The 57,671-nt window shown below is 34.2% G+C and carries 49 protein-coding genes, 1 tRNA gene and 8 pseudogenes (2 of these 58 cut by a window edge); 35 read left to right on the top strand and 23 right to left on the bottom strand.

All coding sequences use genetic code 11. From position 1 onward, the window contains the following. The 4 genes from AAGD87_RS00600 to ruvA form a co-directional block, all read right to left on the bottom strand. Window positions 1–18, bottom strand: the 5' portion of a protein-coding gene (locus AAGD87_RS00600; RefSeq protein WP_264339539.1) for a DNA-3-methyladenine glycosylase. It extends 492 nt beyond the left edge of the window; 18 of the gene's 510 nt are visible here — the first part of the coding sequence; the start codon lies at window positions 16–18; the stop codon falls past the left edge of the window. Window positions 19–78: 60 nt separating this feature from the next. Further along, window positions 79–996 (bottom strand): hypothetical protein, encoded by a 918-nt coding sequence (locus AAGD87_RS00595; protein WP_253303502.1) that lies wholly within the window; start codon window positions 994–996, stop codon window positions 79–81. A gap of 77 nt (window positions 997–1,073) precedes the next feature. After that, a complete protein-coding gene (gene ruvB / locus AAGD87_RS00590; RefSeq protein ID WP_182309817.1) occupies window positions 1,074–2,054 on the bottom strand; it encodes a Holliday junction branch migration DNA helicase RuvB in 981 nt (326 codons plus the stop codon). Further along, window positions 2,051–2,632, bottom strand: a complete 582-nt coding sequence (gene ruvA, locus AAGD87_RS00585) for a Holliday junction branch migration protein RuvA (RefSeq protein ID WP_341817789.1) — start codon at window positions 2,630–2,632, stop codon at window positions 2,051–2,053. The genes ruvB and ruvA overlap by 4 nt, the downstream gene beginning before the upstream one ends. A gap of 985 nt (window positions 2,633–3,617) precedes the next feature. Here ruvA and AAGD87_RS00580 point away from each other — a divergent pair. Beyond that, window positions 3,618–4,927: pseudogene (locus tag AAGD87_RS00580) on the top strand (IS4 family transposase). Here AAGD87_RS00580 and terL read toward each other — a convergent pair. Continuing rightward, window positions 4,904–5,917, bottom strand: a pseudogene (terL, locus tag AAGD87_RS00575) (phage terminase large subunit); the annotation flags it as partial. The pseudogenes AAGD87_RS00580 and terL sit on opposite strands and share 24 nt — an antisense overlap. Window positions 5,918–6,021: 104 nt before the next feature. Then, window positions 6,022–6,432, bottom strand: a pseudogene (locus AAGD87_RS00570) (terminase); the annotation flags it as partial. A 1,021-nt stretch (window positions 6,433–7,453) separates the two neighbouring features. On the opposite strand from AAGD87_RS00570, the gene AAGD87_RS00565 reads away from it, so the two are divergent. Continuing rightward, window positions 7,454–7,527, top strand: a tRNA-Arg gene (locus tag AAGD87_RS00565). An 8-nt stretch (window positions 7,528–7,535) separates the two neighbouring features. On the opposite strand, the gene AAGD87_RS00560 is transcribed toward AAGD87_RS00565, so the two are convergent. Then, complete coding sequence (locus tag AAGD87_RS00560) at window positions 7,536–8,486, bottom strand: complex I NDUFA9 subunit family protein (protein WP_341817635.1); 951 nt, start codon at window positions 8,484–8,486, stop codon at window positions 7,536–7,538. Between the two features lie 50 nt (window positions 8,487–8,536). Beyond that, the gene (locus AAGD87_RS00555; protein ID WP_264723856.1) at window positions 8,537–9,913 is read right to left on the bottom strand and encodes a UDP-N-acetylmuramoyl-tripeptide--D-alanyl-D-alanine ligase; all 1,377 of its coding nucleotides are present in this window, start codon (window positions 9,911–9,913) and stop codon (window positions 8,537–8,539) included. A gap of 185 nt (window positions 9,914–10,098) precedes the next feature. Between AAGD87_RS00555 and AAGD87_RS00550 the strand changes: the two genes are divergently transcribed. From AAGD87_RS00550 to mdh, 7 genes are read left to right on the top strand one after another with little or no spacing between them, the layout of a single operon-like run. Beyond that, complete coding sequence (locus tag AAGD87_RS00550; protein ID WP_155969270.1) at window positions 10,099–10,881, top strand: hypothetical protein; 783 nt, start codon at window positions 10,099–10,101, stop codon at window positions 10,879–10,881. A 16-nt stretch (window positions 10,882–10,897) separates the two neighbouring features. Continuing rightward, a complete protein-coding gene (locus AAGD87_RS00545) occupies window positions 10,898–11,155 on the top strand; it encodes a hypothetical protein (RefSeq protein ID WP_006279579.1) in 258 nt (85 codons plus the stop codon). A 3-nt stretch (window positions 11,156–11,158) separates the two neighbouring features. After that, complete coding sequence (locus AAGD87_RS00540) at window positions 11,159–11,527, top strand: HIT domain-containing protein (RefSeq protein ID WP_341817634.1); 369 nt, start codon at window positions 11,159–11,161, stop codon at window positions 11,525–11,527. Between the two features lie 18 nt (window positions 11,528–11,545). After that, window positions 11,546–11,899 carry an NADH-quinone oxidoreductase subunit A gene (locus AAGD87_RS00535; protein WP_006279576.1) on the top strand — a complete coding sequence of 118 codons (354 nt, stop codon included), beginning with the start codon at window positions 11,546–11,548 and terminating at the stop codon, window positions 11,897–11,899. Window positions 11,900–11,902: 3 nt separating this feature from the next. Beyond that, entirely contained in the window at window positions 11,903–12,409 is a 507-nt protein-coding gene (locus AAGD87_RS00530) for a NuoB/complex I 20 kDa subunit family protein (protein WP_006279574.1), read from the top strand. Next, window positions 12,402–12,974: an NADH-quinone oxidoreductase subunit C gene (locus AAGD87_RS00525; protein WP_341817633.1), complete on the top strand. Its 573-nt coding sequence runs from the start codon at window positions 12,402–12,404 to the stop codon at window positions 12,972–12,974. The genes AAGD87_RS00530 and AAGD87_RS00525 overlap by 8 nt, the downstream gene beginning before the upstream one ends. Window positions 12,975–12,977: 3 nt before the next feature. Further along, window positions 12,978–13,928 (top strand): malate dehydrogenase, encoded by a 951-nt coding sequence (gene mdh / locus AAGD87_RS00520; RefSeq protein ID WP_341817632.1) that lies wholly within the window; start codon window positions 12,978–12,980, stop codon window positions 13,926–13,928. Between the two features lie 27 nt (window positions 13,929–13,955). On the opposite strand, the gene AAGD87_RS00515 is transcribed toward mdh, so the two are convergent. Genes AAGD87_RS00515 through AAGD87_RS00505 form a run of 3 tightly spaced genes read right to left on the bottom strand, consistent with a single transcriptional unit; the run spans window position 13,956 to window position 15,818 of the window. Further along, entirely contained in the window at window positions 13,956–14,723 is a 768-nt protein-coding gene (locus AAGD87_RS00515; protein ID WP_341817631.1) for a TatD family hydrolase, read from the bottom strand. Then, on the bottom strand, window positions 14,720–15,208 hold the full coding sequence (locus AAGD87_RS00510; protein ID WP_006279569.1) for an RNA pyrophosphohydrolase: 489 nt from the start codon (window positions 15,206–15,208) through the stop codon (window positions 14,720–14,722). Before AAGD87_RS00510 ends, AAGD87_RS00515 begins: the two co-directional genes overlap by 4 nt. Beyond that, window positions 15,201–15,818, bottom strand: coding sequence for an AAA family ATPase (locus tag AAGD87_RS00505; RefSeq protein WP_264339543.1), 618 nt, complete (start codon window positions 15,816–15,818; stop codon window positions 15,201–15,203). The genes AAGD87_RS00510 and AAGD87_RS00505 overlap by 8 nt, the downstream gene beginning before the upstream one ends. 179 nt (window positions 15,819–15,997) lie before the next feature. Between AAGD87_RS00505 and rsfS the strand changes: the two genes are divergently transcribed. From rsfS to AAGD87_RS00475, 6 genes are all read left to right on the top strand, one after another. Further along, window positions 15,998–16,315, top strand: a complete 318-nt coding sequence (gene rsfS / locus AAGD87_RS00500; protein WP_006279567.1) for a ribosome silencing factor — start codon at window positions 15,998–16,000, stop codon at window positions 16,313–16,315. Between the two features lie 231 nt (window positions 16,316–16,546). Then, window positions 16,547–17,797: a tyrosine--tRNA ligase gene (gene tyrS, locus AAGD87_RS00495; RefSeq protein WP_007548582.1), complete on the top strand. Its 1,251-nt coding sequence runs from the start codon at window positions 16,547–16,549 to the stop codon at window positions 17,795–17,797. A gap of 398 nt (window positions 17,798–18,195) precedes the next feature. Next, window positions 18,196–18,525, top strand: a complete 330-nt coding sequence (locus tag AAGD87_RS00490; RefSeq protein WP_007548762.1) for a transposase — start codon at window positions 18,196–18,198, stop codon at window positions 18,523–18,525. Beyond that, complete coding sequence (locus AAGD87_RS00485) at window positions 18,509–18,709, top strand: hypothetical protein (RefSeq protein ID WP_010082383.1); 201 nt, start codon at window positions 18,509–18,511, stop codon at window positions 18,707–18,709. Before AAGD87_RS00490 ends, AAGD87_RS00485 begins: the two co-directional genes overlap by 17 nt. Before the next feature lie 19 nt (window positions 18,710–18,728). Then, window positions 18,729–19,121 carry a transposase gene (locus AAGD87_RS00480; protein WP_341817630.1) on the top strand — a complete coding sequence of 131 codons (393 nt, stop codon included), beginning with the start codon at window positions 18,729–18,731 and terminating at the stop codon, window positions 19,119–19,121. Window positions 19,122–19,500: 379 nt separating this feature from the next. After that, on the top strand, window positions 19,501–19,845 hold the full coding sequence (locus tag AAGD87_RS00475; RefSeq protein ID WP_341817629.1) for an SWIM zinc finger domain-containing protein: 345 nt from the start codon (window positions 19,501–19,503) through the stop codon (window positions 19,843–19,845). Here AAGD87_RS00475 and AAGD87_RS00470 read toward each other — a convergent pair. Further along, window positions 19,822–21,131, bottom strand: a pseudogene (locus AAGD87_RS00470) (IS4 family transposase). The gene AAGD87_RS00475 and the pseudogene AAGD87_RS00470 sit on opposite strands and share 24 nt — an antisense overlap. Window positions 21,132–21,572: 441 nt before the next feature. Between AAGD87_RS00470 and topA the strand changes: the two are divergent. Beyond that, on the top strand, window positions 21,573–24,023 hold the full coding sequence (topA, locus tag AAGD87_RS00465; protein ID WP_338481894.1) for a type I DNA topoisomerase: 2,451 nt from the start codon (window positions 21,573–21,575) through the stop codon (window positions 24,021–24,023). 178 nt (window positions 24,024–24,201) lie between these two features. Here the strand turns inward: topA and AAGD87_RS00460 are convergent, their stop codons facing one another. Then, window positions 24,202–25,029 carry a rhodanese-related sulfurtransferase gene (locus AAGD87_RS00460; protein ID WP_182309660.1) on the bottom strand — a complete coding sequence of 276 codons (828 nt, stop codon included), beginning with the start codon at window positions 25,027–25,029 and terminating at the stop codon, window positions 24,202–24,204. 129 nt (window positions 25,030–25,158) lie between these two features. Here AAGD87_RS00460 and AAGD87_RS00455 point away from each other — a divergent pair, with 129 nt between their 5' ends. Beyond that, the gene (locus tag AAGD87_RS00455; RefSeq protein WP_182309659.1) at window positions 25,159–26,757 is read left to right on the top strand and encodes an ABC transporter permease; all 1,599 of its coding nucleotides are present in this window, start codon (window positions 25,159–25,161) and stop codon (window positions 26,755–26,757) included. Window positions 26,758–26,767: 10 nt separating this feature from the next. On the opposite strand, the pseudogene AAGD87_RS00450 reads toward AAGD87_RS00455, so the two are convergent. From AAGD87_RS00450 to apaG, 5 genes and pseudogenes are all read right to left on the bottom strand, one after another. Further along, window positions 26,768–27,100 (bottom strand): annotated as a pseudogene (locus tag AAGD87_RS00450) (transposase); the annotation flags it as partial. Window positions 27,101–27,429: 329 nt separating this feature from the next. Further along, window positions 27,430–28,739: pseudogene (locus tag AAGD87_RS00445) on the bottom strand (IS4 family transposase). 57 nt (window positions 28,740–28,796) lie between these two features. Next, window positions 28,797–30,323, bottom strand: coding sequence for a group II intron reverse transcriptase/maturase (ltrA, locus tag AAGD87_RS00440; RefSeq protein ID WP_341817628.1), 1,527 nt, complete (start codon window positions 30,321–30,323; stop codon window positions 28,797–28,799). Between the two features lie 443 nt (window positions 30,324–30,766). Then, a pseudogene (locus AAGD87_RS00435) lies at window positions 30,767–31,384 on the bottom strand (Rpn family recombination-promoting nuclease/putative transposase); the annotation flags it as partial. A 177-nt stretch (window positions 31,385–31,561) separates the two neighbouring features. Beyond that, entirely contained in the window at window positions 31,562–31,963 is a 402-nt protein-coding gene (gene apaG / locus AAGD87_RS00430) for a Co2+/Mg2+ efflux protein ApaG (protein ID WP_007549064.1), read from the bottom strand. Window positions 31,964–32,059: 96 nt separating this feature from the next. Here apaG and AAGD87_RS00425 point away from each other — a divergent pair, with 96 nt between their 5' ends. Then, entirely contained in the window at window positions 32,060–33,124 is a 1,065-nt protein-coding gene (locus tag AAGD87_RS00425; RefSeq protein WP_264339552.1) for a 5-(carboxyamino)imidazole ribonucleotide synthase, read from the top strand. A 958-nt stretch (window positions 33,125–34,082) separates the two neighbouring features. Here the strand turns inward: AAGD87_RS00425 and AAGD87_RS00420 are convergent. Next, window positions 34,083–35,276 carry a bifunctional 2-C-methyl-D-erythritol 4-phosphate cytidylyltransferase/2-C-methyl-D-erythritol 2,4-cyclodiphosphate synthase gene (locus tag AAGD87_RS00420; protein WP_010963060.1) on the bottom strand — a complete coding sequence of 398 codons (1,194 nt, stop codon included), beginning with the start codon at window positions 35,274–35,276 and terminating at the stop codon, window positions 34,083–34,085. A 263-nt stretch (window positions 35,277–35,539) separates the two neighbouring features. Here AAGD87_RS00420 and AAGD87_RS00415 point away from each other — a divergent pair, with 263 nt between their 5' ends. The 6 genes from AAGD87_RS00415 (at window position 35,540) to AAGD87_RS00390 (ending at window position 41,154) form a co-directional block, all read left to right on the top strand. Then, entirely contained in the window at window positions 35,540–36,604 is a 1,065-nt protein-coding gene (locus tag AAGD87_RS00415) for an AI-2E family transporter (protein ID WP_151808091.1), read from the top strand. A gap of 129 nt (window positions 36,605–36,733) precedes the next feature. Further along, window positions 36,734–37,369, top strand: coding sequence for a DnaA ATPase domain-containing protein (locus AAGD87_RS00410; protein ID WP_006280257.1), 636 nt, complete (start codon window positions 36,734–36,736; stop codon window positions 37,367–37,369). A 365-nt stretch (window positions 37,370–37,734) separates the two neighbouring features. Next, window positions 37,735–38,721, top strand: coding sequence for a tyrosine recombinase (locus tag AAGD87_RS00405; RefSeq protein ID WP_341817626.1), 987 nt, complete (start codon window positions 37,735–37,737; stop codon window positions 38,719–38,721). Window positions 38,722–38,914: 193 nt separating this feature from the next. After that, window positions 38,915–39,502, top strand: a complete 588-nt coding sequence (locus tag AAGD87_RS00400; RefSeq protein WP_010081980.1) for a lysophospholipid acyltransferase family protein — start codon at window positions 38,915–38,917, stop codon at window positions 39,500–39,502. 51 nt (window positions 39,503–39,553) lie between these two features. Then, window positions 39,554–39,823, top strand: coding sequence for a 30S ribosomal protein S20 (gene rpsT / locus AAGD87_RS00395; protein ID WP_012673338.1), 270 nt, complete (start codon window positions 39,554–39,556; stop codon window positions 39,821–39,823). Window positions 39,824–39,903: 80 nt separating this feature from the next. Next, entirely contained in the window at window positions 39,904–41,154 is a 1,251-nt protein-coding gene (locus AAGD87_RS00390) for a citrate synthase (RefSeq protein ID WP_341817788.1), read from the top strand. A 189-nt stretch (window positions 41,155–41,343) separates the two neighbouring features. On the opposite strand, the pseudogene AAGD87_RS00385 reads toward AAGD87_RS00390, so the two are convergent. Both AAGD87_RS00385 and AAGD87_RS00380 read right to left on the bottom strand, forming a co-directional pair. Beyond that, window positions 41,344–42,479: pseudogene (locus tag AAGD87_RS00385) on the bottom strand (transposase). Between the two features lie 296 nt (window positions 42,480–42,775). Further along, window positions 42,776–43,168 carry a TraR/DksA family transcriptional regulator gene (locus AAGD87_RS00380; RefSeq protein ID WP_010963040.1) on the bottom strand — a complete coding sequence of 131 codons (393 nt, stop codon included), beginning with the start codon at window positions 43,166–43,168 and terminating at the stop codon, window positions 42,776–42,778. 106 nt (window positions 43,169–43,274) lie between these two features. Here AAGD87_RS00380 and AAGD87_RS00375 point away from each other — a divergent pair, with 106 nt between their 5' ends. Next, on the top strand, window positions 43,275–43,922 hold the full coding sequence (locus AAGD87_RS00375; protein ID WP_010963039.1) for a heme exporter protein CcmB: 648 nt from the start codon (window positions 43,275–43,277) through the stop codon (window positions 43,920–43,922). Window positions 43,923–44,397: 475 nt separating this feature from the next. Here the strand turns inward: AAGD87_RS00375 and trmB are convergent, their stop codons facing one another. Continuing rightward, on the bottom strand, window positions 44,398–45,063 hold the full coding sequence (gene trmB / locus AAGD87_RS00370; protein WP_012673367.1) for a tRNA (guanosine(46)-N7)-methyltransferase TrmB: 666 nt from the start codon (window positions 45,061–45,063) through the stop codon (window positions 44,398–44,400). 139 nt (window positions 45,064–45,202) lie between these two features. Between trmB and AAGD87_RS00365 the strand changes: the two genes are divergently transcribed. From AAGD87_RS00365 to AAGD87_RS00355, 3 genes are all read left to right on the top strand, one after another. Continuing rightward, complete coding sequence (locus tag AAGD87_RS00365) at window positions 45,203–46,855, top strand: 30S ribosomal protein S1 (protein ID WP_341817625.1); 1,653 nt, start codon at window positions 45,203–45,205, stop codon at window positions 46,853–46,855. A gap of 29 nt (window positions 46,856–46,884) precedes the next feature. Then, window positions 46,885–47,163, top strand: coding sequence for an HU family DNA-binding protein (locus tag AAGD87_RS00360; RefSeq protein ID WP_010963035.1), 279 nt, complete (start codon window positions 46,885–46,887; stop codon window positions 47,161–47,163). A 72-nt stretch (window positions 47,164–47,235) separates the two neighbouring features. Then, entirely contained in the window at window positions 47,236–47,562 is a 327-nt protein-coding gene (locus AAGD87_RS00355) for a cell division protein ZapA (RefSeq protein WP_010082086.1), read from the top strand. On the opposite strand, the gene AAGD87_RS00350 is transcribed toward AAGD87_RS00355, so the two are convergent. Then, entirely contained in the window at window positions 47,537–47,815 is a 279-nt protein-coding gene (locus AAGD87_RS00350; RefSeq protein WP_006279484.1) for a succinate dehydrogenase assembly factor 2, read from the bottom strand. The genes AAGD87_RS00355 and AAGD87_RS00350 overlap by 26 nt on opposite strands. 99 nt (window positions 47,816–47,914) lie before the next feature. Here AAGD87_RS00350 and rseP point away from each other — a divergent pair, with 99 nt between their 5' ends. The 7 genes from rseP to ffh all read left to right on the top strand — a co-directional run. Next, a complete protein-coding gene (gene rseP / locus AAGD87_RS00345; RefSeq protein WP_341817624.1) occupies window positions 47,915–49,033 on the top strand; it encodes an RIP metalloprotease RseP in 1,119 nt (372 codons plus the stop codon). An 8-nt stretch (window positions 49,034–49,041) separates the two neighbouring features. Continuing rightward, complete coding sequence (bamA, locus tag AAGD87_RS00340) at window positions 49,042–51,378, top strand: outer membrane protein assembly factor BamA (protein ID WP_253303390.1); 2,337 nt, start codon at window positions 49,042–49,044, stop codon at window positions 51,376–51,378. Next, window positions 51,379–51,930, top strand: a complete 552-nt coding sequence (locus AAGD87_RS00335) for an OmpH family outer membrane protein (protein ID WP_341817623.1) — start codon at window positions 51,379–51,381, stop codon at window positions 51,928–51,930. Between the two features lie 4 nt (window positions 51,931–51,934). After that, window positions 51,935–52,366, top strand: a complete 432-nt coding sequence (gene fabZ, locus AAGD87_RS00330) for a 3-hydroxyacyl-ACP dehydratase FabZ (protein WP_341817622.1) — start codon at window positions 51,935–51,937, stop codon at window positions 52,364–52,366. Window positions 52,367–52,411: 45 nt separating this feature from the next. Next, window positions 52,412–55,285, top strand: coding sequence for an FAD-dependent oxidoreductase (locus AAGD87_RS00325; RefSeq protein WP_264339532.1), 2,874 nt, complete (start codon window positions 52,412–52,414; stop codon window positions 55,283–55,285). A gap of 303 nt (window positions 55,286–55,588) precedes the next feature. After that, window positions 55,589–57,148 carry a proton-conducting transporter membrane subunit gene (locus AAGD87_RS00320; RefSeq protein WP_341817621.1) on the top strand — a complete coding sequence of 520 codons (1,560 nt, stop codon included), beginning with the start codon at window positions 55,589–55,591 and terminating at the stop codon, window positions 57,146–57,148. After that, window positions 57,133–57,671, top strand: the beginning of a protein-coding gene (gene ffh, locus AAGD87_RS00315; protein WP_151808007.1) for a signal recognition particle protein. It continues 805 nt past the right edge of the window; only the first 539 of its 1,344 coding nucleotides appear in the window; it begins with the start codon at window positions 57,133–57,135; its stop codon lies beyond the right edge, outside the window. Before AAGD87_RS00320 ends, ffh begins: the two co-directional genes overlap by 16 nt.

Raw genomic sequence — 57,671 nt, 5'->3', positions numbered from 1 at the left:
TAGTATTGTGTTGCTCATCATAAAAGTATAAGTTACTTGCAGATGCAAGCAACTTATACTGAATTTTCACTACTTTACCTATTTTGAAGCAGCAGGAGCTTGATGCTTTTGTGATGCGCCGCTCAAGTCTTCTACATTTGTTGAATGCTGCTCCAAAAATTTTACTTCTTCAGAGCTTTGTTGTAATTGTGTTTGTGGCAATTGTGATGCTAACACTTCATGTAAAGGCTTTGCTTCATATTGCCTTCCTACTTTTACTTCTTTATGTGCAGCTAATTGCTCCATAGTAACACCATTACCCTCAATAAGTTCTACGGAGCCATTATCATGAATATTAATTTTAATATTACATTCTTTTCCTTGAGCATTCCACTTTAAAGTCATTTGATATGACCCATTAGCTACTTCATAAATTCTTGTTCCATGTTCATCAACCCGGCAACGTAGCCCCCTTGCTTTACTTTGAGGTAGCAATAATGTAATTGCTTTCACGCCATATTGTTTACACAAATCGTTATTTAGAATGTCACTCATGCTTATTTCTTTTGTATTACTACCTATCGCAATTCTTACGGCAGGCTCAATAATATTATCTTCATTTTTGCTTTCTTTAAGTTTTATAAATTCTATATCATTATTTTCTATATTTTTAGATATCTCTTCTTTAATTTGTTCAGCAATTTTGCCTATAATGTTCTTACCACCATATTTATTCTCATCCCGAGCAGTATATGTACATATACCATTACTATCCTTATGAATATAAGGTTTTGGTTTCTTTTTATTAGTGGTATTAGTAGAAGTGTTGTTCTGCATTATAAAGAACTCATTCCATTCTTCTGCATTATTAAGAGTGACGTATTTAGGTACATTCTCATCTAGTGTTGATTTAGGTACATTTTTAGTATCCGAAATCGAATTATTATCAGAAGGACTGATATTTAGATTAGAAGAAGTTTCAATTAAAGATACAGTTTCAGTGCTATTAGTTAACATATATGCCTCCATTATTTTTAATATATAAATGTTAGCATATAGATACCACGCCAATTAGTCAATATAAATTATGATGTTTAATGTTGAAAGCTCAAATACTCCTTTGCTTGATCGGTTAGAACGCGCCCTCTTGGTGTGCGCTTTACAAAACTAATTTTGATTAAATAAGGTTCTACTGTTTCTTCAATATTGCCAACATCTTCGGATAGCGCAATAGATATGGTGTCAATTCCAACAGGGCCTGAAGTGTTGAATAAAAATCTTAGATAATTCATATCAAGTTTATTGAGTCCCATTTTATCTACACCCAATTTTAGTAATACAGAATCAGCGACTTCATAAGTAATTTTTTTATCATCTTTCACTTCAACAAAATCCCTTATTCTTCTGAGTAACCTCAAAGCAATTCTTGGAGTGCCGCGCGCACGGCAGGCAATTTCCCGCGCAGCACCCTCTTCAATTTCAGCAGAAAGAACTCTTGCGCCTCTTTTTATAATATTAACCAGCTCCTCAAAGGAATAAAACTCAAGATGCAAAGGAATGCCAAAACGATCTCTGAGTGGCGCAGAAAGTAATCCAAGCCGTGTTGTTGCTCCAATTAGCGTAAATGGTGGTAGATCTATCCTTAAAGTGCGAGTAGATGGACCTTCACCTACTAATATGTCCAAGCAAAAATCTTCCATAGCAGTATATAAAACTTCTTCGATGCTGCGATTTAATCTATGGATTTCGTCGATAAATAGAACATCTTTTGCATTTAAAGTGGTAAGCACTGCGGCCAAATCTCCAGCTTTACTAAGTAAAGGACCAGAAGTTGCGCGAAAGCTAACTCTTAATTCTTTAGAAACAATTTGTGCTAAAGTTGTTTTGCCAAGCCCTGGAGGACCGTACAATAAGACGTGATCTAAAGCTTCAGTTCTCGTCTGTGCAGCGTTTATAAACACTTTTAAATTTTGTATTAAGTCTTTTTGCCCGACAAAATCATCAAGTTGCTCAGGCCTGATGTTGATATTGCGCACATCTTCAGTATATTCTTTACCGCACGATATTGATTTCATAATGTTAAGAGCTCCTTAAGCGCTATGCGAATAATATCCTTAGTGTCCAGATTTGACGATTCGTCTTGTATTTTCTTTATCGTATCATAAGCTTTCATTTTTTCATATCCAAGATTGATCAATGCTGAAAGGGCATCTTCATTAATTGGATTAAAGTTATTGTTATTTATTTCTAGTTTACTTACTTTGCCACTCAATTCAGTGATGATTCGATTTATGAGTTTCAAGCCAAGTCCACTCATCTTGAGTGCTACTTTATCTTCATTCATAATTGCCAAAAATAGCTGTTCTGGAGTTAATTTACTCAAAATTGACATTGCAGTTTTATAGCTAACGCCGCTTACTTTGACAAGCAACCTCAAGCACTGCTGTTCTTCTTTGCTTATAAAACCATATAGCTGAGCGACATTTTCTCTGTTATTTCCATAGGTTTCGATAAGTAATTTAACTCTACTTCCGATGGAACATGCATTTAAAGTTTTGGCTGAAAGATACACCATATAGCCAACATCATTCACATTCAGGATTATGTGATCACTGCGCACTTCATCAACTATTCCGCTTAGATTTCCTATCATTTTTAGCACTGTATAGGGTTCAGTTTAAATACTCCTGGATCTTAGGTCAAGCAAACGAACATTATAACAGGGAAACGTGGCTAAAAAACCACTTGACAAACTCCGCCAGCCCCCTTATCATAAACACTGAAGCTATTTATTTATCTTCTCTGTACAGATTAAATGACAAAAAAACTCACGTATCTGGCGTATCATATTTAATTTTTTGCACTATGTGCACCTTATGTCTTATAAAATTTCTACCTACATAAGCTGAAACGCGCTTATAAAGCGTTTAAAACATAAAAAAACGCCAACTTAAAAAATGGATAGTGAATAACTAGCTACCCTAGGGTTTCTTTTGCCTTTTTTTCTGTTTAGTAAATTTCTTAACGTTTATAATTTAGATTAGTTGCGGTTTAAAAGTAGCTGAATCGCGGTTATTAAGTGTTTAGAATAAAAAAACGCCATACTTGAAAGTATAATGTAAGTAATTAGCCAATCATGGGGCTTTTTTTGCCTTTTTTTTCGTTTGGTAAATTTCTTAATGTTTATAGCTAAACGACAACCGTCATCCCGCTGCTTGTTAGCGGGATCTATGCTAAGAGATACCGCGGATGAATCGCGCGGTATGACGGTTCGTGGTGGCATCTCGTCATCCCGCTACGTGTTAGCGGCTAAGAGATACCGCGGCGGTATGACGTCTTAGCCATAGATTACCTGATCTCACCATCTTTCCGGTTGTTTTATACATAATTCTCGGATTTTGAAAGTTCACTTTGAATAAATTGCTCATATTCTTTATCCTCTAGTTCTTCAAAAATCTCAGGATAATGTTTACTGGAACGAGTAATTATTGAAATTAGCTCTTGCTTTGTTTTTCTTAGTAAAACCTTTCAAAGAGAGTCTGTTCATCCATACGCGTCAAGTTAAGGAAATAAAGGTATGAAAGAGATAGAATAATAAGGTATAAGTTCTCCCAGATATACTTTTAGTGAGAGAACCAATGAATAAAATAACTTGCTTATCAAAAAAGCTCAAAGAATTTTTTAATGAAAAAGCAGAGAAAATCTCAATTACAACAAGGTTTATAAAAAGAAAGAGAAAGCTAAAAGGTTCATCATTCGTAAAAGCCATGGTCTTGGGTAATATAGGAGTTGATAATTGTAGCGTAGAAACAATGTGTCAATTACTAAACGAGGACTCGATAGATATAACAAAACAAGGTTTGGATTTTAGATTTACTGAAGAAGCAGTGGAATTTATGAAAAGGATGTATAATGAATCTGTGATTCTCTTTAAAAATATCTTGCAAGTTGATTGCAAAATCTTACAGCAATTTAATAGTGTTAAATTATTGGACAGTAGCTATATTACTCTACCTAACAGTATGGAAGAGATGTATAAAGGTTATGGTACTAGCTACAGTGGCTATGAAAGCAATACTAAGTCTGGAATAAAGTTACAATTAGTTTTCGACTACATGAATCAGATAATAGACCAACTTAATTTAACGGAGGGGGTAAGATCAGACCAGGGATATAGGAAACATTTAAGTAATATATTAAGCAATGATTTGCTAATATCTGATCTCGGTTATTTTGTGCCAAGTTCTTTTAAACAAATCAATGAAATAGGAGCTTATTTCATAAGTCGTCGATACCAACATATATGATGTAGAAACAAATCAAAAAATGGAGTTATTAGAATGTTGAGAGGATAAGTTATTTTTAGAAAACGAGGTATTGTTAGGAAAAGAAGCAAAAATTAGAGTAAGAATTATATGTCAGAAACTAACTGAAGAACAGTCTATGGGCAGAAGAAGGAAAGCTAATAGATTAGCAAGATCGCAGATCCTCTAAAAGAAATCAAAAATTGTTGAACTGGTCAATATTTATAACTAATGTTCCAGAAAATAAAATTAGTGCTGAGCAAGTATTAACGATTTACAGAGTAAGGTGGCAAATTGAGTTATTATTTAAATTGTATAAAAGCCATATCAGGCTTGATAAGCTAAAAGGAAAGCCATGCAGAGTATTATGTGAACTATATGCTAAATTGTGCGCAATTCTTATATTTCACGGCATAGTTGGTTGCACAGAAGTGAAAAAGAATACAGAACTTAGCTTAACAAAGGCATTTATTGAGCTAAAAAGGCGGGTTAGAGAGTTATTTTTAGTATTAACCAAAATTAATAGTTTAAAAGCATTTCTTAAAAAACTCACTATAACTTGGTCGCGATTTTCATTAAAAGACAAACGTAGAAGGGCTAGAGTATCCACTTTAACCTCTCTAAATTTGCTCACAATCTCTTAACTTGACGCGTATGGTACTATCCACTTGGTCGTCGTGGCGCGTTTCTGGGAACATTAAAATCTCATACTCAAAATCGTTCAGCCATACTGCTTGGTGCGGCAGAAAAACCTTGCCAGACTCTATAGTCGGAACAATTTGATAAAATCGAGTGAGTTTGTCATCATGTGGCACTATTTCAATAATCGGTAAATCACTGTTTGTCTTTAGCTCTTGTACTAATTGCTGACCACTTGTTTTGGCTTCGATCAAAATCGCGTGTGGTGACCATCTTGCAGCTAGTGATAAAACTTGTTCTTTAAGCTTTGGATACTCAAGCTTTGCGCGATATACATCAAGTAAATAGAATTTATTATCTATTTTTGCCCAGGTGGTGCAGACACTAAAGTTGCTCATGTTACTTGTTGAAACCGCAGTATCCCAACTTTGTGTTATATGCGAGAGATTATCAGGAAATTTTTTATAGCGTTTCAACCACTCTGGTTTAATTATACCACTTGAAAGCGGCAGAGGGTTTTGTTGATATTGAGCAGCAAAAGCGTAACTCCCAAGTTCAGCTTTTATTATCTCAACTTCTTCTTTTCCTCCATCGAGGGGATATAACAACTGACCTTCTTCTCTTGAATATAATATCCTTACAGGTGACGCTGGTTTATTATATAATCGCCTGGTCGCACAGTGCTGAGCTACTCGGATGATAGGAACGGGAGGTATTGGCTTTTTGATTGAATAAATAACCTGCTTATTTTCAGAAATCATTGGCAAACAAATATGATGCCATATGTTTTTTGGCTTGGAGAGAAGGTGTCCAGTTAAGTCCTCCTGGTGTAGCCTGTGCATTACAAGAACGATGACTCCTTTTTTTCTATCGCTCAGCCTGGTTACTAAAGTCTGATCAAACCAGTTTGTGGCACGCTTTCTAAGCGTTTCACTCAAAGCTTGAGCAGAACTGAGCGGATCGTCCACAATGATAAAATCACCACCTTCACCAGTTATAGCTCTTTTTACAATAATCCGAACAGATCATAATATGCTACTGCTCTACCATAGCCATAAGCACATATCTTATCCTATTCGGACTATTGCGAGAAGTGCTATAGTGTTCCACCAACTGATGTTGCGATTCTGTATCCTCTCTGCACTGTTTGAAATTTATATTTTGTATTCTGGTCTTTGGATAGTTCTATCTCTGGAAATAGCGCTCTATACCAACTAGACTGCATCACGCACCTGGTGTCGAGCGAGTGCTTTTCGCTGAGCCGCTGAGAATAACTTGCAACTATTATTCTCGCAGTTGGTTGGTTTCCCAGTATCCATGCGGGCCACGCAACGCTTATGCACATGGACTTCATCGAGCGCGGAGGCATATTGAATATTATTCGTTTCACTTCACCAGCGCTCGCCGCTTCCAGCCTATCTGCTATGACTTTTATATACTGATAATCGTTATACTCACACCCCGGCACTACCGTTTGAAAGCACAGTTCAATGAATTTTAGAAAGTTCATGATATAATGTTGAAACCAACGCGTGACGCTGGGATGACAAAAAAAGGAGCACTGAAGGCTATAGGTGAGACGTCGCGGTATCTCTAGATCCCGCTAACAAGCAGCGGGATGACGAATTACTTAACCATCATTACACCGTCATACCGCGATTCATTCGCGGTATCTCTTAACATAGATCCCCTACTATACCTTAACATAGATCCAGCTAACAAGCAGCGGGATGACGAGCTTATCTTCATGCCGCCACGAACCGTCATGCCGCCGCGAACCGTCATCCCGCTGCGGTATCTCAGCCGCTAACAAGTAGCGGAATGACAACAATCCTACGTCATACCACCGCGGCGCTAACAAGAGATCCCGCTAACAAGCAGCGGGATACTTAGGGATGACGGTTGTTGTTTAGCTATAAATATTAAGAAATTTACCAAATGAAAAAAAGGCAAAAGAAACCCTGGGGTTATTATCCGCTTTAAAATATTGGCGTTTTTTATGTTTTAAACGCTTGACAAGCGAGATTCAGCCGCTTTTAATTGCAACTAACCTACGCTGCAAATGTTTAAGAAATTTACTAAGCAGAAAAAAAGACAAAGAATCCCCGAGTTAGCTAGTCTTTTACTATCTCTGTCGAGTATTGGCATTTTTTGATGTCTTGTAACGCTTTATAAGCGCGTTCAGCTTATTTAGATAAAAATCTAGATGTAGATGAAGTTTTGTAAAGACATACAGTATCTATATACTGCAAAAAATTGAACATAAGACGCCGATACATTAAGTAATCCTTACCTTTTAATCTGCAGATTGGCGAAAGCAAATACAATAGCTTCAGTTTCATGATAAGGGCGCTGGCGGAGTTTGTCAAGCAACTTTCTATATAATATTTTCTAAAATAAATAGACTTCTCGCATCCAATTTCGGTAGCGCGCGACACACAACTGCAATGACAAGGTTTTGTAAGATAAACATCATATTCACACGAAGTACTTGACTTCACTTGTACTAAGAAGCATTTTATATATGTTGTGTGCCCGTAGCTCAGCTGGATAGAGCAACAGCCTTCTAAGCTGTGGGTCGTAGGTTCGAATCCCACCGGGCACACTCTTTTATCAATACTTTCTATAAATCTTCAAGTACTCTGGCACCACATTTTCAATTGCTAATGGTCGAACCTTCATTGTTTCAAGGTCAACTGACTTTTCGATTGAACTATTCATCATAACTTTCACCTGATCTTGAGTAAGCATAGGGTTCGTATCTCCGGTTATTGGTTTTAGCAGCATAGAAATAATTTTATTTTCTAAAAAGAAAGCTATTAACTTTGCCATTGGAAAAGATACATTGATCAACAAACACTTTCTGTTAGTAACATTCAGAATAAACTTCAATAAGCTTTTGAAAGAGTAAACCTTTGGTCCACCCATGTTATAAATTTTCTTGTCTTGCTTATTAAAACTGATAATACGATATACCACTTCAGCTAAGTCTGTTACACATATTGGCTGAAATTTAGTTGTTCCATTGTCAATTAGTGGTAAGAAAGGAAGAATAGTTGCTAATCTTGCAAATTTATTAAAGAAGTTGTCTTCTTTACCAAATACAAGGCTTGGCCTAATTATTATTGCTTTTTGAAATGCTGAAGTTACAGCTTTTTCACCTTCCAATTTACTTTTGGCATATTTTGACAACTTGCTATTTTCTATTCCCATAGCAGAAAAATGTATCATCATAGGTACATTTTTCATTTTTGCAGCTTTTGCTATCCTTTCAGCTATTTTAACGTGAACAGCGTAAAAATCGTGCTTTTTTGCTTCATATAATATTCCCACTAAGTTTATAGCTACATCACATTCTTCCATACCATCCAGAACTGATTTTTCATCAAAAAAATCGCCTTTAAATATTGATATTTGTCCTAAATTGCCACACAATTTTAAACAAGCAGCTTTTTCCTGATTACGAGTGAATATCTTTATTAAATATCCTTCTGCTGCCAAGCGTCTTACGATGTGTTTCCCTATAAACCCCGTTCCACCAAAAATAATTACACGTTTTATCACAATTAAAGTTCCTAATAATTTGTTACTGTAAATTAATACAATGATTTCGCTTAATATTTTATTACGAATTCCCGTACAATAAGATCCATTTTCATTCCTCGTGAGCCTTTAACTAGAATTGCGTCATTATTCTGAATAATGTTAGCTAAATCACTTTTCAATTGATTAGAATCATTAAAATGCGTGCCTCTTATATTATCTGGCAAAAACTCATGCAATTCTAACATAAATTTACCAACTGTATAAACTTTATCTACATTATTTTCTGTGATAACCTTAACCAGATCTGTATGAAATTTTATGCTTTCATCACCAAGTTCCAACATATCACCAAGCAAAGCTACTTTTCTCTGATTAGAATATGTACTCAAAGTTTTTATCGCAGTTTTCATCGAAGCAGGGCTGGCGTTATAGGAGTCATCAATTAAATGTATATATTTTCTATTGTATTTGACCTTATGAATATTGCCTCTACCTTTCGTTACACTAAAATTCTTAAGTGCAAGTGGTAATTTTGATAAATCAAGTCCGAGGCTCTGCACAACTGCTGCTGCAACAAGTAGCGAATAAGCAAAATGCTCACCTTGCACACGTAAATTACAGTTTATAGTTTGATTATCACTCAGCCTGATTTTTAAATTTAGCCCGTCATCATTTCTTATTAGGTCCAACAAACAAACTTCAGCATTTTTATCTTTACCGAAGCTTATTACATTTCTATTGGCATGTGATGAGAGATAATCATAATATTTATTATCTCTGTTCAAAATCAAAGTACCGTTATTTTTCATACCATACAGAATCTCTAACTTCGCTTGTGCAACGTCAAATAGTGATGAAAAATTTTCAGTATGTGCAGGTTCGATGTTGGTAATAACTGCAATATTCGGATTACTAATCTTTGATAATTCTTTTATTTCACCAGCTTTATTCATTCCCATTTCAAGGATTAAGTACTGGCAGTTTTTTGGAGCTTTTAGAATTGTCAAAGGCAATCCTATATTATTATTTAAGTTACCTTCGTTTGCATGGGACACTCCATATTGCGATAAAACAGTGTGCAGCATATCCTTTGTAGTAGTTTTCCCGACACTGCCTGTAATTGCAATAACTTTAGCGTCAACAAGAACATTTCTAATATAGTATGATGCCATATCGTGCAAAGCTTTCAGGGTATCTTGTACAATAACGAGAGGAAAATTTTTATATTTACCCTCACTTACTATTGCAGCTACTGCCCCTTTTAAAAACGCTTCATGCAAAAAATTATGGCCATCAAAATTCTTTCCCTTGAGTGCAATAAATAAATCACCTTTTTTTATGCTTCTTGTATCCGTTGAAATATTTGAGCTATGTATCCAATTACAACCATTTACGTCTCTTCCGCCAGTTGCATCAATGATATTATTTGTGCTCCATTTAAACATAATTTAGAGAGTATTCTTTATAATAAATTGAACAATAAAAGTAGCGAAAATACTACATGTTTTAGACAATGTACAAATAATGGTTGCAATCCCTATAATTCTATCTTATAATGGATATAGAAGTTTAAATTTTTTCGTCTATAATTAAAATGTATTTAGTTGTAGAAAGTACCTTGGAGGTATGTATGTTCACAGGAAAAAATGAAAAATCTACTTCTATACTAGCTAAAGTTGGTAATGCAGCTTCGGGAGTAGGAAGTTTTCTGGGTAGAGGTGTAAAAGTTCTAGTCAAGGGTGCAGTGTACCCTATATGGCCAAAGAATTGGTTTAAGTCCTGGGATGAAATGCGGCACGACATAAAAAATGGCGGACGTTCTATTATTGGCAACCCACTTGAAGAATATGATCCACCTATAGAAACCACACAAGCTAGTGAGGATCTTGGTGTCCAAATAATGGAGCAAAAGAAAGGAACAGGAAAGGTAACTTTTTTAGCATCAAGGACTCTGACAGGGGATATACCCTATTTGACGCCAGAACGATTAGGTGAAATAAAGCAAAACCTGCCAAATGTAACTATCTTTAAAGAAGAAAACAAAGTTGTAATTGAAGTTGATGTTAAAAAAATAATTGAAGACATCAAAAAGAACAATCCAGGAATTGATGAGAAAAGAATAAAAGAGCTTGCTCTTGAAAAAATTGCTGAAGGAGCTGAAGGAGTTGGTGGCAACCTGAAAAAGCTAGCAAAAATTACTGGCGGAGAATTTAAAGTTCACACAGACTTAAAATTGCTGTATGGTATTGCAGAAAAATTGTATAAGGAATATGATGATCAAAAGCAGTCATCAGACAAAGTTGTGAAGTCTGATGTTGGTCAGCCTTCAGAAACTATAGCTTCAGGTGAGAAAAAATGGGCGCAAGAAGCTATAAAAGCAGGTAAGTCGCAAAGTTGTGGAATGCAAAAATAAGTTATAGGGGAGTATTATGAGTGAAGCTAAAAAAATAGAGGAAAGACATCATAGTCTAACTGTTCCTGGGGATATGTATCACTTACAACCAGGAGTTATTACTGGAAAAAGGGTAAGTGGAATAGAACCCTTTTTGAAAGAACAGCAGGACATGGTAAAAGTAAGGGAACTTGTAAGCTCTTTAAATCTTGAAGATGCTTCTGGTGAAGCGATAAAACCACTATCTACACCTAATGTAGAGAAAAACGAAGAAAGAGGGAAAGGTCGCTCTTAAAATATGAGCAATGAAGTTTATGATAGCGATAACATCTTTGCTCAAATATTAAGAGGTGAGTTACCTTGTGAGAAGGTACATGAAAATGAAAATGTACTAGCTTTTCATGATAAGTACCCTGACGCACCAGTTCATATTTTAGTTATATCAAAAAATCAATATATTTCATATGATGATTTCATTCTAAAATCTCCTGAAGAGGAAATAGCGGATTTCTTCAAAACTGTAAGAGAGATAGCACACAAATATAATCTAGAAAAAACAGGATATAGATTAGTCACTAACTACGGTGAAAATGGAGAGCAGGTTGTACCACACTTTCACGTGCATATTTTAGGTGGTAAAAAGTTAGGAAAGCATGTAAACTCATAGTGTTATATGTTTTGTTAAATGAGCGAATATTTAACCATAGTAATCTTTATCTGCGTATCAATTGTAGTATCTTTTGCTTTAGGTATATTGCCTATGTTTCTTGCAGTGAGTAAGCCAGATGGTGAAAAGCTTTCCACATATGAGTGTGGCTTCAATCCACTATCCAGTGCAAGAAAAAATTTTGACATTAAATTTTATCTAGTTTCAATATTATTTATAATATTTGACTTAGAAATTGCTTTTCTTTTTCCTTGGGCTGTTTCTTTATCTAAGATAAGCTATGGTGGATTTTGGTCTATGATGGTATTTCTTGCAATACTCACTATAGGTTTTATCTATGAATGGTGTAAAGGTGCATTAGAGTGGGAGTAGTTTATGACAAATCAAATTCTATCTAATGATGACTGGGGTCGTTATAAAAAAGAAGGGTTTCTTGTCACTAAATTTGGTGATTTAACAGATTATGTAATGAATTGGGCAAGGTCTGGTTCATTGTGGCCAATGACATTTGGTCTTGCATGTTGCGCAGTTGAGATGATGCATACTGCATCCAGCCGTTATGATCTTGATAGATATGGTATAATGTTTCGTGCAAGCCCACGTCAATCAGATGTGATGATTGTTGCTGGCACACTAACTAATAAAATGGCAGCAGCATTGCGCAAGGTTTATGATCAAATGGCAGACCCGAAGTATGTTATTTCCATGGGAAGTTGTGCAAATGGTGGTGGTTATTACCATTACTCTTATTCAGTAGTCCGAGGCTGTGATAGAATTGTGCCAGTTGACGTGTATGTCCCTGGATGCCCACCAACCGCTGAGGCGTTGCTATATGGAATGCTATGCCTACAAAACAAAATAAAACGGACTCGGAATGGATAAAACTGCAAAGTATATACAAAAAAAGACCAAATGCGAGTGCATTCAAAAAGATGATGGCATTATTGTAATATATTCAACTTTAGATGAAATTGAAAAGTACCTATTCTTTCTACGTGATGATGAAAAGTGTAGGTTTGAACTATTAGTTGATATTTTTGGGGTTGACTATCCAAATAGAGAGAAGCGTTTCGAGCTAATATATAATCTGCTCAGCATTGTGCATAATATTAGAGTACACATAAAGCTTCAGTTATGTGAAAGCGACATGCCTCCAAGTGTAGCGAAGATATTTAGTACGGCTTTGTGGTTTGAGCGTGAAGTGTTTGATATGTATGGAATAGAGTTTTCTGATCACCCTGATTTGCGTAGGATTCTAACAGACTATGGATTCAAAGGTCATCCAATGTTAAAAGATTTCCCTCTCACTGGTTATAAGGAAGTAAGATATGATATAGAGACAAAAAAGGTTGTGTATAATCCTATAGATTTACCGCAAGATTTTCGTATGTTTGATAGCTTATCGCCTTGGGAAGGTAAAACCATAAAAGTAAATACAAAGGAGTAGAAAATGACAGTACAAAGAAAAAAAATATCTTTAATCGGTGCAGGAAATATCGGTGGAACTCTCACCCATATGATTGCACTAAGGGAACTCGGTGATGTTGTTTTACTTGATATTAGTGATGGAATACCACAAGGTAAAGCACTCGACATAGCAGAATCATCCCCTATTGATGGATTTAATGTCAATATTACTGGCACAAATAGGTATGAAGATATAAAAAACTCCGATGCAATTATAATAACCGCTGGCATCGCTAGAAAACCTGGAATGAGCAGGGATGACCTCCTGCAAACCAATGCTAAAGTAATGAAGGAGGTTGGCGAAAATATTAAAAAATATTCTCCAAACGCGTTTGTAATAGTGGTTACCAACCCTTTGGATGCCATGGTTTCAGTGGTGCATAAATTTTCAAACCTTCCAACTAATATGATTGTTGGCATGGCAGGAGTGCTTGATTCTTCCCGTTTTCGTTACTTTCTTGCAAGTGAGTTAAATATCTCAGTTGAAGATATATCTGCTTTTGTGCTTGGAGGACATGGCGACACTATGGTATCACTAATCAATTGTGCTTCAGTTGCTGGAGTTCCACTTACTCAAATTATCGATATGGGTCTTATCACACAGAAAAAAGTCGATGAAATAGTTGAACGCACTCGCAATGGCGGTAAAGAAATAGTTGATCTGCTTAAGTCTGGATCTGCATACTACGCTCCTGCATCTTCAGCTATATGCATGTTAGAATCATATTTAAAAGATAAGAGGCGCATATTACCATGTGCTGCTTACCTTAATGGTGAATATGGTGTAGAAGAGTTGTTTATTGGTGTTCCTGTAATTATTGGAAAAAACGGAATTGAAAAGATCCTAGAAGTTAAAATGAATGATAGTGAACAAGAAATGTTTAATAAGTCTGTAAACTCGTTGAGAGAGCTGGTGAAATCTTTAGGTTCATAAGCAAATTAATGGTTTTATAGAGCTTCTTTATAGCTCAAACAGCCTAAAAAAGTTGCTTGTGGTTACCTTCGCTACTTGTTCTGGTGACTCATTCCACAACTCTGCCAAACAATCAACAACGTATTTCACCATTGCTGGTTCATTCTTTTTTCCCCTATAAGGCTCAGGTGATAGATATGGTGCATCAGTTTCGACTAAAACACTCTCGCGTGGTACATTTTGTGCAATTTCTCTGAGTAAGCTCGCATTTTTAAAAGTAATAATTCCAGAAAATGAAATATATAACCCCAAATCTATAGATTGATCAGCAAGTTCTTTAGAGGAAGCAAAGCAGTGCATTACTCCACTAAAAGCACCGGCTTTCATTTCTGACCTTAACATATCGATCATCTCATTATCAGCGCTTCTTGTGTGAATAACTAAAGGTAGTCCAGTTATTCTTGACGCTTCTATATGTAATGCAAAACTTTTTTTCTGATTGTCTTTGTTGTCAGATTTATAAAAATCTAACCCGGTTTCACCGATACTAATTACCTTTTGATTTTTGGTAAATTCAACTAATTCATCAACATGTATACACTCACCGTTTTCTATAGCAGCATCAAGCGGATGTATACCAACAGAGGAGTAGACCTGATCATAGGATGAAGAAATTTTTAATAACTTAGGAACATCGTCAATGCTTACGCATATGTTATGCAAAACCTTTACACCATTTTGCTCTGCCCTTGAAATTACTTTTGGTACTTCATCGTCAGAAAAATAAATCAAGTGGCAATGAGAATCTACTATCATGAGCTTATTGTTGAGGCTTTTATTATAGAAGAAAACTCTTCTATCACTGTTTTATAAACTTCTTTTTTAAATGATATAGCACTGGCTACTAAACTATCTATACCTTGCCAACGCCACTCTTTGAACTCTGGATGACCAGTATAATTAATATCAATGTCCTCATCCTCTCCGCAAAACTTCATTAAGAACCACCTTTGCTTTTGACCAGAATATTTTCCATTCCAGCATATTGGTATAACTTCTTCAGGCAAGTTGTAGTATATCCAATCCTTGCTTTTAGTTATAACCTTTACTTTATTAGTACCAACCTCCTCTAGCAACTCACGTAACGCTGCTTGTTCCAGTTCCTCACCATCATCAACACCTCCTTGTGGCATCTGCCAGTAAGAATCGCTATCAAAGCGTTTTCCAATAAAGGCATGTCCTTGTCTGTTAAATAGCATTATGCCAACACAAGGACGGTACTTATCTTTCTGCTCAACCACGAGTACGCTCTGTTTTTAAATGATTTGTTACAGAAGTTTTAATTAATTTTCCATTTTTTTCTTTCTTCATCTCTTCAACAATTTTCTTTGCAACTTCCTTTGCATTCAAGTTCGAGTTATCAATTTCAAGCGAACCCTCAGGTATAAATAGCCTTTTCCCTTCAATTTTCTTTATAGCAAAATCCGGATCAGTAATTTTATTTTCCTGATATCTCTCTTCTGATTGGACACGTCTTACTAGTTTTTCATTATTACAATGTAATACTACAGAAAAAATTTCCATGTCCATTTTTTTACTTAAATTTACCACTGAGTTATATAATCTTTGGTCATAGGGATCACCCTCTATCAATTCATTTGTAAATATATAATGTTTTGATTTTACGTAGTGTTTTTCCAGTATTGCTAATACATTTTCCCTAACTGCAAAAATTTTTTCCCATAGGTCATCTGGAACTTCAGCGTTTTGTAATTTAACAATATCAAATATAATATTATTGAATAGATTATTGCTTACTATTACTGCACCAATGATTTTACACAGTTCCTTTGCAGTAGTAAACTTACCACTGCCTGGAAAGCCGATTAAGTAGATGAGAGTCTTGCCCATAATGAATACTAGTAAAAAGCTATTTTCAATTATATAAAAAGTATATACATTGTACATGCTAAAAACATGATGATAAAATAGATGCAGGTAATACCTTTAACAAGTAGTTGCGTTGAAAATAGTTCATATTTAGAAATTTTGAGTATATAATTATAAATGAATCATATAACCTGTAAACAATGCTTAGCGATATGGAATCGATAAGAAGTACAATTGAAGAGATAATAGATCAAAATAAAGGTCATGATATAGTAACTTTTGATGTGCAGAATAAAACCGTTATTGCAAAATATATGATTATTGCATCTGGTGATTCAAGCCGTCACGTTAAAGCTTTAGCTGAGCACGTAATAAAAAGCCTCAAGCCACATGATAAAATAGATGTAGAAGGTATGGATGAAGGCAATTGGGTAGTTTTGAATTTTCAAGGCATAATGGTTCACATATTCAGGCCGGAAGTAAGGGAGTATTATAAAATAGAAGAGTTATGGAACTGATTGCCTGGATAGCTGGTGCACAACTGCACAAACGTTGTAATTTTGAAGGCAACTCCTGCACAGGTAGTGGTGTCATGAAAGTAGCTGACACTGGAATCCAGTTTTTCATGCAATTTCATCGAAAACGTTGTATAGTGTGCTTGTTTATAATTAAGTTCCAGTGTCTGGGCACTGGCTTCTCTATTAGGGTTACCTTCAGCATTAATGACAGGATAGACTGGGGTTTATAAAATGAAACACGCATCTGAATTTTTAAATTTCATCCAAGAAAGAGGGTACCTATACCAATGCACAAACATTGAAGGACTAGATCAATTATTATTGCAGAGCAATTATATAGTTGCATACATTGGGTTTGATTGCACAGCACCAAGTCTTCATGCTGGTCACCTAATTCAGATTATGATGCTCTGTCACCTACAAAAATTTGGTTATAAGCCGATAGTCTTACTTGGAGGTGGCACAACAAAAATTGGTGACCCATCCTTCAAAGATAAAGCAAGAAGCATCTTGCCTGTAGAGAACATCAATCAAAATACATCCAGTATAAGGAGAATATTAGAGAAAATGGTGTCTTTTAATGACAGCAAGACTGGTGCAATGATAGTAAATAACGCAGATTGGTTGGATAACATAAAATACATAGATTTTTTGCGTGATATAGGAGCTTATTTTTCTGTAAATCGTATGCTAAGTTTTGATAGTGTGAAAACCAGGCTGGATAGAGAGCAAACCTTAAGCTTTCTGGAATTTAATTACATGCTATTGCAAGCTTACGACTTTATTGAATTAAACAAAAAATATGATTGTCGTCTGCAGATTGGAGGGTCAGACCAGTGGGGAAATATAGTAAACGGAATTGAACTTGGAAAAAAGTTGAATTTACCTGAGCTATTTGGCCTTACCATGCCTCTTTTATTAAATGCACAAGGAAAAAAAATGGGCAAAACTGAAAGTGGAGCAGTGTGGCTTGATGATAATATGCTAAAGCCTTACGACTACTGGCAATATTTTCGCAACGTTGATGATCAAGATGTTGGACGTTTTTTAAGATTGCTCACTGATGTGCCAATTGATGAGATTAGAAAATTAGAGTCTTTAAAGGATCAAGAAATAAATGAAGCAAAAAAGGTCTTGGCAACAGAAGTGACAAAAATATGTCATGGTGACAAAGAAGCGGAACTTGCACAATTTGCTGCAATTTCTGCTTTTGAGAATGAAGATAGCTCACTACTTCCTGATTACATCATAAAAAAAGAACAAGTTGCAAGCGGCATATCCTTAGTAGACCTACTACATGACACCGGTTTTGAACCTTCAAAAGGCGCTGCAAAGCGTTTAATACAGGGCAACGGATGCAAGATTAATGATAATGTTGTAAACAATATTGATCATGTAATAAATTTCGAAAGCTTTAAAGATCAGCCATTTATAAAATTATCTGCAGGAAAGAAACGCCATATAAAAGTTGTGGTAGATTAGGTCTCGAAGTAAGAAAACAAATTTTATACAAGTGAGAAATTAGATATGGAGCAAATTTTCAAAATTCGAGAATTATGTATAAAACAACTGGAAAGATAGTAGAAAGCGAAATTCTATTATATATAGCTAAAGTGGCTTAGGTTTACCTACAATTTGAAAAACAACAAATTCGTCATTCCGCTACTCATTAGCGGAATCTATACCGCGAATGAATCCATAACTGTACGGACATTGCAATTTGGGCCTACCAGGAGGGCAATGCCTCTTATCCAAGTACCCTCTTCTTGTCATCCCAGTGCTTGACACTGGGATGGCTTTGTTGCATAGCAACTGAAAAAATCTGGTGGCTACTGACAAAATTCATTATAAAATAGCCATTTAACCTTGAAAGAAAAAATATGCCACAAAAAATGAGGGTCAGTAACCATAGCGAATATAACAAATTTCTAGAAAAAAGAGGAAATATTTTTCATTATATCAACGAAGCCATAGAAAAGTGGTACGAGAATGGTCCAAAAATACCAGGTGGCAACAATATTTATAGCGATAAAGTTGTAATTTTGGTGCACATAATAACTTGTTTATTTAGAATAGGCCTGAGGCAAACAGTTGGGTTTATAGCAGGATACCTTGAGCAAATTGGGAAAAATTTGCAAGTTATCAGCTATTCACAATCATCAAGAAGGTTTAAGAAACTCAATATTAAGATCAATGATTGCAGAAAATAATATGGAAGATATCGAAATTGCTATAGACAGTACAGGAATTAGTATATACAACAACACTCCTGGTCATAGCAAAGAAAATAGCGAAGATAGAAAGTATCGCAGCTATGAACAGACAAGAAAATTGCATGTAATGTTGAATACAAACAGCAAAAAAGCCATAGCTGTAAAATACAGTAACGGCTGATCACTATGGAGCTTGTGATTTGCTAAAAGAAGTTGATTTTCAGCATGCCATAAAAGTACTATATGCAGATAGGGCATATGACAGAGAAAAGCTCTATAAGCTGTGTAATCAATATGGTATAAAAACGAAAATTCCTCCGAAAAACAACGCAGCAGAGCATCCAAAGTTAGACTATATGGCTGAGAGAAATGCTGCAATTAGACTAATAAAATCATGCAGCGAAGATGGAATGAAGAGGTGGAAAAGGCAAACAAACTACGGAAAAAGATCTTATATAGAAAGTTTTTTCTCGCGACTGAAACAAACATTCGGGTTTAGTTTTAGGAATAAATCTGAGACAAATAGAGAGAAGGAACTAAATGCTATTTGCTCAATAAGTTCACTGATATTGGTATGGCTAAATTTGAGATAGCTTCATAAATTTATTGTGCGTTACCTACTATCCGAAGAGCGATGCAACAAAGCCCACTGGGATCCAGGAATTTTATTAAGTTGGTAAGTATAAAAGTAGCCGTTTTATGTTAAAACACAACGTTCTTGATGAGATTACGGCAAGGCTGGATTCCAGTGTCAGCTACTTTCATGACACCATTTGCTGTGCAATTTACCTTCAAAAATGAATGTTCATACAGTTATGGAATGAATCGCGGTATGACGTAGGGAAACCTTTCTTGAGTTAGCTATAGCACTATAAAATTGTCCGCAGGGCCATATAAAAGTCGTGGTGAGTTAATAAATTTTTATGGAAGAAAGGATATATTAGAAAATTGAGGGTTTTAAAGGAGGTAAAAATGAGACTGTATTATAAAGATATCACAGGTCTTATCAAAGAACCCTACCGCTCCAGAGGAAGGGATTATTTTGACAAAAGAAAGGTACAGATTATATCTGTTAATGAATCTCAAGCTAAATCAAAGGTAGTTGGATCAAATGTATATCGAGTAACACTAAAGCACGATGGTCCTCTTTTGAGTGGAACATGTTCCTGTCCTGCATTTGTGTATTATGGTCCATGTAAGCATATGGCTGCAACAGGTTTTGCTTTGGTTGCACTTGATAGAAAGGAGTATCGATCGTCTGCGCGCCCAGATGAACAGACCATACGCGTCAAGTTAAGAGATTGTGAGCAAATTTAGAGAGGTTAAAGTGGATACTCTAGCCCTTCTACGTTTGTCTTTTAATGAAAATCGCGACCAAGTTATAGTGAGTTTTTTAAGAAATGCTTTTAAACTATTAATTTTGGTTAATACTAAAAATAACTCTCTAACCCGCCTTTTTAGCTCAATAAATGCCTTTGTTAAGCTAAGTTCTGTATTCTTTTTCACTTCTGTGCAACCAACTATGCCGTGAAATATAAGAATTGCGCACAATTTAGCATATAGTTCACATAATACTCTGCATGGCTTTCCTTTTAGCTTATCAAGCCTGATATGGCTTTTATACAATTTAAATAATAACTCAATTTGCCACCTTACTCTGTAAATCGTTAATACTTGCTCAGCACTAATTTTATTTTCTGGAACATTAGTTATAAATATTGACCAGTTCAACAATTTTTGATTTCTTTTAGAGGATCTGCGATCTTGCTAATCTATTAGCTTTCCTTCTTCTGCCCATAGACTGTTCTTCAGTTAGTTTCTGACATATAATTCTTACTCTAATTTTTGCTTCTTTTCCTAACAATACCTCGTTTTCTAAAAATAACTTATCCTCTCAACATTCTAATAACTCCATTTTTTGATTTGTTTCTACATCATATATGTTGGTATCGACGACTTATGAAATAAGCTCCTATTTCATTGATTTGTTTAAAAGAACTTGGCACAAAATAACCGAGATCAGATATTAGCAAATCATTGCTTAATATATTACTTAAATGTTTCCTATATCCCTGGTCTGATCTTACCCCCTCCGTTAAATTAAGTTGGTCTATTATCTGATTCATGTAGTCGAAAACTAATTGTAACTTTATTCCAGACTTAGTATTGCTTTCATAGCCACTGTAGCTAGTACCATAACCTTTATACATCTCTTCCATACTGTTAGGTAGAGTAATATAGCTACTGTCCAATAATTTAACACTATTAAATTGCTGTAAGATTTTGCAATCAACTTGCAAGATATTTTTAAAGAGAATCACAGATTCATTATACATCCTTTTCATAAATTCCACTGCTTCTTCAGTAAATCTAAAATCCAAACCTTGTTTTGTTATATCTATCGAGTCCTCGTTTAGTAATTGACACATTGTTTCTACGCTACAATTATCAACTCCTATATTACCCAAGACCATGGCTTTTACGAATGATGAACCTTTTAGCTTTCTCTTTCTTTTTATAAACCTTGTTGTAATTGAGATTTTCTCTGCTTTTTCATTAAAAAATTCTTTGAGCTTTTTTGATAAGCAAGTTATTTTATTCATTGGTTCTCTCACTAAAAGTATATCTGGGAGAACTTATACCTTATTATTCTATCTCTTTCATACCTTTATTTCCTTAACTTGACGCGTATGGTGGATAGTACCGTGCAATATTTGCAGTGGGTGAGAAACAGTACCTCTAGGGTCGCAGCTTTACGGGCATTGTGATTTGAGAGCAATTTCCACAAGGGAGGATGTCATCCCAGCGCTCCTTTTTTTGTCATGCAAGTAGCTGACACTGGAATCTAGCTTCTCGTTGCTGCTGCGATCATATACTATTGTAATGAGCCTTCAAAGTCACTTAAAAATAGCAACGTCCAAGGGTTTTCTGAAAAGGTCCCACAACCCGGTTCGTAAAATTCACAAGAACCATTAAAATATTTTTTTACTTTTCATTGTATATTTCTCAACATATTATCTTTAAGTACTAAAATAATTAACAATATGGCATTATTAATAGTTGAATCACCTGCGAAAGCAAAGACAATAGGTAAATATTTGAGTAAAGAGTTCAAAGTAGCTGCATCCTTTGGACATGTGAGGGATCTTCCAGCAAAAAACGGCTCTGTCGATCCGGATAATGATTTTGCTATAAAGTATGAAACCATTGAAAAAGCAGAAAAATATATAAAAGAGCTAGTAAAAGCAGCAAGCAAAACATCAGATATATATCTTGCAACAGACCCAGACAGAGAAGGGGAAGCAATGGCTTGGCATGTGATAGAGACATTAAAAGAAAAGAAAGCAATCAATGATAAAAGCAACATTCATAGAGTAGTCTTTAATGAGATAACAAAAAGAGCAGTTCAAGAGGCTATAAAAAATCCACGTGAAATAAATATGGATTTAGTGCGTGCACAACAAGCACGTAGAGCTTTGGATTATCTAGTTGGGTTTAGTTTGTCACCACTGCTGTGGACAAAATTGTCGGGGAGCAAGTCTGCAGGACGCGTGCAGTCTGTTGCATTAAAGATTATATGCGAACGAGAAGATGAAATTAGTAAATTTATAACACAGGAGTATTGGAGCATAAAGGCAGAAATGCAAAATAGCAAAGATGAGGCTTTTTTTGCTATGCTAAGCCACTATGACAATAAAAAGCTAGAAAAATTTGATATTAAGAATGAAGAAGAAGCAAAGAACTTAGTCAGGGAGATTGAGTCAAGGCAATATGCTGTAAGCACAGTAGAACGCAAGCAAGTTAAGAGAAACCCACTTCCTCCGTTTATTACTTCAAGTCTTCAGCAAGATGCAGTGAATAAACTGTATTTTAATGTGAAAAGTGTTATGCGCATAGCGCAAAATTTATATGAAGGTATCGATATTGGTGGTGAAACTGTAGGGTTGATAACTTACATGCGTACAGATGGGTTTCATATTGCAGATGAGGCTATAAACTCAATTAGAGGGTCAATTAAGTCATTATATGGTGATAAATATTTACCGCAGTCTCCTCGTAAATATGTAAAAAAGGTCAAAAATGCTCAAGAAGCACATGAAGCAATTCGTCCAACTGATATAAGTAGAACGCCGGGTAGTATTAAGGATTATCTAACGCCAGAGCAATTTAAATTGTATGATTTAATCTGGAAAAGAACCATTGCAAGTCAAATGGAATCGGCGATCCTTGATCAAGTGGTAGTCGAAATTAGTTCTACTGACCAGAAAGTAATTCTGCGAGCAAGTGGATCAAGTATATTCTTTGATGGTTTTTATAGAGTCTATCAAGATAACATGGAAGCCGAAAATGAAGGCCTGCTACCTGCCATGAAGGAAGGGGAAGCATGCAAGCTGATTTCAGTTGAGCCAAAACAACATTTCACTCAACCGCCACCTCGTTATAGTGAAGCAAGTATCGTAAAAAAAATGGAAGAAATCGGTATAGGTCGACCATCAACTTATGCAACAATTATTTCGGTATTACAAGATCGTGAGTACGTTTCATTGGATAGCAAAAGGTTTATTCCAAGCAGTCGTGGTAAAATCGTTACTATATTTTTAGAAACTTTTTTTCAGCGTTGTGTAGAGTATGATTTCACAGCACAAATGGAAGAAAAGCTTGATTTAATTTCAAATGGACATGCAGATTGGAAAAAAGAATTAGGCCACTTTTGGGTGCCATTTTTTGGTCATGTAAACTCTGTCAAGCAAATGACGCATGATGAAGTTTTCAGCGGCATTCACGATTTGGTAATCGATTGGTTTTGTTCAGAAGAAGGAAGAAAAGAGGTGAATACGAAATGCCCTGACTGCTTAGGTGGCATATTGAAATTGAACTTTGGAAAAGCCGGGGTGTTCCTTGGATGTTCTAACTATCCTGAATGCAACCATACAAAAGAAATTACGGGCAGTAACGACAATTCAGAATATCCAAAAAGTTTAGGTGTAGATGATATAACAAACCAAGAAGTGATGATCAAAAAGGGTCCTTTTGGACTTTATCTGGAGTTTAATAACGAGTTAAAAAAGAAAAAAACGGTTTCCATACCAAAAGATATAAATGTTAATGAGATTGATCTGAGCACCGCTACTCAGTTACTTTCCTTGCCAAAAGTAATCGGAGAACACCCTGAAACCGGAAAGGAAGTAAAAATAGGCCTTGGGCGATTTGGGTACTATATTTTCTATGATGGTAAATACTTTTCTCTTAAGAAAAGCTCCAAAGAGGTGCTGAATACAGAATTGAGCGAAGTTGTACAAATTATTGCAAACAGTCCACGCAAAGAGTTAAAATCTCTCGGGGTTAATGAAAAGGGAAAAGAAGTTTTTATCTGCAACGGTAGGTACGGATTCTATATAAAATGCGGTAAAACAAACGTTGCTTTGGGCAAGAGTGCAGATATTGAAAGTATAGATTTGGAGAAGGCTTTAGAGTTGATTAAGGGCAAGAAATAGACTTCTTGCATAACCATTATCTACGTTAAAAATCAGCTTTTTTGTCATTCCAGCGTGTGACGCTGGAATCTAGAAAAAAAGAACCTGGATGCCAGTGTCTGGGCACTGGCATGACACCCTTTCTGGTAGAGGTTGCTCTAAAATCACAACGTGCATACAACTGCAGCAGTATGATGTTTTATTTATTATAGCTATAACACTGAAGTTTACAATCAGAACAAACCACTTGGCCACGTGGAACTGATTTCAGTTTATCAGTTGAAACTTGATTTGAGCAGAATATGCATTTTATTGTGTTGCTTGGAGTAAGTGAGTTATCAACAGCAATTCTATCATCAAAAACAAAACATTCTCCTTTCCAATTACCATTTTTATTATAAGTTTTTTCAAGGTAAGAAAGAATGCCGCCTTTAAGATGGTAAACATCACTAAATCCAAGGCTTTTCATATATGCTGTAGATTTTTCGCATCTAATCCCACCAGTGCAGTACATAGCCACTTTCAGGTTTTTACTCTCAGAAAATGACTCTGTCCACTGAGGAAACTCACGGAAACATTGTGTGTGTGGATTAATTGCATTCTTAAACTTGCCTAATTTCACTTCATACTCGTTTCGTGTATCTATTACTAAAACGTCAGGTTGAGAAGTAAAATCATCCCAATGCTCTGGATCAACATATTTACCCTTAAGGGAAATATCAAGATTGCTTACACCAAGATTCACAATCTCTCTTTTTAATTTTACCTTCATCTTGCTAAATGGTTGATATTCTGCTGCACTCTCTTTCCATGTAAGGTCCCTTAGCCTATAATCAGAACGTAGAAAATCGAATATTTTATCAATTGCGTTTCTTTCACCAGATATTGTTGCATTAACACCCTCTTCTGCAAGGAGTATAGTGCCCTTTAACTCAACGTTGTTGCATGCAGCTTTTATTTCGTCTTTCATGTCATAATAATTAGAGAGTTCTACAAAGTGATAGAAAGTTGCAATGACGAAGCTCATGATTATTCACTTATCAACTAAAAACATGATATACAAAATTATAAAGATATTCAATAGTACGGCTGTTAATTACTGGATATCTTCAGTTTTTACATATAACATTTTAATATAAAATATAGATTCAAATTAATGTTTTTAAGAGTATTTAAAAATATATTCTTATTTCTAGTAAGTATATTATTCGTCTGTCCAATATTATCATTAATATCAATTCTATTTACAGATACAGCAAATTCCGGATGGGTAATCAGCACACTTTTCCCTGAATATATACTGAGTACGTTAATTTTGATGATAGGAGTGGGGGGAATATCTTTCATATTTGGAGTAATTCCAGCTTGGCTCACCACATTTTTTTCATTTCCTGGAAGTAAAATTTTTGAGATTGCTTTGTTCTTTCCGATATCGATTCCTGGATATATAGTAGCGTTCGTCTATGTAAATACGCTAGAGTTTTCAGGTCCGGTGCAGAGCTCATTAAGAGACATTTTAGAGTGGAGCAAAGGTGACTATTGGTTTCCTGAAATAAAATCCCTAGGTGGTGGAATATTAGTAATGGGATTCAGCCTATATCCATACGTTTATATGTTAGTCCGCTCAAGTCTAAAGAATGTTAGTAACTCAGTCACTATTGCGTCAACACTTGGGTTCTCCTCATTGAAGAGCCTGTTTTCTGTCATCATACCCTCCATACGCCCATCGATTATAGCTGGGTTGTCTTTGGTACTAATGGAAGTAATTACAGATTTCGGCACACCACAGTTTCTTGCTATCGATACTTTTACGACAGGAATATATCGCACCTGGTTTTTACTGCATGACAAATATTCAACTACTGTTTTAGCAGTTGCAGAGTTGATTTTCGTTGCAACACTAATAGCTATCGAAAAAAAACTACAAAAAAAAGGAATATCCTACTCTTCAATCAATACCAATTCAGATTATCACAACAAACGGAGTATAAGTGGCACTATACCATTGATCTTTGCTTATCTTATGTGTGTATTGCCGATATTAATAGGTTTTATTTTGCCAATGATTCCGCTCATATATTGGAGCATAGAGAAGGGGTTTTTCATATATGAAGCAAGATTCTATAACATAATAGCAAATAGCGTTAGTTTATCATTCATCACTGCACTAATCTCAATTAGCATTGCAATAATTATTGGATATACGGCGCGTAAAAATAAGGTAATCAATAATGTAGCACGTCTCATTTCTTTAGGCTACGCAATTCCAAATGCAATTATCGCAATTAGCATAATAATATTTTTAAGCAGAATATCCTCTTTCATTACTCAATATATTGTGGAAATTAGCTTGGTAGGAACTATTGGCGCATTAGTTTACTCATATTTATTTCGTTTTTTTGCTATATCTTTCAAGGCGGTAGAGTCAGGGCTCAAAAAAACACCAAATGAAATTGAGTGGACTGCATATACTATGGGTCATGGACCTATTTCCACATGTTTGAATGTTCATATCCCTCTCATCAAGAAGAGTATATTATCGGGATTTTTGCTCGTATTTATGGATACTATCAAAGAGCTCACAGCAACACTTATTATAAGACCATTTAATTTTGAAACTATATCAACTAGAATATATGAACTTGTAAGCGATGAGCGCTATAGAGAAGCTGCCCCATTTTCGTTAATAATAGTTATAATAGGCTTAATCTCTACAATAACCTTATTTACACTTGATGATAAGGATAAAAAATAAACGTAACCGTTCACAGATTTCCACTTAATTCTTCAATCTCACTAATAGAAAGGCCAGTAAACTTGACAATAGTGTTGACATCAACATTATTAGCCAGCATTGCTTTTGCGACTTCAATTTTCCCTTCCTCTTTACCAATTTTTTTGCCTTTTTCAGTAGCAAGATCAAGTCTGTATTCAAGAATGGCTTCTTCTTTGCGTAGATCCATTATCCTTTCTTCATAGGCTACTAAATCTTTTTCGTTCCAACGAAACTTGTCTAACTCATCATACGCCAGCTTTATTATTGGTGCTTTTTCTGCTATCTCTTTTAAGTCCTCTTCTGTTGTTTCTTCTGCATATTGTTGTCTAAGTGAAGAAGGTCGCCCCTCCTCACTCGACTTCAAAACCGTACGTGAGACTTTGCGCCTCATACGGCTTCTCTCTCATTTGGTGCTTGTCATGCACACCTCCTATGTAATTCATCGTGACAATGCCCATGTAACAAAGATAAATTTTTGATCATATTGTTTCGTCTATTCCGGTCTTTATGATGTATTTCTATTATATCATCACTTTCAAACCATAGTCGACAATTATCGCATTTATTTTGTTGTAACTTCAATAATTTTATTACTCTTGATGGCTTATCTGGTATTTCTCTAAGACGATTACCCCAATCATACGCGTCAAGTTAAGAGATTGTGAGCAAATTTAGAGAGGTTAAAGTGGATACTCTAGCCCTTCTACGTTTGTCTTTTAATGAAAATCGCGACCAAGTTATAGTGAGTTTTTTAAGAAATGCTTTTAAACTATTAATTTTGGTTAATACTAAAAATAACTCTCTAACCCGCCTTTTTAGCTCAATAAATGCCTTTGTTAAGCTAAGTTCTGTATTCTTTTTCACTTCTGTGCAACCAACTATGCCGTGAAATATAAGAATTGCGCACAATTTAGCATATAGTTCACATAATACTCTGCATGGCTTTCCTTTTAGCTTATCAAGCCTGATATGGCTTTTATACAATTTAAATAATAACTCAATTTGCCACCTTACTCTGTAAATCGTTAATACTTGCTCAGCACTAATTTTATTTTCTGGAACATTAGTTATAAATATTGACCAGTTCAACAATTTTTGATTTCTTTTAGAGGATCTGCGATCTTGCTAATCTATTAGCTTTCCTTCTTCTGCCCATAGACTGTTCTTCAGTTAGTTTCTGACATATAATTCTTACTCTAATTTTTGCTTCTTTTCCTAACAATACCTCGTTTTCTAAAAATAACTTATCCTCTCAACATTCTAATAACTCCATTTTTTGATTTGTTTCTACATCATATATGTTGGTATCGACGACTTATGAAATAAGCTCCTATTTCATTGATTTGTTTAAAAGAACTTGGCACAAAATAACCGAGATCAGATATTAGCAAATCATTGCTTAATATATTACTTAAATGTTTCCTATATCCCTGGTCTGATCTTACCCCCTCCGTTAAATTAAGTTGGTCTATTATCTGATTCATGTAGTCGAAAACTAATTGTAACTTTATTCCAGACTTAGTATTGCTTTCATAGCCACTGTAGCTAGTACCATAACCTTTATACATCTCTTCCATACTGTTAGGTAGAGTAATATAGCTACTGTCCAATAATTTAACACTATTAAATTGCTGTAAGATTTTGCAATCAACTTGCAAGATATTTTTAAAGAGAATCACAGATTCATTATACATCCTTTTCATAAATTCCACTGCTTCTTCAGTAAATCTAAAATCCAAACCTTGTTTTGTTATATCTATCGAGTCCTCGTTTAGTAATTGACACATTGTTTCTACGCTACAATTATCAACTCCTATATTACCCAAGACCATGGCTTTTACGAATGATGAACCTTTTAGCTTTCTCTTTCTTTTTATAAACCTTGTTGTAATTGAGATTTTCTCTGCTTTTTCATTAAAAAATTCTTTGAGCTTTTTTGATAAGCAAGTTATTTTATTCATTGGTTCTCTCACTAAAAGTATATCTGGGAGAACTTATACCTTATTATTCTATCTCTTTCATACCTTTATTTCCTTAACTTGACGCGTATGATTACCCCAATAAACCCAATCACCATCATATGGAGATCTGGTTTTTTGCACTTTGATATGTCGTTTGATAACATGATCGCTGTGTATAGTAAGACGTATCTTGTTACTTGTCATAAAGCGCCAGTTTTCGTTATTATACTTCTTAAAGTATTTTCTTTTTATCCAGCATCTCCCTTTGTTTGGGTGCCTAAAAACTGCCCATCTCCAGAGTTTTCTATGCATAATATTATCCAATGAACTAAAGATTTTACATGAAACTACCGAGGAGTAATATTGACTCCATCCTCTATTTATTGGATTGAGATCCTTTATCACCCGTTCTTGTGGTGCTCCACGCATTTCTCTGAGCTTATGTTTAATAGCTAGTGTATGCTGTTTTATAGAATTACGACTTGGTTTGATTAATAACTTGTAACCTTTCTTACTTTCTTTTGTTGGATATTGTCTTATTGAAAATCCAAGAAAATCGAATCCTGGTTTTGTTCCATTACTGGTTCTTAGTGAATGATAAACTTTTGTTTTAGAGGGCTTTAATTCTAGTCCGATGGTTTTTAACCACTCTTCAACTAAAATTTTTGCCTTAAGAATAATCTCTTTACTTTCATGTATGATGACAAAGTCATCAGCATAAAATATAACACTTATGGTTTTTTGTGCCTTTTTATGTGATATTTTTCCATATTTCCTTTTCGTGTGTTGAAAAAGTTCATTTGTTAATGTCTTTTTTATATGCTGTTCTAATCCATGTAATGCAATACAAGCAAGTAACGGTGAGATCGTCCCTCCTTGAATTGTGCCACATTTTGTAGATTGAAATTTTTCATCATCCATAACACCTGCTCTTAACCATCCTTTTATTATTTTCCTAATAGTTGGTGTGGTATTAAGTTTTTCCAACAGAGTGTTGTGGTCAATTTTGTCAAAGCATCCAGAAATATCGGCATCTAAAATGTATGCTGTTTTCTGTTTAAGCACATCAAATATGGCTTCAATTGCATCATGACAAGATCTACCAGGTCTAAAACCGTATGTGTTTGGCTCAAATTTTGCCTCCCACTCTGGTTCTAAAGCCATTTTTACAAGTGTTTGTTTTGCTCGACACGATATAGTGGGTATTCCAAGGGGGCGACGCTCCAATGGCTTACCAGGTTTTGGGATCCAAACTCGTCTCGATGGTTTTGCTTTTTCCTTCAAATCCATAGAATATGCTAATTGCATTCTTTCTTTTTGGTTGAGACTCGCTTTTCCATCGATACCTGCTGTCTTTTTCCCTCTATTGTCCTGTGTTACTCTTCTAACTGCGAGTATTCTTGCACTTGTTGATTTTTGTAATAATCTCTGAAGATTATGCACCTTTTTGATATCATTACATGTAGAAGCTCGGTAAATTCGTTTTTGTAGCTTAAATGAGGATTTCTTCAGCTTCCGCCAAGGAATTTCATTCCATTCATACCTAACTTTTTGTTGGTTCATAACATGTTCACTATTATTCACAACTTTACCTTCCAAATTACAGTGTTTACGTCTGCATATCCCAAATATTACTTTGGGCATTAGCTTCTTAAACAATCCCTCCAACATAAATACTTGCGGCTGACTACCTACTTATATTTATATAAATATAAGAGCATTTATGTGGTTACTCCGTTCCATGATCTTGTTTCACGTTGGACTTAGATTCCTACTGTTTGCCGGAAGCTGAGAACATCAGTAACTAAAGTTTTCAATCTTTAGTTCCCCTTTGTGCTTCGTACCATTTTGGTCTATGCGTAATCCAACCTCCTTTCGCATATTGTGCTTTGACGACAATTCAGACGTAAGTTTCTCTCGTAATCATATCCAACTCTGTTTGCAGGGATTCACCACGAGGTTTAGTGTTACCTGCTTTTATCTCATGCTTGCATCCCAAAGGTTGCCACTCTTTGAAATGTGAGATATACATTATCCCTGATGTCTGGGAAGATGGAATTTAACCACCACAAAATCATGACCTTCCGGGTCGCACTAAAAAAGAAACACCACCTTTCTATTGTACTTTCTAGCTGCTCTACTTTACTTTTTGAAAATTTGGGCAATTCTATAAAGATAAATTGAAAATCTTTTAAGTAATGGCCGTTAGTTTTTATATCACGTATATTGTGAGTAGAAATATAATCAACTTCTTCAGGAAGTAAGTTACAATTTGATATAGCAATAAAGAAGACTTTCTTTAAATCAATGTAGTTGCCAGATTTATCTAATTGTCTTGAGTAGGCTTTAGCGGCATATAATTGAGCGCGTTTTTCGAAGCCCTTGTCTCTAGCGAGCTGCATTTCTGCTATATATCTATTTCCGTGAGAATCCTTGCAGAGAACATCAACAATACTTTGTTTATCAGAGGCAACTTCGGGATCCATAATAGTGCTAAGAAACTCAACTTCTTGTATTGCATTTATCTCAGTAAACCCTAAAATATCGTTCAAAAAGTGGATCAGGATATTCTTATTTTTTTCCGTTCCAAAGATTTTTTTGAAACACAAATCATTGCGAGGATCGAGAAATTTTGAAAGAGCCATGGCAAAAATGCTTGAAAATATTAATAATTATACACTATTATTAACAATTATTCAACCATATTTTTGAAGATAGCTAGTTTCTGTATTTATTTTAAATTGAAGAAAGCTCAAATGAAAGATCGTGCTTTGCTAAAAATCACAGAATGCAGTCTGGTTACAAATAAACTATTTTGACAGTTAATGGGGTCTAGTTTTGATGTATGGACTATCCAAAGAAAAGGGTGGTATCATAACTTCAAAAACTTTTATGCTTTCTTCATTCAGAAATTCATACTTACCCTGCATTATTCCTGACGGTACATTTAAGTATGTTCCACTTGTGTATTTAAATACCTCTCCAGATTTTATCACAGGTTGTTCTCCGATAACACCAACTCCGGCAATTTCATTTACTTTTCCCTTATAATCTATTATTTGCCAATGACGACTTAACAATTGAATAGTTGATTGGCTTTTGTTTTTTATCTTAACGTTATACATCCATACATAGCAATTTTCATAAGGAATGGATTGCTCTTCAATATAAATTGGTAAAACTGTAACTTCAACAAAGTTGGTAGTTAGTGTGTATTCTATCATTATAAAATATTCATGATAAGAAAATAGTATCTTAATTATATACTTTTTTCATAGATTTTTCAAGTATACTTTAATTAGGAAGTATCAATTTATAGTATGAATGAACCAGATGCGCTTAGCAAAAAAGTAATAGGAATAATAGGTGGTGGACAATTAGGTAAAATGACTGCTATCGCTGCAACAAAACTTGGACAAAAAACACATGTTTTTGCCAGTGCTAAAGACGATCCGGCTTGCTCTGTTGCTGATGATTTCACAATAGCAGATTTCTCTAATAAGAAAGCTCTTGAATCTTTTGCACAGAGTGTGGATTTAGTTACTATTGAGTCTGAAAATATTCCATGTAGTGCAATTGATATCGATGTAAATTTTTATCCGGGTAAAAAAGCGTTACACATTTCGCAGAACAGACTGAGAGAAAAGGATTTTATTAAAAACTTGGGTATAAAAACTGCTAACTATAAGAGTATACAAAATTATAATGAGCTACTGAAAAGCAGTAGAGCTTTTGGCTATCCAACAAGGCTGAAAACAACAGAAATGGGTTATGATGGAAAAGGGCAATATGTGCTTGAGAATGATTCTGAAGTGAAGCAATTTGCTTCCTTTGATTGGAATACAGAGTACATTCTTGAAGCAAGTGTTGATCTACTGAAAGAGGTTTCAATAGTCGTTGCAAGAGATAAAAACGGTAAAGTAGCTTTTTTTCCTATAGCAGAAAATTACCACGTTGATGGAATACTTGATACTTCAACAGTGCCAGCTAAAATAGATAGTAAATTAACTCAAGAGGTACAACGAGCTGCAAAGAAAATAGCAAATGCGCTTGATGTAATAGGAATTCTGGCTATTGAATTTTTTGTTACTAAGGATAACGAATTGTTAGTTAATGAACTAGCTCCCAGACCTCACAATTCTTGCCACTGGAGCTTGGATGCATGTAACGTTAGTCAATTTGAACAGCTAGTTAGGATAATATGCGGGTTACCTATGCAGGAAGTAGTATTACGCTTTCCTTGTATGACGAAAAATATAATAGGTAATGATATATATGATTCTCATAAGTATTTGAGCAACGAAAAAGCTAGTTTAACCATATATGGGAAAAAAGAGGTTAGGGATAAGCGTAAAATGGGACATGTCAATATAGATTTAAGTTAACAGTTTTTCTACGTCATACCGCCACAACTGTACGAACATTGTGATATGATGAGATGTTACATAGTAAACGGTGTCATTCTAGCACCTCTTTTCCCGTCATCCCGCTGCTTGTTAGCGGGATCTCATTTCACTTTGTGAAGGTGTCATCCCAGCACCTCTTTTCCCGTCATTCCGCTGCTTGTTAGCGGGATCTCATTTTACTTTATGAGGGTGTCATCCGAGTAGCCCCTTTCTCGTCATCCCGCTGCTTGTTAGCGGGATCTCATTTCACTTTATGAAGGTGTCATCCGAGTAGCCTGACTACTTGGATCCAGGAATTTTATTAAGTTGGTAAGCATAAAAGTGGCTGATCTTATGTTAAAACACAACGTTCTTGATGAGATTACAGCAAGGCTGGATTCCAGCGTCAGCTACTTGAATGACAGCAGTCCTACGTCATGCCGCCGCGGTATCTCTAGATCCCGCTAACACGTAGCGGGATGACGGTTGTCGTTTAGCCATAAATGTTTAAGAAATTTACCAAACGAAAAAAAAGGCAAAAGAAGCCCCGTGGTTGGCTAGTTACTTACATTATACTTTCAAGTATGGCGTTTTTTTATTCTAAACGTTTAATAACCGCGATTCATCTGCTTTTAAGCCGCAACTAATCTAAATTATAAACATTAAGAAATTTACTAAACAGAAAAAAAGGCAAAGAAAACCTAGGGTAGCTAATTACTCACTATCCATTTTTTAAGTTGGCGTTTTTTGATGTTTTAAATGCTTTATAAGCGCATTTTAGCTTGTATAGCTAGAAATTTGATAAAGACATAAGGTGCACATAGTGCAAAAAATTAAACATGAGACGCCAAATACGTTGAGTTTTTTTGTCATTTAATCTGTACAGAGAAGATAAATAAATAGCTTCAGTTTCATGATAAGGGGGCTGGCGAAGGGTGTCAAGTAAGTTTTTTCGTTTCTATTTCCAATAAAAGTTTGTATGCAATAACACAGAAGCATGCACTGCTATTCCTTCATTTCTTCCAATATAACCTAATTTCTCTGCAGTGGTTGCTTTGATATTTACAAATTCATCATCAATTTCTAATGCTTTTGATATGAATTTCTTCATTTCTACTTTGTAAGGCGATATTTTAGGCTCTTCACAAACTATAGTAATATCTAAATTAGACACGCTGTACCCTTTTTCTTTTGCTTTTTTAGCAGCAAAGTCAAGAAAGTGAGATGAATTGCAATCTTTCCATTCAGAGGAACTAGGAGGAAAGTGCTCTCCTATGTCGCCACATCCCAGTGCTCCGAGTATTGCATCAACGATTGCATGTATTGCAACATCACCATCAGAGTGCGCTTCTATTGCCATGTTGTGTTCAATTTTCACACCGCAAATTTTTATAAAGCTTTCAGCACCATTTTGAACTTTAATGAACTTATGTATATCATAACCGGCTCCGACACGAAATTTTGGCTCTTCAAAAAGAAGCTTTGCCATATTGATATCCTCTTTTGTGGTTAACTTAAAATTGCTTTTCTCACCTTTAATAATCGCAACATGTTTTTTGTGCTCTACCATTAGTGATGAATCGTCAGTAAATTCTTTGACTGATTGATGGCATGATAATAATTCTTTGAAATTAAAAATTTGAGGGGTTTGTATGGCTCTGAGCTTTCCTCTTGAAATCGTAGATTCAATAAAACTATTACTCACCAATGACATAGTGTCTTCAACTTCTATTGCTGGAACTACTCCTGTATATTGATCATTAATCATAGATTCAACCAAGTTATCTATCAGAACATCTGACACAAAAGGCCTACAAGCATCGTGTATAACTACAAAATCTGGGTTAATTTTTTGTAAGCTTTCAAGCCCTAGTTTAACTGAACTTTGCCTGTTTTCTCCTCCGTATACAGGGCTTAGTAATTTAGTGTCTGTAATTAGTGATATAGCTTTCTCATAGAAACTTTCATGGTCTCTATTAATTGCTATTCTTATGTAATCTATATATTGGTTAGCCAGAAATCTTTTAATTGTATGAAATAAAACAGATTTACCTGCCAGTTTTATATATTGCTTAGGAATCGTAGAATTGCATCTACTGCCTACTCCCGCTGCAACTATTAATGCTGCTATTTTGTATTTCTTAGCGCACATATTTCTTTTTGTAGAAGCTTTCCTCTCTATCCAAGATTCTTTCCGAAAAATAAAATTTCTGACATCATATAAAAGTTACTTCCCCTATTAACTAGCATAATTATAATAGCAAAAGAGATATTTAGAGAGCTCAAAATCTATCTTTGCCTGCGGATTAAACAACTAAATTTTAGTAAAAAACGATAGTATTACAAATCGTAAAATACTTTCAACATAGGAAAAATAAATTGCATATTTTTCAGTAAATTAGCTATGCTAAACACATGCAAAAACGTCATATAACTATTTGTTTCATACTGCTTTTTATAATAGGGATGTTATTCCTGATGCGTCCTATGATTTTTCCATGTTTAATATCTATTATTATTGCATATTTGTTTAATCCGCTAGTAGTCAAGTTTGAAAAGTATAGAATACCACGTTCATGTTCTGTAATTTTTATAATACTTATTTTATTAATAGCTTTTATACTAGTCATAACATTTGTTTTACCTATTATATATGTTCAAATTACTTCAATATTAAATTTCTTAGTGAGTAAAGTGCCTTCATTAAAGCTTAAAGTAATCCCCTCTGTATTAGAATTTCTTAATATGAAAATCGAGGATAGCTTATTTGATCATTTATCTAAAAATCTAGCAGAAAATTACAGCAACTATGTATCTTATTTCATGAATGCTCTTGATATTGCTAGTAACTTTATAATCCAAGTGTTAAGTTCAAGCTTTAACACGGTATCATTAATGGTGATTACTCCTGTAGTGTTTTTCTATATATTACGTGATTGGCCTTTAATTATAGAAAAAGCTAGTAAATTAATCCCTATTCCTTACAGAGGAAAAATTGCAGATTATTTTTCCAAAGTGGATTTCATTATATCTAATTATCTAAAGGGGCAGGTAAATGTATGTATTGTCATGATGGTCTTTTACTCTGTGAGCCTGAGCATAATCGGATTGGAACACTCTATTGTTATTGGAATTTTATCAGGAATGTTAACGTTCATACCTTACGTAGGGCCATTATTATATACCATTATTGGGTTTTTGAGCGCTATCACTCAATTTAGTGGATGGTTTGAAAGTGCTGCTGTTTTGCTATTATTTGGTGTTGGACAATTAATAGATTCAAATATATTAGTTCCTTTATTAATAGGAAAAAAAGTTCATATACATCCAACTGTAATTATTCTGGGAATTACTATATGCGCTTCATATTTTGGATTTACAGGTATATTACTTTTTATTCCAATAATAGCAATGTTCAATGTATCAGTAGAATATGCAATCAATAAATATTTTAAAAGTGAGCTTTATAAAAACGGCTAACAGACCTTTTGCATAATCAATTTATGGTAAGAGGAGAAATGAGCCCAGAATACCTGACACATTTGAGGAGCGTAAGTAAATTTCTGCGCAAAAATTACTACCAGAAAGAGGTTACGTAAGAGGTTCAACGTGCAATTAAATTTATTTAACAACAATCAAGCTGATTATAGCCGGCAAAATTACATCATCTTAGATGAAAATAAGCACGTATATAATTCGGTAGTTAATGATTTATCTTGGAAATGTCTGATTCTTTTTGGACCTAAAAGCTCCGGTAAAACTCATCTTGCTCATATTTGGCAATCAATAAACGATGCAATCTTTATCAATGTGAATAACTTCGTAAGCGAGATTAGGTATAGCGATGCTTTTATTTTAGAAGACGTACAAAACATTAAAGATGAAGCAATGTTATTACATTGTTACAATTACATGAAAGAAAACGACAAGAGGCTGCTAATCACTTCTTCAATTTCACCAAAAAAGCTTAACTTCAAACTAAGAGATTTAAGTTCTCGAATATTATCAACTATCAGCGTAAAAATTTTGCCTGCAAGCGAGGAATTATTAAGAATTATGCTAATAAAACGATTTTCAGATAAACAGTTAAAAATTGATTTAAAAGTGATTAATTATATTTTAGCAAGAATAGAACGTTCTTTCTATAGCATTGATAAAATTATAGAAAAGATAGATAATGAATCTATAGGGTCAAATGTGACCGTTCCTTTTATTAGCACTTTATTAAAAAAAGATGCCATTTGATTTCTTCTTTTGTAAAGGTGTATATTAAAAATTTATTAACACCCATAACACTAACGTAATTGGAATCTCTATCTGTCCATGTTAGAATTATAATCAATGTTATGTTATAATAAATATAGATAGATACAGCTAAGAAGTATTCTATATTTATAGTAGAGCTCACTTTATAAGGTGTTTTTTATAGATTTAACGTTATAATTTAACTATGATAAGAGTAAGATTAAATTTAAGAAAAAGGTTAAAGCAAAAGTTTGTGATGTTCACTCTATTGATAAATGCTTTATTTGTCTCATATTTTCTCATAAGAAACACAGGGAACACTTCTAATCAAATTATAGCCAAAGAAATAAATATAGGAACTGATAATGAAAAATAAACAGTCGCAAAATAAAAAAGAAAATCTTTACATAACATATTACATAGATGCTTTAGCTTCAGAGAAGTCCGCTGCACAAAATACTCTGGAAAGTTATCGTTCGGATTTACACCAGTTTGAAGAATTTTTATTGGAAAGCGGCACTACCTTGGTTGGTGTAAACAAAACCAATATTAAAGATTATGTGAAATCTTTATGTACACAAAAAAAATATAAAAGTAGCTCTATATCAAGAAAAATATCCGCTATGAAAAATTTTTACAAGTGTCTATTTAATGACGGAATAATAGATTTTAATCCAGCGCCGGCTAATGATGCTGAATTAAAGAATCCAAAAGTTTCTCGTCCTTTGCCTAAGTATTTAAGTGTCGAAGAAATATTTTTGCTAATGGACACAGTGAGAAAATCAGCAAGCGAATCGAATAAAGAGATAAGCAGTAAAAGGCTATGTGCGATTTTAGATATCCTTTACTCTTCTGGAATGCGTGTTTCTGAACTAATTAGTATGAAATTATGTGAAGTGTCACATTTAATAAACAGTAATAACAAAGAATGCTATATAATAATAAAAGGAAAAAGTGGTAGAGAGAGGCAAATTCTTTTTAATGAACAAGCATTGCAGAGCCTTAGAAATTATTTATCAGTTCGTGATAATCTGATCTCTAAAGAAAAGGAATCCGATTGGCTATTCCCAGGTGATAAACCTAATAAACCAATTACAAGGCAGAGGGTCGGTCAATTAATGAAGGAGTTGGCAAGAAAATGCAATATTGATGAAAATAAGATCTCTCCACACGTGATTAGGCATTCTTTTGCTACCCATCTACTAAATAGCGGAGCAAATATTGTGTTGATACAGAAAGTTCTTGGCCATACTAACCTTTCTACAACACAAATATATACTCATATTGCTAATGAAAAGTTAAAGGACAAATTAGCTGATTCGCATCCTATTACTCAGATGATCAATAATTAAATTTATTGTTTTTAATTTGTAATAAAGTTAAATTTAAATAAATTTATGTGAGTTTGTGATTTCAAGTTTATTGTTTAATTTCTTTCTTATATTATGGGAGGTATTCTATACTTTCATTACTCTCCCTGTAATTTTCTTTTCTGAGTGTGTAATAACCATTTTCCTCGTCTGTTCGGTGAGAGTTGTATTATTCATGCTGCGTTTATTATGTGGCATTAAATATGAAGTGAGGGGAATGGAAAACATCCCTAAGCAACCTTTTATCATTGCATCTAAACACCAATCTCCATTTGAAACATTTATTTTTATACTACTATTTAGAAAAGCGGTTTTTATTTTAAAACGTGAATTGAAATGGATTCCATTCATTGGTTTGCATCTTATAGCGCTGAAAATGATTTTTATTAACCGTTCAGATGGTATCAGTTCTATACGCCATATAATCAAACTAGCAAAAATGCGTATAAAAGAAAATAGAAGCATAATAATATTTCCTGAAGGTACAAGAACAACTATAAACCAAAATATAAAATATCAACCAGGTATTGCTGCTTTATATAGCGTATTATCTGTTCCTGTGTTACCGGTTGCTTTAAACACTGGTTTGTTTTGGCCAAAAAGCATACTTTCTCTGAGAAAGAATCCCGGAAAGGCAGTAATAGAAATATTGCCCCCAATATATCCTGGGTTAAACAAAAATGAATTCTTGCAAAGTTTAGAAAAAATTATTGAAGAGAGAAGCAGTAGATTAACCATAGGAAAAACTGATATTGCAAATTAACAAAAAAACTTTATAATTAAAAGAAAAGTACAGTATTTTAGGTATTAATATATGGCAAATCATAAGAGTGCTAAAAAAATGATAAAGGTAATAGCAAAGCGCACTTTAATAAATAAGATGCGGAAAAGTAAAACTCGCACCTCTATTAGAAAATTGGTTGATATAATCAAGTCTGGCGACAAAGAAAATGTTGTTCTGGCATTTCGGAATGCTGAATCTAATTTACACAAGTGTGTGAATAAAGGTGTTATTCATAGGAATACTGCTGCGCGTAAAATAAGTCGCTTAAATGCAAAAGTAAAAGCATTGATGACCGCTTAATACGGTTAATGTAAAGTTAACTGTATTAATATATACTCCTCAGTTTGTATATTCTGTATAAAATTTAAGTAGCTTAAGTGATGGATAAAAAAGTGCTATTAGAACTAAGTAATGGATTAAAAATCGAGCTACCTGTATTAAGCGGAACAACAGGTCCTGATGTGTTAAATATCAAGGATTTATATAAGATGACAGGATTATTCACTTACGATCCAGGGTTTGTTTCTACAGCTTCATGCTCTTCTACAATTACATTCATTGATGGAGATGAAGGAGTTCTTAAATATAGGGGACATAATATAGCTGATTTGGCAGAGAATAATAATTTTACTGCTGTGATTTATTTATTGCTCTATGGTGAATTACCCAGTTCAGAGCAACACAAAAAATTTCTTCTCAAAATACAAGAATCATCCAAAGTATCAGAGCAAGTTACAAATGTAATTAAAGCATTTCCAAAAACTGCTCACCCTATGTCAATCTTAGTTGCATGTTTTGCAAGTTTGTCAGCATCTTATCATGAAAAGCATGGCAACAATGTCAATGGTGAAGACCTAGATTTTGGAATTTCTGCAATAGCGCAAGTTTCCACAATTATTGCAATGATTTATAGGCATATCAACAATCAGGAATTCATAAATGCTAACAATGAATTAAGTTACAGTGAAAATTTCTTAAAGATGATATTTGGCGATGCTGTTGATAATGATAAAAGCGCCCTTTTTGCAAAAGCTCTGGATAAAATATTTACTCTCCATGCTGATCATGAACAGAATGCTTCTACGGCGGCTGTCAGATTGGTGGGATCGGCTGGTTCTAATCTGTTTGCAAGCCTCTCTGCAGGAGTTGCTACACTTTGGGGACCAGCACATGGTGGAGCTAATGAGGCAGTTATAAATATGCTAAAAGAGATAGAGCAAAGTGGAGATATAGATAAATTCATCGAAAAAGCTAAAGATGATAAAGATCCATTTAAATTGATGGGATTTGGACATCGTGTTTATAAAAATTATGATCCGCGCGCGTGTATATTGAAAGGCGCTTGCCATGAGGTTCTAAGTAAACTAGAACAAAATAATGAACTGCTTAAAATTGCAAAAAAACTTGAAGAAATAGCTTTAAAGGATGAATATTTTATCGTGCGTAAGTTATATCCAAATGTTGATTTTTACTCAGGTATAATAATGAATGCTATTGATATCCCCTCAAATATGTTCACGCCTATTTTTGCACTTGCAAGAACCACTGGTTGGGTTACTCAGTGGTATGAAATGATAAATGATAAAGAAACTAAGATCTGTAGACCAAGGCAACTCTATTTTGGTAAATAAATTTATTTTCACTTCATTAGACTTCTTGCATAACCCAAACTAAGTAGAAAAAAGGTGTCATCCGAGTAGCTGACACTGGTTCCTTTACAACGGAAGTGTCCAGAGGTGTCATTCCAGTCTGGAATCCAGAAAAAAGGATGGTGTCATTCCGTATCCGTTTAGCCAATGGCGTCAACTTAAGAACTTTCATTAGCAAACTCTCCTAAAGACATGATGGCGTTTAGGCTTATCTACTTTATTGCGGCTGTCCCGGTCGGATTTTAACTTTAGCGCGTATACTTAAAAAGGGCTTGAAAGTTTTTTGGCGCAATAAGTACCTGATAGAGTTTCTGCCTCATTACACCAAATAAAACTGAAAAATTTAAACGATACTCAGTAATTTGATCTGGGTTCCAAGGCCCTTGTGCATCACATATATGAAGCGATAATATATTGCACATGACCAAGTTTGCCCAAAATTCTTGTAATACAGCCTCTCCAGAAAAATTCTCTAACTCTGCTCCTACTTTGAGTCGTTTATAGCACTCCTCTATGTGCCACCTTAACACATAAGCTTTGCTCCAAATTCTCGGTCAAAAACTCTGTTTCTCAGTTGGCTAATGTCAGCACTATAACTCTTACTTTCTGTCCTTTCATTTTATTTTTTAGCTTTTCATTTTCTAATATAAAATCAAAATCTAATTCGCCAGCGTTCCCATAGCTTACTATAATTTCTTTTTTGCAAGCAAAAAATAAAATCTACTTCCAAATCATAATGCTGCTGAATGAATTTTACTGAAGACGATCATAGATAAATAATAATTTCTCTTGATTTAATAAACGCATTTGAGTGATAACTTCGGGTAATTGCTCTGCCGCCAACGTTTGTTCACCTATATTCCAAGCTGCAAGACGAGCACTGCAAATCAATGAAGTACACAAATCAACAAACAAATTGCCAATGGTGCCTGTTGTTCCATTTGGTTCAAACTCGGATACAATTTCCCCAGAGCTGGGTAATCTCATACCAGAACCATCTGCTGCAATAAGTCTATAGCCTCTCCAACTCAGGTTCATCCTGATAGGCTGTTTGGATGCTTAAATTCTTGAAAGCCTGTATGGCAAATCTTATACCTTGCTTTAGAAAAAGCTTGCTTTGAGGGTACATGTCAATGGCTCCATAAGTTCACATTCTATTCCCAAACTTTTTTTAACTAACTTTAAAATCATAGAAAATACTGTCGAAAAAGCTTGTTCGTGTAAAACTCAACACAATGGATTTTCTGAAAAGTTTTCGAGTATATTATATTTTTAATTTGTAGAATAAGGTTTTTTCCTTTTTGCATATTTCACCTAAAAAGGACACATTTTAGACTTCTTTGTTGAAATAAAACAGAAACAAAAGTGCTGTCCCTTGCACTCTTTGGATAATTTAATGATAAAAAATTTAGAGAGAAATTTTATACACAATCTCTGACATTTTTCCTTAAGTTGACGCCATTGCCTGAACGGATACAACTTAATTTTTAATCTGCAGGAGTCAAGTTGAGAATGTCCAATTTTCCACTTTCTTTATAGCATAACATACTTCAGCGCCTCTTGCTCCTCTTGAAGTCCAATGGGCTCACCACTTATGTGTAAATTAATCGTTAATGTTGTACACGTTCTTTTCTTTTTCTACTCTCTCTTGCTCTTCAATACAATATATAGCAAGCGGATTAGCTTTAAGTCTTTCGACTCCTATTTCTTCTCCTGTTCCATCGCAGTAACCATAAGTGCCTAATTTTATTTTTTCTAACGCCTCCTTAATTTTTTCTTTTCTATCTTTTCGACGCTTGATTAATTCCTCGTTTCCACTATCTTCATCAGAATAGTATGTATCAATACTATTATCTTCTAGTTCTTGTTTCTCTAACTCAGCGAGTATTGATTGTAACTTTAAGCTGAAGTATTCCAGTTGTTTTACGCTCATATATTCTTCATCTTCTGAAGGAGTGTAATCTTCTGGTGACTTTATTTTTGGTAACTTTTCCATAATTGCATTATCAAAAAAATAATAAAACCTATATAATTTATGAACAAAAAATTATACTACCTCAAAGTAAACACTATAATTTATAATAAACATTTAAAAGCCTAGTATGATCGACTCAGTAAAAAAATTAGTAATAGATGATAAGAACTTTACCTATATAGTATGTATTTTTATCATAATGTTAAGTTTATCTTCATTTACACTTAAAAACAACAATAAACAAGAAGTTATGTTAACATTAACATGGATATGTGCTACATTTGTTTTGCAGATTTCTACAAATAATTTGTTTACATCTGATTATCATGATGGAATATTAGAGCAAATCTTTGTACAGCCACTCTCTTCTAGGCTTATAGTTGCTTATAAAATTTTCGCTCACTGGTTATTATTTGGGTTACCGATTTCAGTAATTTCTTCCATATTCAGCTTTGCAATTCTAGGCAATAGTATTGAACACTCAATAGCAGTTGGAGTGTCTTTATTATTTAATACGCTGATAATCACTAATATTTCAGCTACTGGAAATGCATTGATGATTGGTCAAAACAACTTAGCATCAGGAGTATCGCAAATTCTTGTTTTGCCAATGATAATGCCAACCTTTGTGTATTTTAAAATGCTAACTCAATTTGAAAATTTATCCTTGAATATTTATACACTACTAATCACCATCTTAGTTTTTGTTATTTTGATTGTTAACAGCACCATAACTACTCACATGGCACTAAAATTTGCTGTGGAACAGGATTGAAAAATCTTACTGTTATTCAGTAGACTTCTTGCATAACCTAGAAAAAAGGCAAATAGTTATTATAGATTTAGGTTTATCGACAATTTGAAAAACCTTCATTCCAGCATCCTTCCCTGTCATCCAAGTAGCCCTTCGTTGTCATCCCAGTGTCAAAAACTGGGATAACAGCTAACCTGACAACCGTCATCCCGCTACTTGTTAGCGGCTAAGAGATACCGTGACGGTATGACGGTTCGCGGTGGCATGACGATAAGCCTCATCATCCCGCTACGTGTTAGCGCCGCGGCGGTATGACGATTCGCAGCGGCATGACGAGAAAGGGGCTACTTGGATGATACCTTTTTCTACTTAGTTTGGGTTATGCAAGAAGTCTATTCCTTCATAAGGAGAAGTAGTTAAAGGAATTTACTCTATTTCTCCCTCTTTTTTTATTATTTTTAATCTATAGTTAACGTAAAAGAGATATGCAAAAACTCTATTGATCCATAGTCTGCAAATTATTAATAACACTTACTTTAAAGAACCTCACTTTACGCTGATCTTTGAGCGCTCTTCTGTGGTATTTTGTAAGAGTATAACTTGTGAAATCGTCTTCCCTATAGATTAAAGAGTTACACTGCTTTATATGTGATGCTATCCACTCTGCATAGTCCTGATGATCGGTTGCAATGAATATTTCCCCTGTTATAAGTATTTTTTTTGCTAATAAATTTAAAAATTCCGTATTAATTAATCGTCTTTTATTGTGACTTCTTTTTGGCCATGGATCTGGAAAGAGAATAAAGAATCTTTCAACACTGTTATCAGGAAAATTTGCAATCAATTCTCTTGCATCTTCTGTCCACATTAAAATATTTTTTATGTTCTGTATTTCTATGTTTGTTAGCAAGCGAGAAACCCCCTTTAAGTAGGGCTCACATCCTATAAATAATAGATCAGGTTCATTGAGCACCTGGTAAAGCATATTTTCACCGTTGCCAAAGCCTATTTCTACCCATATTCTTTTTTGTGAATTTACAATTTTCTCTATAGATTCCTTGCTGTTTTGAATAGAATATTTTTCCAATATTTCATCAACATCAGGTTTTAGCCTGGACCTTCTGGAGAACGATCTAATCCACTTGCTATTCTTAAATAGCATATTCTTGATACATATATAATTTTCTCACTATATTTTATATAGCTTAAACAATTCTCGAAATGAGTTAATGAAAAATTACTTGTCAATAATTGTTAATATTATATAATATATGAGTTCTAATAAAGTTTAAGTTAAAGGTATGAATAATAATAATCCAGTCGTAAATCTACCGGTTACTATCAGAAAGCTATCATCAAACAAATTTATAGAAGAGATATGTCAAGGCCAATTTGAGGATCAAGATAATACCTTGTTTGAAGATTCTTTTGTTAACAAAATTAAAGAAGGAGATGTGGTAGAAGGTGTAATTACAAGAATAAACCCTAACGACGTTGTGGTTGATATTGGTTTAAAATCTGACGGGAGAATTCTGATCAAGGAACTCGGTTGTAATGATGAGGTCATTATTGGCTCGAAAATCAGAGTTTATGTGGAAAGAATTGAAGATTATCATGGTAATGTTGTTCTTAGTCGTCAAAAAGCAATTAGGGACGAAAAATGGAATAAGTTGGAAGAAGATACAGTTACAAGGGCTGAAGTAAGCGGAGTTATTAAACGCTCAATTAAATGTGGCTTTATTGTTGATCTTGGTGACGGAATAAGCGCTTTTTTACCGCTGAGTCATGTGGATTTGAAGCAAGTAAAAGATGCGAAGCACCTTATTGAAACTGAACAAAAGTTCATCGTGCTTAAAATGGATAAGAAGCAGGGCAATATTGTAGTATCAAGAAAGCTGGTGTTAGAAAAATTGCACGCTGGTGAAAAAATTAAATTTTTAGAATCTTTAAATGAAGGCGATATAATAGAAGGGAAAATAAAAAGTATCACTCATTACGGTGTATTTGTCGGTATTCATGAATCAGATGTAGTGGGAGTTATAGATGGATTGTTACATATTACAGATATCTCTTGGAGTAGGGTAAGTCATCCGTCTGCAGTTTTTACTTGTGGTCAGACTATAAAAGTTAAAATTATAAAAATAGATAAGGAAAATGCTAAAATTTCCTTGGGTGTGAAGCAGCTAGAAGATAGCCCTTGGCAAGATGCAGAGTCAAAATATCCAGTTGATAGTGTGCATAAGGGTTATGTAACAAGCATAGAAGATTATGGATTATTTGTTGAGCTTAGACCTGGAATTGAAGGTTTAGTGCACTCGTCAGAAATAACTTGGGTTAAGAGTAATTTACCAGTTAGTAGTCTCGTAACAAGGGGACAAGAAGTATATGTAAAAATTCTCAGTATTGACATTGCTAAGAGTAGGATGAGTTTAAGCATGAAAAGGTGTGTAGACAACCCTTGGCAAGTATTTATCAATAAATATCCTCCTGGTTCTATTGTTTCTGGTGAAGTGAAGAATAATACCGGCTCATATGTATCTGTTGCTTTCGGTGATTCTGAAATAGATGAGAACGTAGAAGGGACAATATATGTGAAAGATTTTAGTTGGTCTAAAAATGGTTCAGATGAGATAAAGAAGTATAATGTAGGTGATAAAATAGAAGCAAAAGTAATAAGGGCTAACGTGAATCGGGCAAGAATTTATCTTGGAATAAAACAAATAGAGTATGATCCTCTTGAAGAACTGATAAAGAAAGTTAAGGTAGGTGATAAAATACAGGTTATTGTAGGTAAGAGAGAAGATAATGGACTAGTCGTTGAAGTTGAGAACGATGTAACCCTTCTAATAGATCAAGAGCATTTACCAGAGAATAAAAAATTCTCTATATCAGAAAAAATAGAAGTTGAAGTATTGGGTGTTGAAGAATATAACATAGCATTATCTGCTAAGTGATAAGGTTTACTTATTTTGGCTTCATATAAATGGCAACAAAGTCTGATATAATAGCGAGGGTAGCAAAAAGACATCCTTTTTTAGATAAGATTGTTATAGCAGCTATAGTTGATAGATTTTTTGGGATACTTTCAAGCACATTGAAACATCATAATAGAGTTGAAATTAGGGGGTTTGGTTCTTTTTCAGTTAGAAGTTATAACTTGAAAGAAACAAGCCATTTAATGTTACAGAAGTTTACAAAGAATCAATACTTTAAAACATATTTTCGTAGCAGTAAAAAATTATCTGATTTGATAAATGAATAAAAATTTATACCATAAATAAGATGAAAGTAGGGGTTTGAGTTTATACTGTACGATAGAAATTTTTAGCACCATATGCAAGTAGTAGAAATAGTTATACGTAATAACACATATAAAATATCTTGCGAAAGTGGGAAGGGGAATCATTTATTACGCCTTGCTAATAGTTTTGACAAGTTAGTTAGTTCTGTATCTCAAAAAACTGGAGGTAAGGGTTCGGATGCATTAAATTTCTTACTTGCAGCACTAATTCTTGAGGATAAAATTTTAGAATTAACAAAGCGATTAGATGAAGTAAATCAAGAGCGCGAAAAGTATAGAAACGAGAAAAGAATAGAATATACTGAGGTACTAGATAAGGTAAATAAGATTATCACTAATCTTGAGTGCATAAAGGATTAGCTTCAATAAAGCAAGCAATTAAATTGACTATCTGACTATTCAAGCCAGGAGGGAGGTTTGTCTTACGAGTTATGTAACAATATAATTCGTAATCATCAAGATCAACTATTTTTTCGTATTCGATTAGTTCGCTTAAGGAAAATTTATCAAGATATTTCAATGCGAAATGCCCTAAAAGTATATCGGTTTCTTTGCAACCCCTATGCCAGCTTCTATATATTAATTTTCTTCTGAGTAGTGAGGTATCTGTCATTACAATTAAACTTTTTTTAATTTAAAAGTTAAACTAAATACTTGTCAAGCGAGGCGCATTTTAATATACTTAACATTTTGTTAAGATCTAAATATACAGGTGGAATTAATTTCTAATCTTATCCATCAATTTAGCGATGGAATATATTATTTTTTATCATTTTCTTTAATAATTTCTGTCATAGTATTCGTGCATGAATATGGGCATTATGTTGTTGCCAAAGCATGCAAAGTTAAAGTTGAATCTTTTTCCATAGGTTTTGGTCCTGAAATTTTTGGTTTTAACGATAAGTCTGGAACTAGATGGAAATTAAGCGTTGTTCCATTGGGTGGTTATGTTAAAATGCTAGGGGACAACAATGCAGCAAGTGTCCCAGCTGATCAACAAAATTTAACCGAAGAAGAAAAGTTGTATTCATTTCATACAAAACCGCGGCATAAAAAAGCAGCAGTAGTTTTTGCAGGGCCTTTTGCAAACATGGTATTTGCTGTTATAGCTTTTACAATATTTTTTAGCATAGCAGGTTATTATCGCACTCCACCGGTGATTAGAAATGTAATCGAAGGTAGTGCAGCTAAGCAAGCTGGTTTGTTGCCAGGTGACACTATTACACAAATCAATGAGCATAAAATAAAATACTTTGAAGATATTTCACGTGTGATAATGTCGAATCCTAAAACAAGAATGGAGATTGAGTATAGCAGAAATAATGAGAAGCACAGGACCAGTTTAACTCCATTAATAATCAAGGACAAAGACGTTTTTGGCAACACAATAGAAAGAGAAACTATAGGGATTATTTCAGTCAATACATTAAAGCAGTCGTCTTTTCTTGGGGCTGTGAGCTTATCAGTAAGTGAAACTTACCACACTATGTGCTTAACGATCAAAGCTCTCTTTCACATTATTGTTGGTAAAAGGAGTATCAATGAAATAGGTGGGCCAATAAAAATCGCAAAATATTCAGGACAATCAGCTAAAAAGGGATTTATTATGGTTCTATATTTTATGGCAATCATTTCAGCTAATTTAGCTGCAATTAACTTGCTGCCAATACCACTGCTAGATGGTGGGCATTTATTTCATTATATCATAGAAACGGTTATACGTAGGGATTTAAGCTTGAAATGTCAAAAATATGCAGCTATTTTTGGTGCTTTAGTGTTGTTTTTGCTTATGGCAACTGGAATGTCAAATGATATTAGGGATCTTTTTTGAAATAAAATATGAAAAAGCTATTTTATATACTGGTAGTGGTTTTTATTTCTTTTCCTGCCCTGCTTGTTGCTTTAGGAACTGCGGAAAAAGTGCAGGTGAAAGATGTCAAATGTATTGGTAATGAGAGGGTAAGCAACCAGACAATAGGGTTCTATATAAAACTAAAATCTGGTGATTATATAAACGACGATGATATAGACTCAATTATAAAAGATCTATATAAAACAAAGTTATTTGCTAGTGTTAATGCTTACATAGATGATAAAAAAAATTTAGTAATAAAAATTCAAGAAAATCCACTGATTAACAAGGTAGTGTTAAAAGGCAATAAGTTATTTAACAGCAAAGAGCTGCTAAGTAATGTGATTCAATCAAAGTCGCTAACTATTTTAACTGAAACAAAATTGCAAAACGATTTAGTGAATTTAGTCACTACTTATAGAAATAACGGTAAGATTGGTGTTAAAATTGAATATGACCTGAATAAGCTTGATGGCAATAGGGTCAATCTAATTTTTAAAATAAAAGAAGGCAAAACCTCTAAAATTAAGGATATAAGATTTATAGGCAATAAAAACTTTTCTGAAAATGAGCTAGAGCAAGTTATCAAAAGACATAGTAATGACATATTTAGTAAGTTATTTAGAGCTATTTTTAAAGGCGGAAATCATTATTCACCGCAATATCTATTGATTAACACAGAATTGCTCGATCATTTTTATTCATCTAAAGGATATATTCAAAATAATATTCAACCAATTGTTGAGGTTGATAATAACAATCAAACAGAGTTAACTTTTTTGATTGACGAAGGACAGCAGTATTTATTTGGAAATAATGAGGTTAATATTGAAACTGAAATTCAGGATTTGAGCCTAAAAGAAGAAATATTGGATTTTATAACAGAGGAAAACGATAAGATATTTAATAGAGTTAAAATTAATAATACAGTAGAAAAAATAAACAAATATTTAAATGAGAAAGGATATATATTTGCAAAAGTTAATCCAGAGTATGCACAACGTGACAATGTTGTAGATGTAACCTACAGAGTGCTGCCGGGTAAAAAGATTTATATAAATCAAATTACAATTGATGGTAACGATCGCACTTTAGATAAAGTGATCAGAAGTAAGCTAAGTGTAGCAGAAGGTGATGCGTACAATATATCTGAGATTCAAAAGTCACGTAAAAAACTAATGAGTAGTGATTTTTTTGAAACAGTGAAAGTAAATAGTTATGCAGTTAATGATAATGCAGTAAATCTTGACTTAAGTGTTAAAGAAAAAAACACTACTTCGTTGTATTTGGGAGGAGGTGTGTCTCTTCCTGGTGGAGCATTGATTAAAATTGACCTCAAAGACCGTAATTTATTTGGTACTGGAAAAGAGCTCTCTTTTGCTCTTGAAAAAAGTCAATACGTATTTTCTACTGATTTAGAGTTTGTTGAAAATAATTTTAACGATTCTGATACGTCACTAGGCATGGGTGTATTTTATGAAAAACAAGATAAACCAAACACTACTTTTGATAGTTGCGATATGGGATTTTTTACAAAGTTATCATATAAAGTCACAGAGAACTTAACTAATTCCCTTCGCTATTCTTATAAGTATAATCATATACACATGGATAATAAGGGTGGACAAGACACCGATATCTCTGAAATAATACTGGACCGAAAAGGTAAACATCAGATTTCATCAGTGGGATACACGTTGGCATATAATAAACTGGATAATCTATATGCTCCAAAAGAAGGGTATTTACTGCGCTTAAGTCAGGATATTTCAGGATTGGGAGGAAACGTGAATTTCCTAAAATCTGAATTCTTATCTTTTTATACGCACCCTATATTAAGCAAAATTGACGATGATATAACGCTACGCTTTAAGATGGCGGCAGGTCATATTTTTTCTTATACTGATGAAAATCTAAACATTGGCCAGCACTTTTTTAAAGGGGGTAATGAGATTAGAGGGTTTGACCTTTCCGGTATTGGACCAAGAGCAGAAGACAAAAATAAAAGCTCATTAGGAGGCAAAACTTATTTTAATCTAACACAGCAAGTGGATTTTCCTCTACCAAAACTATATGACTATGCTGGTATCAAAGGCTCACTATTTGTTGACTATGCAACACTTTTTGGCTTAGATGATAAAAATAAGAAGTATGAAGGGAAATACTACGATAGCAAGCTTGTGAGAGTGTCACCAGGTTTTGGCTTTTCAATGCTTTCTCCTTTTGGTAGACTTAGATTGGATTTCGGGTTTCCTTTAGTAAAGGAATCTTATGATATAATACCATCACCAAATGTTAAATTTTCTATTGAAGCGGGGATTTGAATGAAATATATACAGTTATTTATATCAGTTATTGCCTTAATTATTTCCTTATTTGTGGGGTATAAGTTTGTAGGATATCAACCTCAGAACACAAAAGCTGCAATTATCGATAGTGACAAAATCATCAATGAATCTCTTGCTCTGCAAAATATACAACAACAAATAAAGGAGCAGAATTCTAGATTACAACAAGAATTTGAAAGTGAGTTAGAAAAAATTAAGCCATCAAAAGAAGAATTTGAACTTTTGTCAGAAGAAGCAAAAAAAGAAAAGACAGAACAGTTTAATAAGCACACTGTAAATACTAGAGATAATTACGCTAAAAAAATGTTACATTTAGAAGAAAGCTATAGAGACGCAGTAGAGAGTGTTTTTAACAAGATAAAAGAAGTCGCTAAAAAAACGGCAGAAAAAAACAACATAGATTTGGTACTATTTATTTCAAAAAAGAACCAAGTTTTATACTCCATGGATGAAGTTGATTTATCAGATGTGGTATTAAACAATATAAACAAGAAAATACCTGAATTTGCTTTGAAAGGCATTGAGTAGGCTTATGCAATTTAATATCAGTGATATTATAAAAATATTACCACATTCTTATCCGTTTCTCTTAGTAGATAGAGTTATAGAGTGTGATCCTGGTAAAAGTATAAAAGCAATCAAAAATGTGACTCTCAATGAGCCATTTTTTATTGGCCACTTCCCTGGTCATCCAATAATGCCAGGAGTCTTGATAATTGAATCTCTAGCTCAGGCATCTGCTATATGTGTTCTAGGTAAAGAAACAATAGAAAATAAAGTTGTTTACTTGAGATCCATTGAAAATGCAAAATTCAGAAAGCTAGTTACTCCAGGGGACACATTGATTCTTCAAGCTAACATTCAAAGTGTGTGTTTAGGTGTACACAAATTTAGGTGTATTGCATCTGTTAGCGAAGAAAAAGTTGCAGAAGCAACAATCTCAGCAGTATTGCAAAATAAATAAAATCTTCATCTGTAAGAAACAGCATGTACACTGTATAGTATAGCAATGAAGCTGAATTTCAACATCTCATTTTCTAATCTATATACTCGCAATGGATTAATAAAATTAGATGAGACATTTTTGAATTATATCAAATCATGTGATGAGAGCTTGTTTTGTTCATTAATTGAAGCAAGAGAAAAAGCAGCTTCTTCTTCGATGTCATCCCAGTGTCACCTCCCATCATCCCAGTGTCACCCCCCGTCATCCCAGTGCTTGACACTGGGATCTAGAAAACAAGAAGGACGGTCAGCTACTTGGATGACAGATAGTCAGTTAATAGTAGACCTCTCATATTTACTTGATGAATTTATTGCAAAACTTTTCAATGTTGAAAAAGAAATAGAGGAGCTAAAGAAAAAGCACAACGACTTTGCTGTAATATATAAGTGCAAAAGATTATTTGTCCAACGCTATGCATTGAAGAAATACACTAATGTGGCGAATATAGATATTACTAACAAACTAAGTCATTTTCTCACTTTGCCAACAACAGAAAAAAATTTTGCTGAGCAGGTGATGCATTGGTTTGAAGATAAAGAAAATCACAAAGAAGAAATAGAACTTGCAGCACAATATGCAGTGTGGAGAGTAAAAAATAAACAGAGTATATTATTCAGTATTCATAAAAAAATCGACCACGAAAACCTCATACCATTTTCTAAAAAAGAAGTGGACAAAGTTGAAGTGCTGTATTCAAATGAAGTAAAAAGACGATACGGTTTTGATCTAACAAGCAAAAAGGTGAGTTTGAATAAAGCACTAGATAATGCTCACTACTGCATATTTTGTCATAAGCAAAGTAAGGACAGCTGCTCAAAGGGGCTAATTAATAACGACAATACTTTCAAAAAGTCTCCACTTAGAGTTGAACTGCACGGCTGCCCACTAGAGCAGAAAATATCAGAAATGAATCTGGTGAAAAGCGAAGGGTACAGCATAGCAAGTCTTGCAATTGTGATGATAGATAACCCATTATGCGCGGCTACTGGACACAGAATATGCAATGACTGCATGAATTCGTGCATATATCAAAAACAAGAACCCGTAAATGTGCCAGCAATTGAAACAAGGATTCTGGATGATGTGCTCAGTTTACCGTACGGATTTGAAATATATTCTCTGCTCAGCCGTTGGAATCCTTTAAATTTTCAGCGTTCATTGCCAAGAGGAAACACTGGAAAAAACGTTCTAGTTGTAGGCCTTGGTCCTGCTGGTTTTAATTTAGCTCATCATTTGTTGAATGATGGGCATAACGTTATCACCATTGATGGACTAAAGATTGAACCTTTGATCGATAATTTCCAGCTAATTAAAGATTTCAAACACGAAAAATTGAGTGAACGCACGGCAGGAGGGTTTGGTGGGGTGGCAGAATATGGTATTACTTCTCGGTGGGATAAGAATTACTTAAAGATTATTAGATTACTGCTGGAAAGACGTGAGCATTTTGCACTTTATGGAGGCATTCGTTTTGGTGGCACGATTAATGTTGATGACGCGTTCAACTCGGGTTTTGATCACATCGCCCTAGCACTTGGCTCTGGCAAGCCACGAATGATCAAAATAAAGAATATACTAGCTCGTGGAGTACGTATGGCATCTGACTTTCTTATGTCGTTACAACTGACTGGTGCTCTTAAATTTGATTCTATAGCAAATCTGCAAGTTCGTATGCCGATAGTTGTCATAGGTGCGGGGCTTACTGCGATTGACACTGCCACTGAAGCTTTAGCGTATTATCCAATTCAAGTAGAAAAATTTCTTCTTCGTTATGAGATATTAGTTGATAAGTATGGAAAGGACTGTGTTGAAAAAGATTGGACAGAAGAAGAACACAAAATTGCAAATGAGCTCATATCACACGCAAAGTTGATCCAAGCAGAGCAAGAGTTAGCAAAAAAAGAGAATAGAGAAATAAAAATATTAGAGTTGATGCAGAGCCTCGGGGGAGTGAAAGTTATATATAGAAAAGAGCTAAAAGATTCACCGAGTTATCGATTAAATAGCGAAGAGGTGCAAAATGCACTGTCAGAAGGAATTTACTTTATTGAAAACTTAGAGCCAGTTGAAGTTGTGACGGATAAATATAACCATGCTGAATCAATAAAACTGATAGACACAAAATCCGGCGAAATCAAACGTATAAAAGCACGTTCTATTTTTATAGCAGCAGGTACTGAGCCAAATACGGTTATTGCAACAGAAGATGAAAAGCATTTTAAATTAAGTAATGGGTATTTTACTCAATTGAATTCATTGGGAAAAGAAATAGACCCAATATTTTCTCCTAAAATGCAAAATAAAGACAGAATATTAGTATACAAGCAAGGCAATAAAACAATTAGCTTTTTTGGTGACCTTCATCCTTCGTATAGCGGCAGCGTCGTAAAAGCTATGGCAAGTGCTAAGAACGGCTACCCTATTATTTCTCAGCTTTTGAGTGGAGTTAATAGCTTCGTTTCTGTCATTCCAGTGTGTGATGTTGTGGGCCAGAAAAAAAATGCGTGGTCAAGTGTTGAAGACCTGGCTAATAAAGAATTATTTAATAGAATCAAAGAGCAATTCACTGCAAAAGTCATAAAAGTTCAATATTTAACAGATAAAGTGATAGAAATAGTGATTAAAGCACCTCTTGCGGCAAAGAATTTTAAACCTGGACAATTTTTTAGGTTGCAAAATTTTGAAACCAATAGCAGAAAAACTAACCTTGCTATGGAAGGTATAGCTGTGACTGGCACTGAAGTAGACAAAAAAAAAGGAATTATTTCCACTATTGTGCTGGAAATCGGCGGCTCCACTAATTTATGCAGACACTTAAGAGAAGGCGAGCAAATAATTCTTATGGGCCCAACTGGCAGACCTACTGAGGTTTACTAAGTCTCAATATTAAAGTGATGCCAAATTTTATTTCAAAAAGTAAATAATTTACTAACGCTCGTGCACAAATTAAAAATAAATTATGCACGAGTGTAGCGTTATGAATTAGGAGTGCTATATTAAAGCTTACCTCACTATTAAAGCTATCGGTCAGATTAGATTAAAAACCTAATCTGACCGGTTTCTCTATAACCCTCTAAACTCTGATATAATTATATGATAATTAGTTTAATTAGTGGTTAATATGCAAATTGATTTTATTCATATATTGAGATAGCATAAACCATATTGGTTTTAATTATTGTGCAACTTTATAAATCGTCACTGTTACTTCTACTGACTGTATTAATAGTTATAGTCCTAAAATTACCTGAAAATTTGAGCATTGCAGTAAATTGGTCTCTCCCAATTCTAGATTTTGATTTATCTTTTCGTACCATACTAATATCTTTTTTATCAGTTGCATTTTTAGCTGTTCTACCAGCACAAAATTTGACTTTTTCAGAGATGCTATCTTTTGCTGCTTACACTATTAGTTCACTTTATGCAGTTTTATCTGAACATATGATATTGGTTATAATATTCTGTGAATTAATGACCATCAGTGCATTTTTTATTATCGCAGCTAGCTGTAGAGATAGTGGACCTGCAATAAGGTACGCTTGTGTACACTTTTTCGTTGGAGTTATATTAATAGCAGGATTGGCACTTCAAAGCACTAACCTGATAATTTTGGGTTTATTGATAAACTGCGCTTGTTTTCCTTTTTCATTTTGGGTTGTTGATGCATATCCTGCTGCATCGCTACATGGCACCACATATCTCTCTTTATTTACCACTAAAGTCTCTTTTTTAGTGATGCTTTTACACACTTATAACCTATGGCAAGATTGTACTGAAATATTAGCGCTTGTAGGCGCCATCACTGCAATTTACAGCATTATATTTGCTTCTCTTGAGCAAAATATTCGCAGATTTTTATGCTATAACGTTGTAGGACAAATGGGCTTGCTGATTATTGCAGGAAGTTTGCTCAGTCCTTCGGAAAAAGCAATACCAATTTTGATACTGCATATAATCTTCTCTCTTGTTTATCAATCATTATTGTTTGTGGTCAGTAATTCGATTATTTCACAAACAAAAACAATTAGTTTTAATGGAGTGGGTAAACTGATGTCAGTGGAAGGCATGTGTGCTATAATCGCAATACTTACAATGGCTGCATTTCCTGGAACCGTTGGATTTATCAGTAAATCATATATCACAGCTGAAATTAAAATGAACACTGTTGCCTTAAAAGGGTATAAAAATTTATATAAGCTTCTAAATTTGCTGCTTCATTTAAGCGTGGGGCTAAAGTTTCTTTATTACTTATTTATTGCAAAAAGTAAGTCAAAACCTTTAGCAGAGAGAGGAGGCAAAATGACTATGATTATTTTAGCATTTATATGCGTAATCGCTGGCAATCCTTACTTACCTATTTACAATAAACCTTCGATTTTCGATTTTGTGTACAACACAAAAAATATTTTGTCGCAATTTAATTTGTTACTATGTACCACTTTATTGTTTATTCCTTTACGCAAGTTATTTTACCCGAGAGTAAATTTTAAAATGGATGTTGATTGGATTTTTAGAACTTTCATATCCTATATTGTCTTGTTGTTCAATCAGTTAGTCTCTAAAACTAGAGAAATGTTTGCCAGCGTAGTGCAAAACTTGACTAATCCACTTACTGGTTTATACTTTAATAATATTACTAAACTTAAAGAAGTGCTGGGTTATAACTCAGTGAGTTTTGTTTCAGCTTCTTCTCTCTTTTTAATGAGTATTCTACTAATGCTATTATGTTTAAATCATTAACTGAAAGTTTAAATTCTGTATTTAGTAAACTGAGAGGAAAGTCAATCATTTCTGAAGATGATTTTAATCTTGCCATGCGTGAAATACGCATAGCCTTAATTGAAGCTGACGTTTCACTTGAAGTTGCAAAAAAATTCATCAACGACATTAAAGATAAAGTGATTGGGGAAAAAGTCATAAAAAGTGTTTCTCCAGCACAAATGATAATTAAAATTGTACAGGATAATTTAGTTGCAGTTCTCGGATCAGAGAAAAGTGACTTAAATCTAGCAGTTAAACCCCCTGCTGTGATTATGATGGTGGGCTTACAAGGTGCAGGTAAAACAACTACCTCAGGAAAGCTTGCTTTAAAACTAAAAAAGCAAAAGAAAAAAGTGATGCTTGCCTCTTTAGACATTTATAGGCCTGCTGCCCAGAAACAACTTGAAGTGCTAGGTAAACAAATAGATGTGCAAACTTTACCTGTAGTAATAGATGAGAAGCCCATTACAATTACAAAAAGGGCACTGGCAGCAGCAAAGAA

Source organism: Wolbachia endosymbiont (group A) of Pherbina coryleti, from assembly GCF_964026875.1.
Taxonomy (GTDB): Bacteria; Pseudomonadota; Alphaproteobacteria; order Rickettsiales; family Anaplasmataceae; genus Wolbachia; species Wolbachia pipientis.
This window is presented reverse-complemented; position numbering and strand designations above follow the sequence as displayed.

What these genes read in the sequence shown, in the direction of transcription:
- AAGD87_RS00595 (WP_253303502.1), bottom strand. Translation starts at nt 996, where the DNA reads ATGTTAACTAATAGCACTGAAACTGTATCTTTAATTGAAACTTCTTCT.
- ruvB (WP_182309817.1), bottom strand. Translation starts at nt 2,054, where the DNA reads ATGAAATCAATATCGTGCGGTAAAGAATATACTGAAGATGTGCGCAAT.
- ruvA (WP_341817789.1), bottom strand. Translation starts at nt 2,632, where the DNA reads ATGATAGGAAATCTAAGCGGAATAGTTGATGAAGTGCGCAGTGATCAC.
- AAGD87_RS00555 (WP_264723856.1), bottom strand. Translation starts at nt 9,913, where the DNA reads ATGTTTAAATGGAGCACAAATAATATCATTGATGCAACTGGCGGAAGA.
- AAGD87_RS00550 (WP_155969270.1), top strand. Translation starts at nt 10,099, where the DNA reads ATGTTCACAGGAAAAAATGAAAAATCTACTTCTATACTAGCTAAAGTT.
- AAGD87_RS00545 (WP_006279579.1), top strand. Translation starts at nt 10,898, where the DNA reads ATGAGTGAAGCTAAAAAAATAGAGGAAAGACATCATAGTCTAACTGTT.
- AAGD87_RS00540 (WP_341817634.1), top strand. Translation starts at nt 11,159, where the DNA reads ATGAGCAATGAAGTTTATGATAGCGATAACATCTTTGCTCAAATATTA.
- AAGD87_RS00535 (WP_006279576.1), top strand. Translation starts at nt 11,546, where the DNA reads ATGAGCGAATATTTAACCATAGTAATCTTTATCTGCGTATCAATTGTA.
- AAGD87_RS00530 (WP_006279574.1), top strand. Translation starts at nt 11,903, where the DNA reads ATGACAAATCAAATTCTATCTAATGATGACTGGGGTCGTTATAAAAAA.
- AAGD87_RS00525 (WP_341817633.1), top strand. Translation starts at nt 12,402, where the DNA reads ATGGATAAAACTGCAAAGTATATACAAAAAAAGACCAAATGCGAGTGC.
- mdh (WP_341817632.1), top strand. Translation starts at nt 12,978, where the DNA reads ATGACAGTACAAAGAAAAAAAATATCTTTAATCGGTGCAGGAAATATC.
- AAGD87_RS00515 (WP_341817631.1), bottom strand. Translation starts at nt 14,723, where the DNA reads ATGATAGTAGATTCTCATTGCCACTTGATTTATTTTTCTGACGATGAA.
- AAGD87_RS00505 (WP_264339543.1), bottom strand. Translation starts at nt 15,818, where the DNA reads ATGGGCAAGACTCTCATCTACTTAATCGGCTTTCCAGGCAGTGGTAAG.
- rsfS (WP_006279567.1), top strand. Translation starts at nt 15,998, where the DNA reads ATGCTTAGCGATATGGAATCGATAAGAAGTACAATTGAAGAGATAATA.
- tyrS (WP_007548582.1), top strand. Translation starts at nt 16,547, where the DNA reads ATGAAACACGCATCTGAATTTTTAAATTTCATCCAAGAAAGAGGGTAC.
- AAGD87_RS00490 (WP_007548762.1), top strand. Translation starts at nt 18,196, where the DNA reads ATGCCACAAAAAATGAGGGTCAGTAACCATAGCGAATATAACAAATTT.
- AAGD87_RS00485 (WP_010082383.1), top strand. Translation starts at nt 18,509, where the DNA reads ATGATTGCAGAAAATAATATGGAAGATATCGAAATTGCTATAGACAGT.
- AAGD87_RS00475 (WP_341817629.1), top strand. Translation starts at nt 19,501, where the DNA reads ATGAGACTGTATTATAAAGATATCACAGGTCTTATCAAAGAACCCTAC.
- topA (WP_338481894.1), top strand. Translation starts at nt 21,573, where the DNA reads ATGGCATTATTAATAGTTGAATCACCTGCGAAAGCAAAGACAATAGGT.
- AAGD87_RS00460 (WP_182309660.1), bottom strand. Translation starts at nt 25,029, where the DNA reads ATGAGCTTCGTCATTGCAACTTTCTATCACTTTGTAGAACTCTCTAAT.
- AAGD87_RS00455 (WP_182309659.1), top strand. Translation starts at nt 25,159, where the DNA reads ATGTTTTTAAGAGTATTTAAAAATATATTCTTATTTCTAGTAAGTATA.
- apaG (WP_007549064.1), bottom strand. Translation starts at nt 31,963, where the DNA reads ATGATAGAATACACACTAACTACCAACTTTGTTGAAGTTACAGTTTTA.
- AAGD87_RS00425 (WP_264339552.1), top strand. Translation starts at nt 32,060, where the DNA reads ATGAATGAACCAGATGCGCTTAGCAAAAAAGTAATAGGAATAATAGGT.
- AAGD87_RS00420 (WP_010963060.1), bottom strand. Translation starts at nt 35,276, where the DNA reads ATGTGCGCTAAGAAATACAAAATAGCAGCATTAATAGTTGCAGCGGGA.
- AAGD87_RS00415 (WP_151808091.1), top strand. Translation starts at nt 35,540, where the DNA reads ATGCAAAAACGTCATATAACTATTTGTTTCATACTGCTTTTTATAATA.
- AAGD87_RS00405 (WP_341817626.1), top strand. Translation starts at nt 37,735, where the DNA reads ATGAAAAATAAACAGTCGCAAAATAAAAAAGAAAATCTTTACATAACA.
- AAGD87_RS00400 (WP_010081980.1), top strand. Translation starts at nt 38,915, where the DNA reads ATGCTGCGTTTATTATGTGGCATTAAATATGAAGTGAGGGGAATGGAA.
- rpsT (WP_012673338.1), top strand. Translation starts at nt 39,554, where the DNA reads ATGGCAAATCATAAGAGTGCTAAAAAAATGATAAAGGTAATAGCAAAG.
- AAGD87_RS00390 (WP_341817788.1), top strand. Translation starts at nt 39,904, where the DNA reads ATGGATAAAAAAGTGCTATTAGAACTAAGTAATGGATTAAAAATCGAG.
- AAGD87_RS00380 (WP_010963040.1), bottom strand. Translation starts at nt 43,168, where the DNA reads ATGGAAAAGTTACCAAAAATAAAGTCACCAGAAGATTACACTCCTTCA.
- AAGD87_RS00375 (WP_010963039.1), top strand. Translation starts at nt 43,275, where the DNA reads ATGATCGACTCAGTAAAAAAATTAGTAATAGATGATAAGAACTTTACC.
- trmB (WP_012673367.1), bottom strand. Translation starts at nt 45,063, where the DNA reads ATGCTATTTAAGAATAGCAAGTGGATTAGATCGTTCTCCAGAAGGTCC.
- AAGD87_RS00365 (WP_341817625.1), top strand. Translation starts at nt 45,203, where the DNA reads ATGAATAATAATAATCCAGTCGTAAATCTACCGGTTACTATCAGAAAG.
- AAGD87_RS00360 (WP_010963035.1), top strand. Translation starts at nt 46,885, where the DNA reads ATGGCAACAAAGTCTGATATAATAGCGAGGGTAGCAAAAAGACATCCT.
- AAGD87_RS00355 (WP_010082086.1), top strand. Translation starts at nt 47,236, where the DNA reads ATGCAAGTAGTAGAAATAGTTATACGTAATAACACATATAAAATATCT.
- AAGD87_RS00350 (WP_006279484.1), bottom strand. Translation starts at nt 47,815, where the DNA reads ATGACAGATACCTCACTACTCAGAAGAAAATTAATATATAGAAGCTGG.
- bamA (WP_253303390.1), top strand. Translation starts at nt 49,042, where the DNA reads ATGAAAAAGCTATTTTATATACTGGTAGTGGTTTTTATTTCTTTTCCT.
- AAGD87_RS00335 (WP_341817623.1), top strand. Translation starts at nt 51,379, where the DNA reads ATGAAATATATACAGTTATTTATATCAGTTATTGCCTTAATTATTTCC.
- fabZ (WP_341817622.1), top strand. Translation starts at nt 51,935, where the DNA reads ATGCAATTTAATATCAGTGATATTATAAAAATATTACCACATTCTTAT.
- AAGD87_RS00325 (WP_264339532.1), top strand. Translation starts at nt 52,412, where the DNA reads ATGAAGCTGAATTTCAACATCTCATTTTCTAATCTATATACTCGCAAT.